The following is a 57,671-nucleotide window of genomic DNA, read 5'->3' as shown; positions in this document are numbered from 1 at the left end:
CGCGATGGTCGGGTACGTCCTGCAGCGGCGGCCGAGCAAGTGGAACGGGCTGATCAACTTCTTCGTGCTGGCGGGGCTCATCGTGCCGCCGGCGATCGTGCCGACCATCTGGGTGCTGCAGGGGCTCAACCTGTTCAAGACCATGGGCGGGATGATCCTCATCGAGGCGACCTTCGGCCTGTCGTTCTGCATCCTGCTGTTCCGGGCGTTCGTCGCGACGATCCCGAAGGAACTCGACGAGGCCGCCGTGCTCGACGGTGCCGGCCCGATCCGCCTGTTCTTCGGGGTGGTGCTGCCGCTGCTCAAGCCGGTGATCATCACGGTCGTGCTCGTGCAGTCGGTGACGGTGTTCAACGACTTCACGAACCCGCTGTACTTCCTGCCGGGGTCCGAGAACGCGACGGTGCAGCAGACGCTCTACGCGTTCCAGAGCCAGTCGGTCAGCCAGCTCAACCTGCTGTTCACCGACGTGCTGCTCATCACGATCCCGCCGCTGATCCTCTACGTCTTCTTCAACCGTCAGATCGTCGCCGGCATGACCAGCGGCGCCGTCAAGGGCTGACCGCGCACCCCGGCCGGGAGGCGCGCCCCGCCTCCGCCACACCGCCCACCCGGGCGGACGGCCGGGCCCACGACCCCCGCACCGGTCGACGACGACCGGTCGCGTGAAAGGACCACCACATGACCACCTGGACCGCACCGTTCATCGCGGCCGACACGGACCTCGGCAGCGCCCCGATCCTGCGTCGGGAGTTCCCCCTCGACGACGGCCACGGCGCCGTCACCGCCGCCACCCTCGACGTCAGCGCACTCGGCGTCGTCGAGGCCTGGCTCGGCGGGCAGCGCGTCTCCGACCACCTGCTCGAACCGGGCTGGACGAGCTACGAGTGGCGCATCCGCGTCGTCTCGCACGACGTCACCGAGCACCTGTCCGACACGCTCCCCGGCCAGCCGGCCGTGCTCGCGCTCGTCGTCGGCAACGGCTGGGCCGCCGGACGACTGGCCTGGGGCGGCGGTGGCGGCTGGTACACCGACGAGCGTGCCGGGTTCGCCGAGCTCCGGATCACCTTCGCCGACGGGCACGAGCAGCACGTCGCGACCGACACCGACTGGCAGGCCCTGTCGAGCGCGATCACCGCGGACCAGCTCTACGACGGGCAGGACATCGACGCCCGGCTCCGCGACGGCTCGTTCCTGACGCCCGGCGAGGTCACCGTGCCGAGCGTCGACGGCCACCGGGGGCGGACGAGCACGGTGCACACGGTCGACATCGGCGAGCGCGAACTCGTCGCCGACACGGTGCCGCCGGTGCGCCCGCTCGCCGAGATCGCCCCGGTGGCGATCTGGACGAGCCCGTCGGGAGCGACCCTGCTCGACTTCGGCGTGAACCTGGTCGGGTGGCTCCGGATCACCGCGACCGGCCCGGCCGGCACCGTGCTCACCCTGCAGCACGCCGAGGTGCTCGAGCACGACGAGCTCGGCACCCGCCCCCTACGCACCGCGAAGGCGACGGACCACTTCACCCTGCGCGGTGACAACGAGCCCGAGACGTTCGAGCCCCGGTTCACGTTCCACGGGTTCCGGTACGCGCAGGTCGACGGCTGGCCGGGCACCCACGACGAGCTCCGCGCCGCGGTCACCGCCGTGCAGGTCGGGTCGGACCTCACCCGCACCGGCACGTTCGCGTCGAGCCACGAGCTGCTGAACACGTTCCACGACAACGTCATCCGGGGCATGCAGGGCAACTTCCTGAGCGTGCCGACGGACTGCCCACAGCGCGACGAGCGACTCGGCTGGACGGGTGACATCGCCGCGTTCGCCCCGACGGCCTCGTACCTGTTCGACACGCGGACGTTCCTGGCCGACTGGCTGCGCGACGTCTGGCTCGAGCAGCAGCACGCCGACGGGGTCATCCCGTTCGTGGTGCCGGACGTGCTGAAGTACTCCCCCGCCGAGGACTTCGGCACGCCCGACGCGACCGCCGTGTGGTCGGACGCCGGCGTCTGGGTGCCGTGGACGCTGTACCAGGCGTACGGCGACACCGCGGTGCTCGAGGAGCAGTTCGACTCGATGGCCGCACACCTGCGCCGGGTCCGTGACCACCTGTCACCGGAGGACCTGTGGGACACCGTGTTCCAGTTCGGCGACTGGCTCGACCCGGACGCCCCGCCTGAGGCCCCGGCCGACGCGAAGGCCGACAAGGGCGTCGTCGCGACGATCTGCGCCTACCGGTCCGCGACGATCGTGGCGGACGCGGCGGAGCTGTTGGGTGGTCACGAGGCGGAAGCAGCGGAGTTCCGGGAACTCGCCACGCGCCTCCAGGCCGGGTTCCGCACCCACTACCTGCAGGACGACGGGCGGATCCTGTCGGACGCGACCACGGTGTACACGCTGGCGATCGTGTTCGGGATCCTGTCCGAGCAGGAGCAGGCCGTGGCCGGCGAGCGTCTCGCCGAGCTGGTCGAAGCGTCCGGGTACCGGATCTCGACGGGCTTCGCCGGGACCCCGTTCATCACCGACGCGCTGACGCAGACGGGCCACCTGGAGGACGCCTACCGGCTGCTGCTGCAGACGGAGTGCCCGTCGTGGCTGTACCCGGTGACGATGGGCGCGACGACGGTGTGGGAGCGGTGGGACTCGATGCTGCCGGACGGCACGATCAACCCGGGTGAGATGACCTCGTTCAACCACTACGCACTCGGTGCCGTGGCGGACTGGATGCACCGGGTGGTGGGTGGCCTGTCGCCGCTGTCGCCGGGGTACTCGGCCGTCCTGATCGCGCCGCAGCCGGGCGGTGGCCTGACGTGGGCGGAGACGTCGCTCGACACCGTGCACGGGCACGTCGCCGTGCGGTGGGAGCTCGTCGACGGGGAGTTGCGCGTCCGGGCGACCGTGCCCGAGGGCGTCTCGGCCGTGGTGCGCCTGCCGGGTGCACCCGAGCAGCGGGTCGGCGCGGGGACCCACGACCTCCACGCCCCCGCCGCCGTCCCCGCCGCGTAGGGCCTTGGCTCGCAAAACACCGGTGTTCGCGCGTCGAACCCCCGAACGCGCGTGTTCAACACGTGAACACCGGTGTTTTGCGGCACCACCCACGGCACCACCCGCGGCACCACCCACCCACCACGGTTGCGGCAAGCCGCCGCGCGCCGTACTGTATGAAACGATTCAATCGCACACGAGGAAGTGACACGATGACATCGACCCCGAGCTTCGCCGGCATCGCCGACCAGCTGGCACGACAGCAGATCGAGCTGCCCAGCTGGGCCTTCGGCAACTCCGGCACCCGCTTCAAGGTGTTCAGCACGCCGGGCACCCCGCGCGACCCCTACGAGAAGATCGCCGACGCCGCCCAGGTGCACAAGTACACGGGCCTGGCGCCGACCGTGGCGCTGCACATCCCGTGGGACCTCGTGGACGACTTCGCCGACCTCCGCCGCCACGCGGAAGAGCACGGCGTCCGGCTGGGCACCGTGAACTCGAACACCTTCCAGGACGACGACTACAAGTTCGGCGCCCTCACCCACGTCGACGAGACGATCCGGCAGAAGGCGATCGACCACCACCTGCGCTGCATCGACGTGATGGACGCCACCGGCAGCCGCGACCTGAAGATCTGGCTCGCCGAGGGCTCGAACTACCCCGGTCAAGAGGACATGCGCTCCCGCCAGGACCGCCTGCACGAGTCGCTGTCGACGATCTACGACCGCCTCGGTGCCGACCAGCGGCTCGTCCTCGAGTACAAGTTCTTCGAGCCGTCGTTCTACCACACGGACGTCCCCGACTGGGGCACGAGCTACGTGCAGACGGCGGCACTCGGGCCGAAGGCGATGGTCTGCCTCGACACCGGCCACCACGCCCCCGGCACGAACATCGAGTTCATCGTGATGCAGCTCCTGCGCCTCGGCAAGCTCGGTTCCTTCGACTTCAACTCGCGCTTCTACGCCGACGACGACCTGATCGTGGGCGCCGCGGACCCGTTCCAGCTGTTCCGGATCCTGGTCGAGGTCATCCGCGGCGGCGGCTACGACAACCCCGACGTGGCGTTCATGCTCGACCAGTGCCACAACGTCGAGGACAAGATCCCCGGCCAGATCCGCTCGGTGCTCAACGTGCAGGAGATGACGGCCCGCGCGCTGCTCCTCGACCGCGTCGCACTGACCGCCGCACAAGAGGCGCACGACGTCCTCGGCGCGAACGAGGTCTTCATGGACGCGTACCAGACCGACGTCCGGAAGGACCTGGCCGAGTGGCGCGAGTCCCGCGGACTGCCGGCGAACCCGATGCGCGCCTACCTGGAGTCCGGGTACCAGCAGTCGATCGCGGCGGACCGCGTCGGCGGCGTCCAGGCCGGCTGGGGCGCGTAGGAACATGACGAACACAGTGGAGGCACGGGTGGACCCCGCAATGCACGGCACCGACGCAGACACCACGATCCGGGCGCTGGTCGCGCGCTCGAACGCGCTCGGCTCGGATCCGCGGATCACGAACTACGCGGGCGGGAACACCTCCGCCAAGGGCACCGACACCGACCCCGTCACGGGCGAACCGGTCGAGCTGCTCTGGGTGAAGGGCTCCGGGGGCGACCTCGGCACCCTCACCCCGGCGGGCCTCGCGGTCCTGCGCGTCGATCGCGTCCGTGCCCTCCAGGACGTCTACCCCGGCGTCGAGCGCGAGGACGAGATGGTCGCCGCCTTCGACTACACGCTGCACGGCAAGGGCGGAGCCGCGCCGTCGATCGACACCGCGATGCACGCCCTCGTCGACGCCGCCCACGTCGACCACCTGCACCCCGACGCCGGCATCGCGATCGCCACCGCGGCGGACGGTCCGGCCCTGACCGAGCGGATCTTCGGCGACCGGGTCGTCTGGGTGCCCTGGCGTCGGCCCGGGTTCCAGCTCGGGCTCGACATCGCAGGCGTCAAGCGTGACCACCCGCAGGCGATCGGCACGATCCTGGGCGGCCACGGCATCACCGCGTGGGGGGACACGAGCGACGAGGTCGAGGCGAACTCGCGCTGGATCATCGACACCGCCGAGCGGTACCTCGCGGAGCACGGCAAGGCGGACCCGTTCGGCGGCGTCCGAGCGGGGTTCGAAGCACTGCCGACCGACGAACGTCGCGCACGCGCCACAGCCCTCGCCCCGACGATCCGCGGCATCGCCGGGCACGACAAGCCGGTCGTCGGGCACTTCACCGACAGCGACGTCGTGCTCGAGTTCCTGGCGAGCGAGCGCGCCGAAGCACTCGCGGCCCTCGGCACGAGCTGCCCGGACCACTTCCTGCGCACCAAGGTCAAGCCGCTCATCCTCGACCTGCCGGCCTCGGCGAGCGTCGACGAGCAGACCGCCCGCCTGCGCGAACTGCACGAGCAGTACCGCGCGGACTACCAGGCCTACTACGACCGGCACCGGACGCCGGACTCCCCCGCGATCCGCGGCGCCGACCCGCTCATCGTGCTGGTCCCCGGCGTCGGGATGTTCTCGTACGGCAAGGACGCCCAGACCGCTCGGGTCGCCGGGGAGTTCACCGTGAACGCGATCAACGTGATGCGCGGTGCCGAGTCGGTCAGCACCTACGCCCCCATCGACGAGGCCGAGAAGTTCCGGATCGAGTACTGGGCCCTCGAAGAGGCGAAGCTGCAGCGGATGCCCGCGCCCAGGAAGCTCGCGACGCGCATCGCCCTGGTCACCGGGGCAGCGTCCGGCATCGGCAAGGCGATCGCGAAGCGCCTGGCGGCCGAGGGTGCCGCCGTCGTCATCGCCGACCTCGACCTCGAGAAGGCCACCGCTGCGGCGGCCGAGATCGGCGGCCTCGACCAGGCCATCGGCGTCGCCGCGAACGTGACGGACGCCGCCGCGATCGACCGGGCGATCCAGCAGACGCTGCTGCACTTCGGCGGCCTCGACCTCGTCGTGAACAACGCGGGGCTGTCGCTGTCCAAGAGCCTGCTCGAGACCACCGAGCAGGACTGGGACCTGCAGCACGACGTGATGGCGAAGGGGTCGTTCCTGGTGTCGAAGGCCGCCGCGAAGGTGCTCATCGAGCAGGGCCTGGGCGGCGACATCGTCTACATCTCGTCGAAGAACTCGGTGTTCGCCGGGCCGAACAACATCGCGTACTCCGCCACGAAGGCCGACCAGGCCCACCAGGTGCGCTTGCTCGCCGCCGAGCTCGGTGAGCACGGCGTCCGCGTCAACGGCATCAACCCCGACGGCGTCGTGCGCGGCTCCGGCATCTTCGCGAGCGGCTGGGGCGCCAACCGCGCGAAGACGTACGGCATCGAGGAGCAGGACCTCGGCAAGTTCTACGCGCAGCGCACGATCCTGAAGCGCGAGGTCGTGCCCGAGAACGTCGCGAACGCCGTCTACGCCATCTGCACCGACGATTTCTCGCACACCACCGGCCTGCACGTGCCCGTCGACGCCGGTGTCGCCGCGGCCTTCCTGCGGTAGCGACGACCGACGAACACCGAGCAGGAGCAGAGCATGCACACCAGCGGCAGCGTCGCCGCGGTCGACCTCGGGGCCACCAGCGGCCGGGTGATCGTCGGCCACGTCGACTCCGACGGGGTCCGGATGGACCACGTCGCACGGTTCCCGAACGGCCCCGTCACCCTGCACGAGGGCGACGCCGGCACCGGCCGCGACGCCCTGCACTGGGACGTCGTCGAGCTGTACCGACAGGTGACCGAGGGGCTGCGGCGTGCGTTCGCCGAGCACCCCGCGATCGCCAGCATCGGCATCGACTCGTGGGCGGTCGACTACGGCCTGCTCCGCGACGGCCGACTGCTCGGGGTGCCGTCGCACTACCGCGACGACCGGCACCAGGGCGGTGTCGTCCCCGTGCACGACCGGATGGCCGCCACCGAGCTGTACGCGCGGAACGGCCTGCAGCACCTGCCGTTCAACACCCTGTTCCAGTGGGCTGGCGACCCGTCGCTGCAGCTCGCGCAGCGTGCGCTGCTCGTCCCCGACCTGCTCGGGTACTGGCTGACGGGGGTCGAGGCGGCCGAGCGCACGAACGCCTCGACGACCGGGGCCCTGAACGCGACCACCCGTGGGTGGGACCCGGCGGTGCGGGCTGCTGCGGGCCTCCCGGCCGGGCTGCTGCCCACGCTGCGCGACCCGGGCGACCGACTCGGCCCCCTGCTGCCGTCCGTCGCCGCGCTCGTCGGCGGGCAGGCCGACGTGACGCTGGTCGGTTCGCACGACACGGCGAGCGCCGTCGTCGCGGTCCCCGCGACGGAGCCGGACTTCGCCTACATCTCGTCGGGCACGTGGTCGCTCGTCGGCGTCGAGCTCGACGCGCCCGTCCTGTCGCACGCGGCACGACGCGCGAACTGCACGAACGAGGGCGGTGTCGACGGCCGCGTCCGGTTCCTGAAGAACGTGTCCGGACTGTGGTTGCTGTCGGAGAGCGTCCGCACCTGGGAGCGCGGTGGCGACCACGTCGACCTGGAGGCCCTGCTCGCCTCCGCCGCGGCCGTCACCGCCCCGGTCCCCGTCTTCGACCCCGCGGACGAGTCGTTCACGGCACCAGGCGACATGCCGGCGCGGATCGCCGCGTGGTGCGCGGCGCACGGGCTGAGCGCCCCCGCGTCGCGCGCGGAGTTCGTCCGGAGCATCCTCGAGTCGCTCGCGACGGCGTACGCCGAGACCCTGCGCACCATCGCCGACGTGACCGGCAAGGCCATCCGGGTCGTGCACGTCGTGGGCGGCGGCTCGCAGAACCGGCTGCTCTGCCAGCTGACCGCGGACCGCACCGGCCTGCCGGTCGTGGCCGGCCCGGTCGAGGCCACCGCACTCGGCAACGTGCTGGTGCAGGCGCGCGCCGTCGGACTCGCGGGCCTCGGAGGGGCTTCACTGGAGGCACTCCGCAGCATCGTCGCACGGAGCGTCGAGCCCGTGCGGTACACCCCCTCGGCGTCGTCGCGCGCCGATCCCGATCGATCCCCCGTCAGGAGCCACGCATGACCACGACCGACGACCAGCACCGGATCGACCCCGCAACCGGCGCACCGGCGCCCGCGACCGGGTCCGCGTCCGCCGCTCGCACGCGGGTCAAGCGGCAGCTGCCGACGGTGCGGGACCTCGCGCCGCTCATGCAGTTCAAGAAGCCTTCGCTGCCGGGTCGGCGTCAGCGCCTCGAACAGGCGTTGACGATCTGGGACCTGCGGGACATCGCCGCCCGCCGCACCCCGAAGGCCGCGTTCGACTACACCGAGGGTGCGGCCGAGGCGGAGATCTCACTGGCCCGCGCGCGGCAGGCGTTCGAGGACATCGAGTTCACGCCGGCGATCCTCCGCGACGTGTCCTCCGTCGACACGTCCCGCTCCGTGCTCGGCGCGCCGGTGTCGTACCCGTTCGGCATCGCGCCGACGGGCTTCACGCGGATGATGCAGACCGAGGGCGAGCGGGCCGGTGCCCGGGCCGCCGGACGTGCCGGCATCCCGTTCTCGCTCTCCACGATGGGCACCACCGCGATCGAGGACGTCCGCGACGCCAACCCGCACGGGCGCAACTGGTTCCAGCTGTACATGTGGAAGGACCGCGAGAAGTCGATGGCGCTGGTCTCCCGCGCCCAGCAGGCCGGCTTCGACACCCTGCTCGTCACCGTGGACGTCCCCGTCGCGGGTGCGCGGCTGCGGGACAAGCGGAACGGGTTCTCGATCCCGCCGCAGCTGAGCGCTCGGACCGTGGTGAACGCGATCCCGCGGCCGTGGTGGTGGTTCGACTTCCTGACCACCGAACCGCTGGCGTTCGCGTCGCTCGACCGCTGGTCCGGCACCGTCGGGGAGCTGCTCGACCACATGTTCGACCCGACCGTCACCTACGAGGACCTCGCCTGGATCCGTGACCAGTGGCAGGGCAAGGTCGTCGTGAAGGGCGTGCAGTCGCTGGCCGACGCCAAGCGCCTGGCGGACCTGGGCGTCGACGGCATCACGCTGTCGAACCACGGCGGCCGACAGCTCGACCGGGCACCCGTCCCCTTCCACCTGCTGCCCGCCGTGGTCAAGGAGGTCGGGAAGGACACCGAGGTGCACCTCGACACGGGCATCATGTCCGGCGCCGACATCGTGGCTGCCGTGGCCCTCGGCGCGAAGTTCACGATGGTCGGCCGCGCCTACCTGTACGGGCTGATGGCCGGCGGCGAGGCCGGGGTGGACCGGATGATCCAGATCCTGTCCGAGCAGATCGAGCGGACCATGCGGCTGCTCGGGGTCGCCTCGCTCGACGAGCTCGAGCCGGGGCACGTGACGCAGCTGCAGCGGTTGCAGCCGATCCCCCGGGTCTGACCCGTCGGCTCGCCGCGCGTTGCACCGTGCACGTTCGACGGTCGGACACCGGGCGTTCGTCGGTCGATTTCCGTGACGCCCCCCGAACGGGTCACAAATGATGCAAGATGTCCGTGGACGTGTCAACGAAACCCTCGGCATCCGGCCGGCTGATGCGTCCGTCCCTCCCCGCATCCTGCGCCCGAGCATCCACGAGGAGCCCGACATCTCGACCCGAAGCACGTGCACGCCCTCGCGCGGCACGACCCCACGGACCACCCCCACACCCCCGACCACCCGAGGGGGCACCCGATGATCCGCCACCGCGCGATCCTGGCGGTCGCGACCGCCGGCGCCCTGGTCCTCGGTGTCCCCACCGCCGCCTCCGCCCGCACCTGGTGGGGCTGGGACGGCGAACGCCGCTGGCACGACGCCCCGGTGAACCCCACCCCGACGCCGGCCCCGGACGAGACGGAGACCCCGGCCCCCACCGACGAGTGGACCCCGGATGCGGAGCCCGAGCAGGACTCCGCGCCGATCGAGGACTCCGCCCCCGTCGCCGAGCCCGCACCCGAGGCCGCGCCGGAAGCAGCGCCCGAAGCGGAGGGATCCCCCGCGGACCTGTCCGCGATCGCACCGGACGCCTCGTTCGTCGAGGACTTCAGCAAGGACGCCGTCACGGGCCTGGTCTCGTCGCTGTACCCGCAGTCGTGGCAGGCCTACCCCGACGGCACCTCGGGCATCTACGCGCCGAGCAAGACCGTGTCGGTGCACGACGGCGTGATGGACGTCGCCCTCGGCACCGGTGCCGGAGCGGCCGGCACGTTCGGCTCCTCCGACGGCGCCTGGGACCACGTCGGCGGCTCGTTCTCGGTCCGCGCGAAGGCGACCGGCGGCGACGGCAACGGCGCGGCCTTCATGCTGTGGCCGACGTCGAACGTGTGGGCCGACGGCGAGATCGACTTCCCCGAGGGCAACTTCGAGGACAGCCCCTCGGTGTTCCACCACTCGATGACCCCGGGCAAGGAAGCCGAGCGCGTCCAGCTCGGCACCGGCGTCTCGTGGCGCGACTGGCACACCTACAAGGTCGACTGGGTCCCCGGTCAGTCCGTCACCTACAGCGTCGACGGCAAGGTCCTCGGCACGATCACGCACGACGTGCCGACGACCCCGCACCGCTTCATGTTCCAGGTCGGCAACTGGGGCGAGAAGGGCAACCTGCTCATCGACTGGGTCTCGACGACCGAGTAGCGTCCGCAGGTCCACGACACGACCGACGGGAGGCCCGGTGCCAGCTGGCACCGGGCCTCCCGTCCGTCTGCGTGGTCGCGTCTGCTTGCCGCAGCGCGCCCTGTGGAGCCCGTGGGCTAGTGCTTCTCGTCGACGAGCGCGATGAAGCGGCTGCCGATGCCCTCGACCTCGCGCCGCGTCAGGCCGGCGGTGGGCTCGGGCGCCTGGTACGGGGCGTGGTAGTCGCACATCAGGTAGTCCCACTCGGGCCACCACTTCTTCGGGCGCGCCTCTTCGTCGAAGCCGCAGACCACGCACTCCAGGCGCGTCCAGACCTTCTTGGTGCCGGTGCGGTTGGCGCGGGACTGCACGAGCCAGGCGGGCGGGTCCTGCTCGATCGCGTCGAGCTCCGCTTCGCTGAGGCGCGACGGGATGCCGTGGCGGGTCGCCATCTCGAGGGGGATGTCGAGCCGGACGGCGGCTTCGCGGCGGGAGAGCATCCGTCCAGGGTAGGTCCTGCCACTTCCCACCTCGAACTGCGACGGCAGCAACCGGGACGTCCACCGCGGACTTTCCTCGAGCGGGCAGGCCGTGTATGGTCTCGATCACTGAGGTAAAAGGCGCCGCGATCTGCGACGCACCAGCACGCGGCATCGAACGAGTCGCCACTTCTTCCCTCGAAGGAGTGCGCCATCGTGTCCCCCAGTCCCGCTCTCACCACCGGGCACGTACCCGCCGGTGACTCGTCGCCTCGTCTGCGCGACGCCTGGATCGCCCTCGCCGGGCTGTCCGCGGTGTTCCTGTTCGAGATGCTCGACAACTCCGTGCTCAACGTCGCCCTGCCGACGATCGGCCGCGACCTGGGCTCGTCGACGACGGGCCTGCAGTGGGTCTCGGGTGCCTACTCGGTCGCCTTCGGAGGGCTGATGCTGCTCTTCGGCGCCGTCGCCGACCGCATCGGACGCCGTCGGGTCATGCTCGCCGGGCTCGTCCTGCTGGCCCTGGCGAGCCTCGCCACGGCGGTGGTCACGTCGACCGAGCAGCTGATCGCCGTGCGCGTCGCGATGGGCGTCGCCGCGGCGATGACGACGCCCGGGTCGATGGCGCTGGCGTTCCGCCTCTTCGACGACGAAGGTCTCCGGGTGCGGGCGCTCACCGTCATCTCGACGGCCGGGCTCGTGGGGCTGGCCATCGGTCCGACCGTCGGCGGGTTCGTGCTCGCCGTCGCGCCGTGGCAGGTGCTGCTGCTGGCCGACGTGCCCATCGCGGTCCTTGCACTCGTCGGCCTCCGGCTGGGTGTCGCCCGCGACGAGGCGGCGGAGCTCCGTCGCGATCCGGTCGACGTGGTCGGAGCGCTGCTCGGCACCGTGACCACGGCCGGAGCGCTCGTGGCGCCGACGATCCTGGTCGAGTCCGGAGCCACTGGCTGGTGGGGGTGGGCCGTCCTCGCCCTCGCCGCCACCTGCGCGGTGGGGTTCGTCGCCCGCGAGCGGACCGCGCGGCACCCGCTGATCGACCTGCACCTGCTCGCCCGACCACTCGTTTCGAGCGGCCTCGCGTTCAAGGCCGCGTCGGGGCTGGCCGTCGCCGGACTGTCGTACCTCGTGACCCTGCAGCTGCAGTTCGCCTGGGGCTGGCCGCCGGCCCTGGCCGCGGTCGGGACGCTGCCACAGGTGGTCGTGCTGCTCGTCGGCGGCCGCTTCGTCGGGCCGTTCGTGCAGCGGGTCGGCCTGGGCCGCGCCGCCTGGATGAGCGCCGTCTCGGTCGTCGCAGGTCTCGCGGTCTTCGGCGCCCTGAGCCGGCACGGGTACCCGTGGGTGCTCGTCGCGCTCGTGCTCGTCGCCGCCGGCATGCGGGTCGTCGGCGTCGTCGCCGGCGCGTCGGTCCTCACGGGACTGCCCGCGGACCGCACCTCCGTCGGAGCGGCACTCGTCGACACCTCGAGCGAGCTCGCGGGTGGTGCCGCCGTCGCCGCGGCGGGGACCATCGTCGCCGCCTTCGTCGCCGGGAGCATCACCACCACCACCTGGACCGCCACCCGGCTCGAGGGCTTCCAGGACGCCCTCACCGTCGCCGGCCTCGGCCTCGCCGCAGTCGCAGCACTGCTCGTCGTGGTCGGCATGCTCCGAGCCCGGCCCGCCGTCGAACCAGAGGACGCGGCCTCGTCCGAACCTGCCAACACCACGCCTGCACAGCCCGACCCGATCACCATCACCGAGGAGACCTCCCGTGCCTGACACCATCGCCCTCCCCCGCCCGCCGTTCGATCCCGAGTTCGTGCCCTTCCTCACCGCCATGGACGCGCGAGGCCGCTTCCACCTCACGACCCAGATGCTGCCGCAGATGCGACAACTGGACATGACGGAGGCGCAGCTCGACGAAGGACTGCGTGCTCGTGGCCTCGAGCGGAGCAGCATCACGATCCCGGGCCACCGCGGCGACCTGATCGACCTCGCCGTGATCCAACGCGCCGGCCGAACCGGCACGGCTGCCCTGGCCTACGCGATCCACGGCGGCGGCATGATGTTCGGCCACCACCTCGGCAACCTCGACTCCTACGACGAGTGGCTGCTGGTGCACGACGTCGTCCTGGTCAGCCCGGACTACCGCCTTGCGCCGGAACACCCGGACCCGTACCCGGTCGAGGACTGCTACGCCGGTCTCGTCTGGGCAGCCGAGCACGCCGACGAACTCGGCATCGACCCGGAGCGCATCGTCCTCGTCGGGCAGAGCGCCGGTGCCGGTCTCGCCGCCGGCACGGCCCTCCTCGCCCGAGACCGACAGGGACCCTCCGTCCTCGGCCAGGTGCTCGTGAGTCCGATGCTCGACGACCGCGACGCGACACTGTCGGCTCGGCAGTTCGACGGTGTCGGGGTCGCCGACCGGGAGATGACACGGTTCGGCTGGGACGCCTACCTCGGTGACCGGCGGGGTGGCGAGGACGTCTCCGTCTACGCTGCGCCCGGCCGCGCGACCGACCTCACCGGGCTCCCGCCCGCGTACATCGACTGCGGCAGCACCGAGGTGTTCCGCGACGAGACCGTCGCCTACGCCAGCTCGCTGTGGGCGGCCGGAGTCCAGGCGGAACTGCACGTGTGGCCGGGAGCGTTCCACGGATCGACGAGCATGATGCCCGACGCGACGCTGTCGCGGCGGGCCGTGCAGGCTCTACGCGAGTTCACCGGGCGTCTCCTCAGCCCGGCGGTTTGACGGCAGTCCCGGCACGAGCGCGTCGCGGCGCTCGTGCCGGGACCGGCTCCTGTTCGCAGCAACAGCTAGATCCGGTCCAGGGACACCACCGTGACGACGATCGGCCACGCCTCACCGTCGAGCTGCACGGACCGCAGCCCGCGCGGCAGGGCTTGTCCGTCTTCGGACTCAACGACGACTCCCTGCAGCCCGATGAGGTGCCCGGAACCCCTGCTGTAGTGCACGCGATCACCGACGACGGGCATGATGATGGTGTCCGCCGCCAGCTCCTCTGCAGCGAGTTCCACGGTGAGAGGCCAAGACTCCGTGAGCACCTCGGCGAGCTGTGCCTCGAACACGCCGCGTTCGTCGAGCTCCGCGTCGCCCGCCTCGGGATCCACGATCCTCGCGACTGGCAGGATCTGCTGGCCGATCGTGCGCGCGACTCCGCATCCGATCGCGACACCCAGGCCGGCGAGGGACAGCCCCATGCTCGCCATCTCGAACCGCAACGGGACTGGCTCAGCAACGACCTGACGGATTCCGCCGTTCGAGCCGCCGGCGGTGTGCGCTCGCACGGCAGTCGCCTTCACCGCGCCGGGGAGTCGTGGCGCGACCGGAGCTGCTCTTGTCCGCCGGAGATCACCGCCGAACTGCTCGCCGAGATGCTTCTTGAACGCAAGGGCGCCAGGCCGTCGCTCGTCGCAGTTGTCCATCGGGTCGCCTTCGGGTCGGCTTCTCGCAGCCTCGGGTCAGGCTGTTCCCGGACCGTACTGCCGGACCGTCGGCCCACACGACGGTTCCTCACCGATCTTGCGGTAACCAGCAAGGCCGATTCGGAGTTCGCGCCGGCACAGCCCCGAAGCGCGAGTAGATGACTCCCAGCGGGAATCGTGCTTCTACCTCGTCGCTGAACTTCGACGCTTCGGACTCAGTCGCGAAGACACCGAGCACCGTGTTGTGTGGTGACTCGTCACCACCGGGGTCTGGTCGCCTCAGAGCTCTGACGTCGGCTGTTGGCGGGGGTTGAGGAGATCGCCGTCCCAGCTCAGGTCGTCGTCTTCGTGCACCTCGAAGGCCTCGAAGTGATCGTCCGCGAGGATGCTGTCGACGAGTGCGCGTGAGCCGGCGACGATCGTCGAGTCCCAGTCTTCCTCGGAAGCGACGACCCAGGTGTGATCCGCGGGCCAGATCAGCGACGTGTAGGGCCCTTCCTGCTGGGGGCGACTGCATCCCCATCCGGGGACGGAGCGCTGCGCCCACGATGGGTCAGCAAGCTCGCGCAGGCTCGAGCTGAACAACCACATGTCCCGACCGGGCCACGGCATCTGCATGCGAGCCCGCGCGCGCGTGTTCCGGCCTCCTTCGGCCCATGGCGGGTTGCCGGTGCCTTCCCATGCTCCGATGACCAGGTCGTCCGGGTTCCGCGTCGCGGCCCGCAGATGCGTGGTCAGGACCGCGAGGTCCTCCGGGTTGAACCACCCATCGTCGGACTGACCGACACTCCACCCATCCGACCAGTCCCTCGTGTGCTCGTCATCGCTGATGCGGAACCACTGCACCAGGGGATGCATCACCCGGCCGTTACGGCGCGCAACCTCAGCCCACCGCCAACGCGTGTGCTCAACATCGATGGGATTGCCCCACTCGTCGACCGTGTTCGGGTCAGTACGGTGCGCATCCACCGGGTGCAGCAGCCGCGCGTACGCCTCGAAGCCCGTGCCAGCGACACCGCCGACGGTCGCCCATCGACCGGCTCGCTTCACGAGCCAGTCGCCTCGCAGGGCTTCGGTCAGCAGGAGCACCGCATCAGCATCCCACGGCGAACGCCTTCACTCAGGAGAAGCAGTCTCCGAAGACCATCCGCAACCGGAACCGCCCCTACTCCCCCACGTCCGAGCATCTCGGCAACGCCGCGATGTCCGTGCACCCGTACTCGCTCCACCCGCCCTGGCCGTAGGTGTCGTACGCCGCAGTCGACGCCACCGTGGCCCCTGCACCACCCGTCCGGACGAAAGACGGAGTCGGATCACCCTCGGTCGTCCACCGGACCCACTGGAGCGAGGCCACCTCGCCCGCTTCGCTCGCGTCCCGCAGACACCGCAGGCTCTCGGCGGGGAGCGCACCGTCGGCCTCGAGCTCCACGTCCCCGCAGTCGATACCGCTCGGGTTGCTGACCCACTCGGGCGCGTCGGCGAGTGTGCGGGCGGATGCGATGGGGTCAGCTGGCTGTTCGCTGCACGCCGACAGGAGCGGCAGCGCGACCAGCACGAGTCCGGCGGCGGCGAGGACGAGTGGCTTCTGCACAGGACGAGCATGGCTCAACGAGACGCCCTGCCGGGTCACGGTCCGACAACATGTCGAGCGCTGGCGACCTGACGCCCGGTGGTCCACACGAGACGGACGGGAGGCCCGGTGCCAGCTGGCAACGGGCCTCCCGTCCGCCTGCTGGTCGCGTCGACGACGCGACGCGTCAGCGCGATCGGACGATCGCGGCCTTGGTCTGGTCACGCAGGTACGCGATGCCGGCGGCGTTCGGGTGGAGTGCGCCGAAGAGGATGCTGTACTTCGTCCCGGCCAGCGGCGTGCTGTTCGCGGCGGTGCCGCGATCGGTCAGGGTGAGTCCTGCCATCCAGGCGGAACCCGACGCAGCACAGGGCGTGTGCGCGGCAGAGCCCTGGAGCGTCGAGACGTAGGTGAAGCCACGAGCCTGCGCCGCAGCCTTCACCGCTGCGTCGAGCGCGTTCTGGGTGCGGTGGAAGTAGGCGGTGTCGGTCGCGGTGAAGGGGAACGCGTTCTGCGGGAACGGCGGCTCGAGTCCGGAGTCACCGAGTAGGCTCGAGAAGCACCCCTTCGGGGACTGCGCCGAGCCCGGCGCGATCATCGGGTAGCCGACGACGAACACCTTCGCCCGCGGCGCACGCTGCGCGATCACACGGAACGTCTGCGCGAGCCGTGGCGCGACCGTGTTGTGGATGCGCGCTGCGAGACGGTCCCGCTCGACGCCGTGCACGACCGGTGCGTAGTAGTCCTTGCAGTGGTCGTAGGTCTTGCCGTGGATCTCCGAGAACACCGGACCGTCCTTGTCCAGCGCGACGCAGTTCGAGATGACGTCGGTGAACCCCAGGTCGTTCCCGCCGATCGACACCGTGACGACGTCCGTGTCCTTGGACAGCGCGTCGGCCTGGACGGGCGCGGTGGCGCTGCCGACACCGGTCGCCTGCGGGACCCGGGTGATGTTGCCGGTGGTGGCACCGGAGCAGGCGCGGTCATCGAGCCGGAGACCCAGGGATGCCGCGACCTGGTGCGGGTAGTCGGTGGTGGACTGGAAGCAGCCGGCCGCCGGACCCGAGCCGTAGGGGGCGACGCCGAAGCCGCCCGCGTACGAGTCACCGAGGGCCACGTAGCTGTCACCGCGGGACGGCGAGGACACGGCGGCCACGGACTGGGCGGGCGCCGCACCGTCGGCGTTCGCCGCGGAGACGGGCCCGGCTGCCCCGACAGCGAGCGCTGCCGCCGTCAGGACGCCACTGGTGATCAGCAGCGCGTTGGTCCGGCGGAGGCGAGGAGCATGACGCATGGAGCAGGTTCCTTCCAGAGGGCCTATTCGACAGACGATCGTCTGACAAGTAGACGGTAGGTCGGCGGGACGCCCCGCGCCATGAGAGGGCCACAAGGTGCATGGGATGCATTCCGCGCACCCGCCCTGTCCCTCGACGTGGATCAGGCCGGCGCGCACCAGGTGGACAGGTGGTCCAGCGCCGCTCCGGCCGTGGTCACCAAGCGCTTGCGGGTCGATTCCCGGTCGGCATCCGCGAGGACCGCGTCGCCGATGGCCTCGGTGGTCTGCTGCACGACGGCCACGAGCGCGGCAGCCTGAGCACGCCGGGTCATCGAGTCGAAACCCGTGTCCGCCAGTTCCTCTGCCACCGCGGACGTGACCTCGTCGTAGAACTCCAGCGCCCGTCGCCGGAGCACCGCGCTGAGCCGGCACTGCGCAGGGAACTCCCCTCGCGCCAAAGCCGGATCCTCTGCGACGTACCGATCGACATCCTCGAGGACGATGGTGCGCATCACTTCCGCCGGCGACTGGTGCGCACCTCGGTCAGCAACCGCAGCTCGGATCTTCTCGAGCACCTCGTCGGCTCGGTCGAACACCAGATCGGGTTTGGTCGGGAAGTAGTTGTAGACGGTCTGATCCGAGACGCCTGCAGCTCGGGCCACGTCTGACATCGACACCTCGTCGTACCCGTGCTCAGCGAACAGGCGTGCAGCAACGTCACCCAGGCGCTCGCGGGTCTCCCGTTTCTTGCGCTCTCGCAGCCCCGACGGAACGCCCGTACTCGACTCCACCATCCCCCGAGTCTGACACGAAACGTTGAGTGACCCAAAGTTCTGGTACGTTGGCCGAACTTAGAGTCACTACAAGTTCGGTAGATGCCGAGGAACGAGGACGATCGATGACCACGCAGAAGCAGGAACAGGTACTCATCGCAGGAGCGAGTTTCGCTGGGCTCACGACCGCGCTGTGGATGCGTCGACTCGGGTACGACGTCTCGATCGTCGAGGTCGCTCCCGGGTTGAAGCGAGGCGGCACCCCGGTCGACATCCGCGACGACACCATCGCGATCGTCGACCGGATGGGCCTGCTCGAGCAGATCTCAGCGAAGGCGCTCGCGCCGCGGGTGACGGAGTTCACGACGCCGGAGGGAGACCGCATCGCGCGGATGATTCCCGTGCCACCCTCGGCCGGATCGGCGGGCGACGGCTACGAGATCCACCGCGACGACCTACTCGACATCCTCGCCGCCGCGACCGAGGGCGAAGTGGAGATGCTGTGGAACAACTCGGTCACGTCCTTGCACGAGACCGACGAGGAGCGGGTGCACGTCACCTTCCGAGACGGAACCGAACGGGACTTCTCCATGGTGTTCGGCTGCGACGGCAACCACTCCACAGTGCGTCGACTGCACTTCGGGCAGGAAGCGCTGTACAGCCACTTCCTGCAGACGTACTTCTCCGTCGCCACTCTCGACGACCTCGTCATCGAACCGCAGACGACCCGGATCACCAACGCACCGGGCGTCACGATGCTGGTCAACTCGTACGACACCACCACCGACCTCGTCCTCGGATTCCGCTCCGAGCAGGAGATCCCCTTCGACCACCACGACGAAGCGGCACAGAAGCGCATCCTCCGCGACCACATGCTCCGGGCCGGCTCGCCGTTCTCAGACCACGTCGACGAGGCGATCGGCGTCGAGACCTTCTACTTCGACAAGCTCAGCCAGATCAAGATGCCGGCGTGGACGTCCGGCCGCGTCGCACTCGTCGGCGACGCGGGCTACTGCCCTTCCCCGGCCGCCGGGATGGGCGGCTCGCTCGCCATCATCGGCGCCACTGCACTCCACGACGCCCTCCGGGGTGCGGACGGCGACGTCGAGCAGGCATTGGCCGGCTACGAGCGCGCGCTCCGGCCGATCGTCGACGCGGTACAGCACGACGCCGAGCACATCGGTGTCAGCAGCTACTTCCCCGCGACCGCAGACCAGATCGATGCGCGCAACAGGATGCTGCTCGACCGCTGACCACCGCCCGAACCGCCGCCTCGGCTGCGGAGGTGACCAGGCACCGGACGAACACCCGACGAGCGATCGTCGCGACCGTTCTGATCGTGGGTGCCGCGACCGTCCTGTTCACCGGTCTGCGCGCCGCGCGAGACGGCCCGGGACGCTGTGGGATCCCCGCGTCGTCAACCTGACTTCGGAGGTCCAGGGCGAACTCCTCGTGGTCCGAGCGGACTACTGGTCGCGCGAACTCCCACCCTGACCGGCGGGTGGGGCTGTCACCGACGCCCGCACCGTCACCGACCGTGCTCAGTGGCTGTCGGTCATCCCGCTGCTGACGTACGAGGAGCCCACCGTGTCGTCGGTGAGCGTGCAGTTGTACATGGCGTACCGGTCGGTGTGCCCGTCGTCGAAGGTGAAGGGGTAGACGAGCTGGTAGGTCCCGTCGCTGCCCGTGTACCCCGACGGGTCGTCCGTGAACGTCAGGGTGACCCCGGCGGCCGCGGCGCCCTTGCTGCATTCGTCGTAGACGTGCTGCGCGAGCGCGGACGTCGCGGGCCCCTGCGACGGGGAGGACGACGGGGTCGACGGAGTCACGGCGTCCGTCGCGGTCGCAGACGGGGACGGGGCCGGGGTCTCGTCCCCGGTCGTCGCCGAGGTGGCGGACGGCGATGGAGTCGGTGCGCTCGCAGCGCAACCGGTGAGGGCGGCGACCATGACGCAGGCAGCAACCGCGGTGACGCTGAGGCGGGTTCGGGTGTTCATCGGCGGTCTCTTCCTCGGTCAGAGCGGGGGTGGCTCACTGAGAGATGTCGTGTGACGGCCGATCCTGACATGGTCACAAGGCCCGTGAGCAGCTTCGATCGGTGTCGTGGTTCTCGCGCCGCGCCGTTGTCGCGTCCTGTAGCTGATTGCCGACCGGCCAGAAAGATCATGCCGCCGATGGGGCGCCGGTCGCGGCGATGGTCTCCCGGTACGCCTCGATCTTCCGTTCCAGTGCCGCGAGGTGCCGCTGCACCTCCGCCTGCCGAGCGAGGACGGTCGCATGGTGCTGCTCGAGGAGCGCGAGTCGTGCGACATCGTCGGCACCATCTCTGTACGCGGCCGCGTAGTCACGCATCTCCCGCACGTTCATCCCGGTCCCGCGGAGCATCACCGTCCCGGCGAGCCAGCTCAGCGCCGCCGTGTCGTACCGCCGCCATCCATCCTGACCGCGATCAGGAGACGGTGCGATCCCCTCCTTCTCGTAGTAGCGGATCGTGTCGACCGTGATGCCGAGCAGCTCCGCCGCAGCGCTGATCGTGACCGGTCCGTCGACGTGGACCTCAGGAAGCAGCATGAGCCGAGTCTCCCACTTGACATGGTGTGCACACCAGGGTGGAGGGTCGTCATCGTCCGGGTGATCCCGGCGACGAACGGAGAACACGCATGCAGCAGATCCCTCTCGGCTCCCAGGGGCTCGTCACGTCCGCACTCGGACTCGGATGCATGGGCATGAGCGCCTTCTACGGCGGCGCCACTGAGACCGGCTCCGCCGAGACCATCCGACGCGCCCTCGACCTCGGGATCACCCTGTTCGACACCGCGGAGGCGTACGGACCGTTCGAGAACGAGAAGCTCCTCGGCCATGTCCTCGGTTCGGATCGGGACCGCGTCGTCGTCGCTTCGAAGTTCGCCACCGACTTCACCGACGACGGCCAGCCCATCGGACTCGACGGGTCCCCGGAGCATGCACGCCGCGCGATCGACCGGTCCCTGAGCCACCTCGGCACCGACCACATCGACCTCTGGTACCTCCACCGGGCAGACCCGAACGTGCCGATCGAAGACACGATCGGCGCGATGGCTGAAGCCGCCACCGCCGGCAAGGCCCGCTACATCGGGGTCTCCGAGACCTCGGCCGAGACCCTGCGACGTGCGCACGCAACGTTCCCCATCACGGCGATCCAGTCCGAGTACAGCCTCTTCGAGCGCGACGCCGAACACAACGGCGTCCTCGACACCGCTTCGGAGCTCGGCATCGGGTTCGTGCCCTTCTCGCCGCTCGGCCGCGGGTTCCTCTCCGGCACCGTCACCCGCAAGGACGACCTCCCCGGTGGTGACGCACGGCGGAACCTCCCCCGGTTCTCCGACGAGGCGATCGACGCGAACCTGCACGTCGTCGAGGCGCTGAAGGTCATCGCCGACGAGAAGAGCGTCACGACCGCGCAACTCGCGCTCGCGTGGCTGATGCAGGCCGGCACCGTCCCGATCCCCGGCACCACGAAGGCCTCCCGTGTCGAGGAGAACGTCGCCGCAGCCGACGTCGTCCTCACCGAGAACGACCTCGCCCGGATCGGGGCTGCCTCCCCGCACGGCGTCGCCGTCGGGACCCGCAACACCGAAGCAGGAATGGCACGCGACCGCGGCTGAGCCGAACCGCACCGTCCGGATCGGGCAAAGCTGCGCTGCGAACACTCCGCCGGGCGCAGCGCTCGCGCTGCAGTGCTGCAGCACTGCAGCACTGCAGCACTGCAGCACTGCAGCACTGCAGCACTGCTGAGCGTCACGGCCCGGTCGGTCCGGCTGCACGGAGCGACTGCAGGCCGACGCGGATCTCGTCCACCAGCCGATCGGGTTGTTCGAGTGCGGCGAAGTGACCGCCCCGGTCGGCGACCGCGGAGTGGACGAGCGAGGAGTACTTGTCCGTGATCCAGCTCTGCGGCAGCAGTGGGATGTCCGCAGGGAAGACGGTGACGGCGACCGGGAGGGTCAGTTCAGGACCCGCCATCGTCGCCGAACGGTTCTCCCAGTAGATCCGGGCAGCGGACGCCGCACTGTTCGTGAACCAGGAGAGCGAGATGGTGTCGAGGATGGAGTCGAGAGGGATGGCATCCTCGGCGAGGCCGCAGTTGTCGGTCTTGGATTGGTACTTTTCGTAGATCCACGCCGCCTGACCGACAGGGGAGTCGGCGAGTGCGAATCCCGGTGTCTGCGGCTTGGTGGCTTGGAGGTGGTTCGATCCGCCCAGCACGCCGCTGTACTGGGCGAGGGTGTCCACAGCATGCTGCTCCTCCGGCGACAGCGACGCGGGGATGTGCTCGGGGAAGGCGTACGGAGTGTTGAGGTGGATGCCGAGCAACCCCTCGGCGTGGGACGCCGCAAGGGCCGTCGTCACCGCCGAGCCCCAGTCACCGCCGTGCGCCACCCAGCGGGTGTACCCGAGGCGGTGCATCAGTTCCGCCCACGCCGCTGCGATCCGCCGGACATCCCAGCCGGTGCCGGTAGGTTTGCCGGAGAACCCGGAGCCGGGCAGCGATGGGATCACGACGTCGAACGCGTCTTGGGCACGGCCGCCGTGCGCGACCGGGTCGGTGAGGGTGTCGATCATCGGCAGGAAGTCGAGGACCGAGCCCGGCCAGCCGTGCGTCAGGATCAGCGGGAGCGCCTCGGGGTGCGGGGACCGGACGTGGAGGAAGTGGACGTCGAGACCGTCGATCTCCGTCAGGAACTGCGGGCGGCGGTTGAGGTCGGCCTCGACCCGGCGCCAGTCGTAGCGGTGGAGCCAATGGTCGACCAGGGACCGGGCATGCTCGGTGCGAACACCCTGGGACCAATCCGTCACCGTTTCAGGATCGGGCCAGCGGGTCCGGCCGAGACGGTCCCGGAGGTCACGGATGTCCTCATCCGGAACGGCGGCAGTGAACGGGCGGAGGGGCGCTGGAGCGGCGTGCGGTCGATCGGTCACGATGTTCCTCCTGACAATGTTCCGATGCACAGTAGTGTGCAACGACATGTGGACCGTACTCCATTGCACAACCATGTGCAATGATCGGAACATGGCGACGGAGACTGCTCGGACCCGGGCGACGGAGGCGACTCGTGCCCGCATCCTCGACGTGGCCCGGGAACTCCTCGGGCGACGGCCGGAGGCGAGCATGGGCGACATCGCCGCAGCAGTCGGCGTGGTCCGCCGGACCGTCTACGGGCACTTCCCGGCCCGGGACGACTTGGTACGGACACTCGCCGAAGCGGCGGTCGACGAGATGACGACCGTGCTCGAACGCGTCGATCAACCCGGGACGCCAGCTGACGAGGTGTGGGCGCGGTTCCTCGTCGAGTTGTGGCCACTCGCACACCGGTACCGGGTGCTGCTCGCGCTGCGTCGGGGCGAGTACGGGGAGGACATCCACGCGGTGCTGCGGTCGGTCGACGCGGCGCTCGCGACCCTGGTCCGACGGGGGCAGGACGACGGCGTGTTCGGGACACATCTGCCCCCGGAGGCGCTCGCACGGCTCAGCTCAGCGACGGTGTTCGCGATCGCCGACGATGGGAGCGACGATCCCTCCCTCGATGTCGAGGCCGCATCGATCACCAGCCTGTTCATGCTCGGCGTGGCAACGGAACGTGCGATGGAGCTTGCGCGCCGCACCTCGTAGCCGGGGAACGACTGCTGTTCACCGTCCCCGGGAGGTCCACCAGCCGGTACCGGCACACCGCGTCAGCGGGGTGACGGCCGAGTCTGGAGGTGGGCCCCACCAGCCGGTACCGGCGCACCGCGCCAGCGGGGTGACGGCCAAGCCGGGAGGCACGGTGCCAGCTGACACCGGGCCTCCAGTCCGCCGTGTGGTCGCGTCAGCGACGCGTCATCCTTCCCAGGGCCAGTACTTCTGGCAGGACTCGGGGCCGCCCTTCGTCGAGCCGCAGACCTCGACCGGGCCGCCGGGTGCTTGACGACCGAGGTTCAGGCGTCGCTGCGCTCCCGACGACGCACCCGAAGGGTGCCGATCCCCTGCACGATGCAGACGACACCGCTCGCGACGACGATGACCCCGGTCACGATCCGGCCGATGGAGACCCCACCGAACAGCAGCGGGGCGACCGCGACAGCGATGAAGACAGCGCCCATCACGATGACGACGACCGGGTTCTGAGCGATGAAGAACCGGCGCCCACCGTTCGCTTCGGCGATCGCGCGGTCTCGAGCACGAGGGACGGCGTCGGGCGACCGACCTGCACGGCGGTCTGCACGCCGTCGCCGGCTGCGCAGGACCAACCAGACCGCGGCGCCGATGACGACGGCCGCTCCGATCGCGAGCCATTCGACGATGTGGAAGGACCCGAAGACGATCACCAGGACGAACCCGACCGCGATGCCCACGAACATGTCCGTGGTCATCCGGTCGGTCCGGCCGTCGCCACTCGTGACGTACCCGGGTCGGCGTTCGTACGGATCGTGCTCGTCCACGGCCGGTCCGTCAGCCCGTTCGGTTCCCATGCTCCGAACGTACCGACGGCGGTCGGAACCCGTCCGGGTCAGCCCACTCGTTCCGCCGGCGGCTCGGCCCGGACTCCGCGTGCCGGACGCCGCTCCCGCACGATCGCCACCGCCTGGCGCAGCGACAACCCCGGCAGGTAGGTACGGACGATCGCGACGCCGATGGTGGGCAGCGCCACCGGGTCCGGGTACGCCATCACCAGGGGGTGCAGGTCGGGCCCGAACTTCGCCTTGAAGCGCAGCAGGGAACGGAACCCGTAGACGGGCTCGAGCGCACCGCCGACGACGTCGAGGACCGATTCGACGCCGCTCCGGCCGGAGCCCTGCGGTTCCGCCGAGGACGCGAGCGGTGCGGCGGACAGGCTGAGCCGTTCGGCACCGTCGGCGCGCATCCGGTCGACCGCACTCGCGACCAGGAACTCCATCACACCGTTCGGGGCGTCCGGCGCACGGCGCATCACGTCGAGCGTCCACCCGACCACCTGGCCGGCACGGTACGCGGGGAGCCAGCTGGTGACGGCGAGGACGGTGCCGTCCTCGCTCAGGGCGACGAGCGTCCGGACGGCGGGGTCGCGCATCTCGTCGATGCCGCCGAGGGTGAACCCCATCTCCGGCAGTTCGCGCTCGGCGACCCACTCCTCCGAGATCGCCTCGATCTGGCGGGTGACCGATCCGGGCAGCGAGGCCCAGTCCGACCAGAGCGCGGTGGTGCCGGACCGTGCGGCCTTGTTCACGGCCGTGCGGACGTCCTGCTTGCGCTTGCCCGTCGTGGTCCAGGTGCGCGGGTCGAGGTCGGCGTCCTCGGCCACGGGGAGCGTCGTCCAACCGAGTCGTGCGAGTGCAGCACCGAGGGTGGCGTCGATGCCGTAGAAGACGGGCGTCCAGCCGTGGTCGTCCGCGGCCCGTGCGAAGCCCTCGAGTGCCGCGAGCCGCGCGTCCTCGTGTCCGAAGGGGCCGCCGGTCGTCACGGCCACGCTCCCGGTGCGGTGGTAGGCGACCCCGGCTCGGCCGTCCTCGGTGAACCAGTACTCGTTGCCGGGCCAGGTCGTCATCCACCCGAAGGTGTCGCCGCCGCCGGCGACCAGGAGCGCCCGAGCAGCCGCCCGCGCGGCGTCCTGCCCGTCGAGGTCACTGTCCGAGCGTCCGGCACCGGTCGGCCGGACCGCGGCGATCGCCACCGCGAGCCACAGGAGCGGGCCCGAGATGCCGACGACGAACCGCAGCGCCGGCTCGGCTTGTGCGAGGTGCGTGGGCAGGGTCACGGGGGCGATCGGACCGAGCACGGCGAGCGCCAGGTGGAGGGGCTCCCGCACGCTGTCGCCCGAAGCCACGGCGACGCCGACGACGACGACCGCGAGCACCAGGGCCGCGCCCGCGACCGTGACGGCGAAGGTCAGCAGTCGTCGCCGGTCGGTCCGGACCGGGAAGTCCGCGCGGCGCAGGACGAGCACCACGGCGGTGGCGATCGGCACCAGCACCGACGCGACGAGCGAGAGCGAGACCTCGAGGTGGTCAGACGCCAGACGCTGCACGACGGCGTGGTGCCGCTCGGGCAGCACCCCGTACGAGACGGCGGTCGCGAGGCCGGTGACCAGGTCGACGGTCACGACGAGCCACAGCGCGAACCGACTGCCACGCCGGAGGCCCACCGCACCGACCGCCAGGACCACGAGCGGCATCACGGCCAGCAGCGACTGGAACAGGCCGTGCGGGTGCACCGCGGCGAGCGCTCGGACGCAGCTGGCGGTCACCCCGGTCACCGAGCAGTGCGGCATCCGTCCGGTAGGCCCGGTGTCGAGCACCACGGCGAGCGGGGCGAGCAGCCCGAGTTGAGCACCGGTGACGAGCGCGAGGACGGGGCCGACCGCCGACACGGTGACCGCGGCCACCAGCAGCACGCGGGTCTCGCGTGAGGAGCTCCGGGTCCAGCCGCTCCGTACCGGTGACCGTCGCAGCACGCGGCCGAGCACCAGGCCGACGACCAGGGCGAGCGCCGCGTGCAGGTCGGACGCGTGTCCGGCGTAGAGCAGCAGCGCGGCGACGACGGCGATCGACACGACCCGGATCCGGCGTCGCCACAGGGCGCCGGCGAACGCGCTCGCGGTGACGATGGTCCCGACGATCCAGGTCCAGGGGCCGACGTGTCCCAGGTGCACGAGGAAGCCGGGGTTGGCCGGGGCTCCGTCGAACAGCTGGAGCACGGCACCGAGGCCGGTCCCCACGACGGTCGTGACGACCATCGCGAGCAGGGTGCGCCGCCAGCCGAGCAGCCGTTCGGACGCGCCGGTGCACACCACGACGGCGACGAAGGTGACGAGGAACCCGACGACGCTGGACGTCACCGCGACCACGCCGAGCGGACCCATCGTCCCGCCCAGGGTGTCGGGCGTCCGTCCGTCGAGCGCGCCGACGCAGCGGAGCACCACGGCGGCGATGCCGACGACGATCGTCAGGCCCGAGACGACACTCGTCAGCGGGTACCGACGGACCACCGGCACGAGTCGCCCCGGGGTCGCCCACGCGAGGGCCGCGGCCACCGCGCTCACCGGAGGCCCATGTGCGCGATCACGCCGGGCATCCCCACGCGCAGGGCGTAGCGCACGGTGTTCCAGTCGTGGGCGGAGCCCTCGGACACCAACAGTCGGGTCTGCATCCCCGCGGCGTCCGCAGCTGCGCGGAGCGCCGTGGTCGAGGCGACGTAGGGGTCGTCCTCGCTGCCGTAGGCGAAGACGGTCAGGTGCCCCGGGTACGGCCCGTGCGCCCGCATGATCGCCCGCGGTGCCGCTGCGGCGTAGCGGCTGGCGGAGCCGCCGAACCCCACCTGGATGCTGTGCTGGACGGAGCCGTTCAGGGGTGCGAGCTCGCTCGAGATCGCGAAGGTCGTGCCGAACACGTCGGGGTGCGCGGTGGAGAACTGCATGGCGCACGTCGCGCCCTGCGAGAACCCGACGATGCCCCAGGCCGAGGGCGCTGCCCCGACGCGCAGGTGCTGCCGGATCCAGTTCGTGGTGTCGGTCATGATGTACGTCGCGGAACGGCCGAGGGGCGAGTCGACGCACATCGGGTTCCGGCCCGGTGCCCCGAGTTGGTCCGGCGCGACGACGATCGGGGCCAGTCCGTGGTGGGCCTCGGCGAACGCGTCCATCACCGCCCCGAGCCGACCGGCCTGGAACATGTCGCTCGGCTGGCCGGGTTGTCCGGCCAGGCTGATCAGGACCGGCAGGGTCGGTGGTCGCTCGGTCAGGGCAGCGGGCGGCAGGTAGACGTCCGCCGGCCGCCCGTGGAAGTGGGAGACGGTCGACGGGATGGCGACGGAGAGCACCTTCCCGTGTCGCGGCATGTCGGCGGGCGCCCGCCAGGTGGCCGGGTCGACCACCGGACTGGAGGCGCGCCCCACCCCCGTCTCGTGTCCCAGCGGACCGGACGGGTACGGATCGGTCGTGACGGCCTGCTCGATCGTGCGGTACGCCCCGAAGTCGACGTTGACGCCGAGGACGGCGGCCAGGGCCACCGCCACCGCCGCCAGCACGCCGAGCACGCGGCGGACCCAGCCGCCCTGCACGACCGTCACGACGAGCAGGCCGACGGCGCCGAAGGCCAGGGCCACCCACATCCGGGTGACCGGGGTGAACGACACCCCGTACAGGTCCTGGACGTCCCCGAACCACCACACCGCGACCAGGCCGATCACGGCACCGACCGCCACGCCGCCGAGCCGCCAGACCAGCCCGCGGACCGGGTGCCGGGAGCGACGACCGAACGCCGGCAGCAGCGCGGCGACGGCGAGGAGCCCCGCGGCGACGTCCACCGGGACGAGCACGGACGGTGCGACGACGGCGACGTGGAACAGGGGTCGGAGCAGATCGTGGAACATGGGGCCTCCCGGCGGACGGTGCAATCGTGGCGTCGGTCCGCTGCGAACGGGGCACCGAGGCGCTTCCGGTTCGCACAGTTCCCACCTGTGCGGCTCCCAGGCAGCGCTCGAGCAACCCCCAGCGAACCGTCCGGAGCGACGGGCCCGCCGGACCTCTCGGTGGCGCACACCTAGGGTGAACGGGTGACGCACGACGGATCGGTACGGGCTGCACTCGCGGCGGTCGCAGCGGACGGCTGGGGTGACGGCGGGCCGCTCGTCGAACCCGGCAGCACGGCCTCGCCACGTCGGGCCGCGGTCCTGATGCTCTTCGGCGCGCTCGACCACACGCCGAGCGACCGACCGGCAGCAGCACCCGGGCTCCCGCGCGACCTCGACGTCCTGCTCCTCGCCCGGGCCACGACCCTGCGCGCGCACGCGGGTGAGGTCGCGTTCCCCGGCGGACGCATCGACCCCGGTGACGCGGACGCCGTCGCCGCCGCACTCCGCGAGGCACAGGAGGAGACGGGGCTCGACCCCGCCGGCGTCGAGGTGCTCGGCACACTGCCGGCCGTGCCCCTGGCGTTCTCGAACCACCTGGTCCGGCCCGTCATCGGCTGGTGGCGCGACCCCTCACCGATCCGCGTCGTCGACGAGCACGAGTCGGCGGCGGTGTTCCGGGTCCCCGTGGCCGACCTGCTCGACCCGGCGAACCGCGGCGTGACCGTGATCCGCCGCAGTGGTCAGGAGTGGCGCGGACCGGCGTTCACGATCGAGGCCGACGGGGACGAGCACCTGGTGTGGGGCTTCACCGCGATGCTGCTGGATGCGCTGTTCGACCGACTCGGCTGGACGGAACCGTGGGACCGGAGCCTCGAGGTGCCGCTGCCCGACTGAGCACCGGGAACGACAGCGGGTCGGCCCGCACCGCGTCGACCGCGTGGGCCACGGCCCCGATGACGACGACGTCGGCCCCGAGCGACGACGCGACGAGTTCCGGCACCGGGTCGAAGTGCCCCTTCGCGAGCAGGTCGCGCGCACGGTCGATGACCGCGACCGCCGGCTGGGCGATCGCGCCGGCGACCACGACGCGGTCGATGTCGAGCAGGCTCGCGAGCAGGATGCAGACCCGGGCCAAGCGGTCACCCAGGCGGTCGACGATGGTGCGCGCGACCGGATCACCGCTCCGCGCGGCCGCGAACACCAGGGCGGCGTCGGCGGCGAGCGCGGCGTCCGCGGGGATCTGCCCGGCGGCGACGGCGTCGGCCACGAAGGTGCGGGCGACGGCGCCGATGCCGTCGGACGAGCCGACACCCTCGACGAGTTCGAGCACCCGCATCTCCCCGGCACCGCCGTGGGCACCGCGCAGCAGGACCCCGTCGACGACGAGGCCCGCGCCGAAGCGTTCGCCGGACAGCAGCGCCGCGAACGAGGCGTCACCCGAGGACGGCCGCTCGGCGAGCGCGGCGAGGTTCGCGTCGTTCTCGACGAGCACCCGCCCGTCCGGCACGGCGTCGGCGAACCCCGGGTTCATCCGGACCCAGAAGCCGCCGTCGTCGGGCGAGGCCCCGGCGGCGTCGACCGGCGCCGGGATGCCCACGACGGTGACCAGGACCCGGGTGCGGTCGACGTCGGCCGAGGCGAGGGCGGCGGCCACGGTGTCGGCGAGGACCCCGAGTCGCACGGGCACGTCGAGGCCCGATGCACCCAGCGACCCCTCGGCACGACCGAGCACCGTGCCGCGCAGGTCGGCGACGAAGGCCGTGACCCGGTGCTGGCCGGCGTCCACACCGACGACGACCCCGGCGACCGTGTCGAGCTCGTAGCGGCGAGCCGGGCGCCCCATCCGGTACTCCCCCGCGGCGCGGGCGTCGTCGAGCTCCCGGAGCCAGCCGAGCCGCACGAGCTCCTCGGCCGCCCCGAGCACGGTCGACCGGGTCAGGCCGGTGGCGTCGATCGCCTCGGTCGCGGTGAACGCCGACGAGTCGAAGGCGTACGCGAGCAGCGTCTCTGCGCTCGTTCCACGGGGTGGCGGCATGTCGTGACCCTATCGCGCGACGAGTTCCTTGCGGAATTAGATTTTCTCGCTACATTTAGTTCCGCGGGCAGCATCGGAGCCGCTCGCGGGACGGAACGGCAGGGACGCCGGGTCCGGACGGACGGAGACGACGTGCAAGCACACGCTACCGCCAGGAGCGCAGCATCGGTCAGCCGACGCGGGTTCCTGCTGGGAGCGGGCGGCATCGGAGCGGGCCTCGCGCTCGCCGGATGCGCCCCGATCGGGTCCTCGAGCGCCAAGCCGGAGACCATCACGTTCTACGTGTCGAAGCCCGAGGTCATCGGCTACTTCGACGACGTCATCGCGCAGTTCCACCAGAGCCAGTCGAAGGTCCGGGTCGTGCGCGACTCGACCTCGAGCATGTCCGCGAACTTCGTGCGGAACCGGCCGCCGGACCTCGGCTGCTGGAACTACAACTTCTCGGTCGTGCCGTTCGTCGAGCACGGCGCGCTGACCGACCTGTCCGACCTGCCGCAGGCCGACACCATCAACCCCGACCTGTGGCCGCTCATGGAGCAGACCGCCGACTACCCCGGCCGGAAGAGCGCCCTGCCGTACTCGGTGACGGCGGCGTCGGTGATCTACAACAAGGCCCTCTTCGCGCAGCAGGGGCTCGACGTCCCGTCGACGTGGAGCGAGTTCGCCGACGTGTGCGAACGCCTGACCAAGGCCGGCATCGCGCCGATCTACGGCACGTTCAAGGACAACTGGACGATCGCCCAGGGCATGTTCGACTACTCGATCGGCGGCATGATCGACACCCCGGCGACCTTCGAGGCACTCCGCCGCGAGGGCACGAACGTCGGCAAGGGATCCGCCGTCTCGTTCGAGCGCGACCTGCGGAAGCCGATGGAGCGCATGGTGCAGCTCCGCGCCTGGCACCAGGACGGCGCCGCGAGCCGCGGGTACGGCGACGGCAACCTCGCCTTCGCCCAGGGCAAGGCGGGCATGTACCTGCAGGGACCGTGGGCCCTCGGCGAGATCGCCAAGACCACGAAGGACATGGACCTCGGCACCTTCCCGCTGCCCGTCACCGACGACCCGGCCGACCGCAAGGTCCGCGTGAACGTCGACCTGGCGCTCTGGATCCCGGAGGCGTCCCGCAAGCAGGAGGCCGCCCGCGAGTTCCTGTCGTTCCTGATGACCAAGCGGGTCAACGACAGGTACAACGCGGACAACAACGGTTTCGGGGTCCGCAAGGACGCTCCCCCGGCGTCGAACCCCGCCCTCCGCGGCATGCAGTCGTACTACGACGACGCAGCCTTCTACCTCGGCGCCTCGCAGCTCATCCCCGCCGAGATCCCGGTCGCGAACTACGCGCAGTCGATCGCCTTCGGCGGCGACCCGCAGCGCCAGCTCCGCACCCTCGATGCCGACTGGGCGCGTCTCGCGCTCCGCACGGCCGCGTAAGGAGACGTCCGAATGGCAACCACGACCACCGAATCCATCACGACGGCGGACCGCCGCCGCCGTGGCGGAGCCGCCACGGGCCTCCAGGCCGGACGACGGGACGGACGACGCAAGCCCCGCGTCGACCCGCTCTTCCTGGCGTTCCTGCTGCCCACCCTGGTGCTCTTCACGCTCGCCATCACGCTGCCGGCGGTGATGGGCATCGTGCTGAGCTTCACGAACTCCGTCGGCTTCGGCGAGTTCCGCTTCACCGGGCTCACCAACTACATCGCGGTGTTCTCCGACCCCGCGATCCTGCAGGCGTACCTGTTCACGCTCGGGTTCTCGCTCGTCACCGTGATCGTCGTGAACGCGATCGCGTTCCTGCTCGCCATCGCGCTGACGTCGAAGATCCGCGGCAAGATCGCGCTGCGTGCGGTGTTCGTGCTGCCGATGGTGATCTCGGGGATCGTCATCGCCTACGTGTTCTCGTTCCTGTTCGCGAACAGCCTGCCGGCCTTCGCCACCGCGATCGGCTTCGGGCCGCTCGAGCAGAGCATCCTGGCGAACCCCGACCTGGCCTGGCTGGCGATCGTGGTCGTCACCGCCTGGCAGGCGATCCCGTCGACGCTCCTCATCTACATCGCCGGCGTCCTCTCGATCCCCGGCGAGGTGTACGAGGCAGCCGCCCTCGACGGTGCCAGCGCCTGGCGGCAGCTCGTCTCGATCACCGCCCCGCTGACCGCGGGCTACATCCTGATCAACCTGGTCATCGGGTTCAAGAACTTCCTGAACTCGTACGACATCATCGTCGGACTGACCGACGGCGGCCCCGGCACCTCGACCACCAGTGTCGCGATGTCGATCTTCAAGGGCTTCAACGGCGGCGACTACGCCTACCAGATGGCGAACGCCACGATCTTCTTCGTCATCGCGGTCGTCATCGCCGTGATCCAGCTGCGGGCGACCCGCGGGAAGGCAGCGCTCTGATGTCCCTGCAAGCACCCCTGCGACCGGGGACCACCGCGACCGGCAGCATCCGTTCCGTCGACGCCGACCGGTCCTCCGGCTCGGGCAAGGCCGGCCGAGGTCGTTCGAACTGGCCCGTCACCGTCGTCCTCGTGCTCTGCGCGCTGTCGGTGCTCGTGCCGCTGTACGTCACCCTGACGATGGCGTTCAAGACCACCGGGCAGGCCGTCGACGGCAACGCGTTCTCGCTGCCGGCACCGTTCAGCGTCGACGGCTTCGTGCAGGCGTGGCAGCTGACGGACTTCCCGCGGGCCTTCGCGGTCTCGGTGTTCGTCGCCGCGATCACCGTCGTCGGCACGATCCTGCTCGCCTCGTTCACGGCCTACGCGATCGCCCGGAACTGGGACCGACGACTGTTCCGCTGGTCGTTCTTCTACCTGCTCGCGGCGATGTTCCTGCCGTTCCCCGTGCTCGCGCTGTCGCAGGTGAAGCTCACCGGGCTCGCGCACCTGGACAACCCGCTCGGCGTCGCGATCCTGCACGTCATGTTCCAGCTCTCCTTCAGCGTGCTGCTCTTCACGGCCTTCCTGCGGTCGATCCCGGCGGAGCTGGAGGAGAGTGCTCGAATCGACGGCGCGAGCACGGGGCAGGTGTTCTGGCGACTCGTGTTCCCGCTGCTGGCACCGATGAGCGCCACCGTCGGCATCTTCGCGTTCCTCGCGTCCTGGAACGACTTCGTGATGCCGTCGCTGATCACCTCCGACCCGGCGCTGCAGACCCTGCCGGTGCTGCAGCAGATGTTCCAGACGCAGTTCAGCAACAACTACAACGTGTCGTTCGCCTCGTACCTGATGGCGATGGCCCCGGCGATCATCGTCTACCTCGTCACCCAGCGGTGGGTGATGGCCGGCGTGACCCAGGGCGCCATCAAGTGACCGACACCGCCGGTGCGGGGCCGACCGCGATCGCCGGTGCAGACCCGACCGGCACACACCCCTCGAACCCCTCGAACCCCTCGACCCACGAAAGGCCCGACGTGACCGACACCCTCGCCCAGCCCGCCACCACCTCGCACGACGAGACCTGGTGGCGCCAGGCCAGCGTCTACCAGATCTACCCCCGCTCGTTCGCCGACGCGAACGGCGACGGCATCGGCGACCTGCCCGGCATCACCGAGCGCGTGCCGTACCTGGCCTCGCTCGGCATCGAGGCCGTCTGGCTCAGCCCCTTCTACCCGTCCGCCCTGGCCGACGGCGGCTACGACGTCGACGACTACCGCGACGTCGACCCGCGCCTCGGCACCCTCGACGACTTCGACCGGATGGTCGACGCACTGCACGCCGCCGGCATGCGGGTGATCGTCGACGTCGTCCCGAACCACACGAGCGACCGACACGAGTGGTTCCGCGAGGCCCTCGCAGCGCCCAAGGGCTCCCCCGCCCGCGACCGCTACGTGTTCCGCGACGGCAGCGGACCGTCCGGCGAGGACGCCCCCGCCGACTGGATCTCGATCTTCGGCGGGCCGGCCTGGACCGCCGTCGGCGACGGCCAGTGGTACCTGCACAGCTTCGCGAAGGAGCAGCCCGACCTGAACTGGGCGAACCGCGAGGTCCGCGACGACTTCCTGCACACCCTGCGCTTCTGGTCCGACCGCGGCGTCGACGGGTTCCGCATCGACGTGGCCCACGGCCTGGCGAAGGACCTGGGCGAGACCCTGCCCACCTGGGCCGAGCTCGCCGAGATGCCGAAGGACGGCACGCACCCGCTCTGGGACCGCGACGACGTGCACGAGATCTACGCCGAGTGGCGGACGGTCTTCAACGAGTACACGCCGGCCCGCACCGCGGTCGCCGAGGCCTGGGTCCCCGCCCACCGCCGTGCCCGCTACGCCAGCGCCGAGGGACTCGGTCAGGCGTTCAACTTCGACCTGCTCGAGGCCGACTTCGACGCCGGACAGTTCCGCACGATCATCGAGTTCAACCTCGGGCTCGCCGAGCAGTCCGGCTCGTCGACCACGTGGGTGTTCTCGAACCACGACGTCGTCCGGCACGCCACCCGCTACGCCCTGCCGCCCCGCGCCGGTGGCACCGACAAGCAGGGCAGCGCGTGGCTGCTCGCCGGCGGCTCGCAGGACGCGCTCGACCGGTCGCTCGGCCTGCGCCGCGCACAGGCCGCCACGCTGCTCGAGCTCGCCCTGCCCGGCTCCGCCTACCTGTACCAGGGCGAGGAGCTCGGCCTGCACGAGGTCGGCGACATCCCGGACGCCGACCGCCAGGACCCGGCGTTCTTCCGCAACCCGGGCGTCGACGTCGGTCGTGACGGCTGCCGCGTGCCGATCCCGTGGACGCGCACCGGCTCGTCGTTCGGCTTCGGTCCGGACGGTTCGCACCTGCCGCAGCCGGCGTGGTTCGCCGACTCCAGCGTCGAAGCCGAGGACGCAGACCCCGACTCCACCCTGAACCTGTACCGGAAGGCGCTCGGCCTGCGTGGCCAGCTGCAGTCCGAGGAACAGCTCGAGTGGATCGAGACCGGCCGCGACGACGTGCTCGCGTTCCGTCGGCCGAACGGTTGGACCAGCGTGACGGTCTTCGGCGACGAGCCCTTCGCGCTGCCGGCCGGCGAGCTGCTGCTCGCCTCGGCCCCCGTGGTCGACGGTGCCCTGTCGGGCGTGGGGACGGCCTGGTTGCGTTCCTGACGCGACGCTCGCGCGGTGGGCGCGACCGGATGACGGACTGGAGGCGCGGTGCCAGCTGGCACCGCGCCTCCAGTCCGTCGTCCCCCGCGTCTGCCCGCGCCTGCCCGCGCTACCCGGCCTACCCGACGGAAACCGGCGTACCTGCCGGAACCGGGCGTACCGGGTCGGAAGTTCTGACCAGGTACGCCCGTTCCCGCATCCCATCGCGGCCGTTCTGGGAAGGAAGTCCCGGTAGGGTCACCGCATGAGCGGGGCGAGCATCAGCGTGCAGGACTTCGTGATGCGGTTCGGCGACCGCAACGTGGTCGACGGGCTGTCGTTCGACGTCGCCCCCGGTGAGACGTTCGGGCTGCTCGGCAGCAACGGCTCCGGCAAGACCACGACGATCCGGGCCCTGCTCGGCATCACCACCCCGACGGCGGGCACGCTGACGATCGACGGCCGCCCCTACCGACCGGCCACCGGCGGCATCGGCTACCTGCCCGAGGAGCGCGGGCTGTACCGCAAGGAGTCCGTCATCGACGTGATGACCTACTTCGGGCGCCTGCGCGGGCTCCGCGGAGCCGAGGCGACCGCGTGGAGCATGGACTACCTGGCCCGGTTGGGGCTCGCCGACCGCGCGAAGCTGCGCGTCGACAAGCTGTCCGGCGGGCAGCAGCAGAAGGTGCAGCTCGGCATCACGATCATGGACCGGCCGCGGCTGCTCATCCTCGACGAGCCGACCAAGGGGCTCGACCCGGTGAACCGGCGACTCCTGCTCGACCTGGTCGACGAACGGAAGGCCGACGGCGCGACCGTGGTCCTCGTGACGCACCACATGGACGAGGTCGAGCGGCTCTGCGACCGCATCCTGCTGCTCAAGGACGGGCGGGCCGCCGCGTACGGATCCGTGCCCGACGTGCAGGACGCCTTCGGTGGCGCCGTCGCCCGCGTGGGGCTCGACGGCCCCGTACCGAAGTCGTCGCTGTACCGGCTCGCCCGCTACGAGGGGCACGTCGCCTACCTCGTCCCGACCCAGGCCGCCGCTCCGGACGGTGCGGACGTCCTGGCGGAACTGGTCGCGGCCGGGGTGCACGTCACCGCGTTCGAGATGCGCCGGATCCCGCTCGACGAGATCTTCGTGCAGGTCTACGGGCACGACGCCCTCGCCGCTGCGTCGTCGGACGGGGCAGCGGCATGAGCAACCTCGGCACGGTCGTCCGGTTCGAGTTCGTCCGCGCGGTGAAGAAGCCCGCGTTCTGGATCGGCACGCTCGCGCTGCCGGTCGTCATCGTGGTCGTGTCGCTGCTCGTCGGCATCGGGCAGGCCGCCGGCACGAACTCCGTGGTGTCCGGGTCGTCCGCCACGAAGACCCCGTTCCACTACGTCGATGAGTCCGGCCTGGTGTCGGAGTCCGTGGCGGCGAAGTGGGGTGGGACGCCGTCCACCGATGCCGCCGCCGACCGTGCCGCCGTCCGGTCCGGTGACCTCGACGCCTTCATCGCGTTCCCGTCGTCGCCGTCCACGACGGCCATCCGGGTCGACGCCGCCGACCGGGGGCTCTTCGCCAACGGCGTGTACTCGTCGCTGGCCGAGCGGGTCCTCGAGCAGAGCGTCGCCGCCTCGGTCGACGACCCCGAGACCGTGCAGCTGCTCCGCAGTCCACCCGCCACCGACGTCACCACCTACGCCGACGGCCGGGTCGCGCCGGGCTGGTTGTCCGTCGTGCCGCCGTTCCTGTTCGTCGCGGCGTTCTTCGGGCTCGTCATCCTGCTCGCCGCCCGGATGGTCACCGTCGTGGTCGAGGAGAAGGAGAACCGGATCTCCGAGATGATCCTGACCACGGTGACCGCGGGCGACCTGATCCGCGGCAAGGTCATCGCCATGCTGCTCGTCGGCTTCGTGCAGGTCAGCGTGTTCGTCGTGCCCGGCCTGGTCGGGCTGCTCGTCGCCCTGCCCTTGGTGTCCTCGCAGCTCGGCGGGCTGACGGTCGACCCGTGGCGGATGGTGACCGGGGCGCTGCTGCTCGTCGGCGGGGTGCTGCTGGCGTCCGGGCTGTTCGTCGCCGTCGGGGCCGCCGTGCCGTCGATCAAGGACGCCTCGGCCCTGCAGTCGGCGGCGATCTTCGCGCTGATCATCCCCCTGTACGCGGCGTTCTTCGTGATGACGACGCCGACGTCGCCAGTTGCGCAGTTCTTCACGTACTTCCCGACCTTCACGCCGATCACCGCGATGGTGCGGAACGCCGTCGGGGCCCTGACCGTGACGGAGTCGGTGGTCTGCATCGTCGAGGTGTTCGTCGTCGCCGGGCTGCTGCTGTGGTTCGCGGAGTACCTGTTCCGGCACTCGGTCGCGCAGTACGGGTCGAAGGTGACGGTGCGGCAGATGCTGTCGTGGCGGCGGGGGCGTCGGGGCTGACCTCGTCGGTCGGCGCCGCACGGCGTCAGACGCGCACGGGTGCCTCGTCGAGGTCCCACGAGGGGACGGCATGCCGCTTCCATCCCTGGCGCAGGGTGTTCGCCGCGCGGTCGAACTCGACCAGGACGTCGATGTGCGGGCGGACCAGCATCTGGATCTGCAGCCCCTCGTAGACCGAGAGCAGCTGGGTCGCAGCCTGGTACGCGGGGATGCCGGCCTCTTCCGAGCCCTTGTCGAAGTCGCGCTGCAGCCCGACGGTCAGCTGCTCGGCGTACTCCTCGAACCGCTTGCGGAACAGTTCGGCGAACCCGGACTCCGAGCTGGCCACGGTGATCAGCCCCGCGAGCACCCGGACGAGCCCGGGGTCGGCGACGTCCTCGGCCAGGGTCAGACGGACGTGCTCGATCGTGCACGTGGGCGGGCTCTTCCGCCGGGTCCCCCGCAGCTGCGCCCACCGGTCGTAGGTGACCAGGAGCAGGGCGTGCCAGGTCGGGAACAGCCGCTCGACGGTCTCGAGCGGGATGCCGGCCACCTCGGCGACGACCGCCGCGTCCACGGTGTCGAACGGGTGCAGCCGGTAGGCGCGGATGGCCGCGCGCACCGTGCGCTCTGCGAGGGACTCGTCGTCCTCGACGCGTTCGCCGTGCAGGGGTTCCATCCGACCATTGCAGCGCATTCCGGGCCGTTTGTCTCGTCCCAGAGCGGGGGCCGTGCTCCCGGCCGCGTCAGCGCGGCGCGAGCACGGCGGTCAGCCGACGGTGACGGGCGCCGCCGGAGGCCGCACCCGCTGGCGCATCCACACGAAGAACCCGGTCAGCGTGAAGACGCCGTAGAAGACGTACATCAACCCGGAGGCGTAGTACCCGGCGGAGAACAGCAGCGGAACGCCGACCAGGTCGACCGCCACCCAGATGAGCCAGAACTCGACCCACCCCTTCGCCATGCCGTAGGTGGCGAGCAGCGATCCGACGAAGATCCACGCGTCGCTCCACACCGGCTCGTAGGACCCGAGCGCGCGGAAGACGGGGGTCAGCAGGGCGGTGCCGCCGACCATGCCGACGACGAGCAGCAGACGGGTCCGCCAGGAGGCCCAGCGCGGGTCGATCACGGTCGTCGCGTCCTCGGGGCGGTGCGTCCACCGGTACCAGCCGTAGATGCTCACGATGATGAACATGACCTGACGGCCGGCCTGCCCGAGCAGGTTGACGGGGTTCGGGGTGTCGAAGAGCGCCCCCATGAACACGGTGAAGAGCAGGGCGTTGCCGACCAGTCCGACCGGCCAGGCCCAGACCTTCCGGCGCATGCCCCCGAGGGCGCTGAGCAGCCCGAAGACGTTGCCGATCACCTCGCGCCAGAGCACGGTCTGGTCGCCGATGACGATCTGCGCGTCGAACAACCAGCGCACGATGTCCATGGGCCCTCCTCGTTTCCGGACGGTGCAACGACGCCGTGCGTACCGGCATTCCTTCTGTGATCGCTCTGCCCACGCGAAGCGCACACCCAGAAACCGGGGTACAAGTCATGTCCTCCCTAGCGGGGACAAAAATGACCCCTGTTCTGGGGTCCGGGTGAACGCTCGTTCTCGCTTGTCGGCACTTTGGGGGACAGGTAACGTCGACACCAGAGCGAGTCCAGCCCGCCCGAGCAGCAGCACATGCGCTCCGAGGCCCGGCGACCGCTCTCGGCACCGGTCAGCCGCGACCCCCTCCAACCACTGGGTCGATGACAACCTCCCCACCGGACACGACGCCCGAATGTCCCCGGTGGGCTTCAGCGTGCCCCGAGCACGCAGGAACGGATCCACCCCATGCACAAGATCGTCACCGGTGCCATCGCCGGCGCAGCAGGCGTCGCACTCCTCCTCGGCGGCGCGGGCACGTTCGCGCTCTGGAACGCCAGCGCCTCGAGCGCCGCGTCCGCCGTGAGCGCCGGCACCCTGACGCTGAGCGCCAACAACGACGGCGCCTGGACCGACATCACGAACGGTCGTTCCACCGCGATCGACCCGACGAAGGCCCTGATGGTCCCGGGCAACACGTTCCAGTTCACCCAGACGCTGAACATCGGCGCGACCGGCCAGGACCTCAAGGCGAACCTGACCTACGCCAACCAGAGCATCACCGGTGACGCCGCGCTGCTCGCCGCCACGACGAAGACGCTGGCCGTCACCTCGACGAGCGCCTCGGTGGTGCAGTCCTCGTCGAACACGAACACCTTCGTCGTCTCGCCGTCCTCGTCCACGTCGACCGTCAAGGTCGTCTTCACGGTGACGCTCCCCGCGTCGGCGACCACCGGTCAGGGCGGCTCGATCAACCTCAGCGCGCTGGCCTTCACGCTCACCCAGACCGCGATCGGTTCCTGATCCACCGATCGCACCCCACCGACCACGACGACCAGGAGCAGGCACATGACCGCCACACCGCGGACGACGGGACGCCACCGCGCGGCCCGACGGCACCGCTGGGTGTGGCCGGTCGCGCTCGCCCTGGTCGTCGCGGTCGGAACAGCACTCCTCGGCACCGGCGGCACGTACGCGCTCTGGAACGGGACCGCCAGCACGGCGGCCACCACGGTGCGCTCCGCCACGGCGACCGTCAGCGTCAGCAGCACCACGGCGATGAACACCGCGGTCCTCGGGCCGGGCACGAGCACCACCGGCACCTTCACGGTGCGGAACTCCGGATCGGTCCCGCTGTCGATGCGCGTCACGACGACGGCCTCGAAGTCGTCCGTCGCGGCGGCGACCGGTGAGCTGACGCTCCACCTCGTGATGGTGTCCTCGACCGCGAAGTGCGTGCCCGGGCTCACCGGCACGAGCGGACGGCTCGCCACCTTCGACACCGGTACCGGGTCGTTCACCCTGCCGGCCGGGGTCAGCGGCACCGCGTGCCTCGAGATGGCCCTCGACGCCGACGCCCCGCAGACCGTCGCCGGCGCCACCACCGACTTCACCCTCACCGTCACCGGAACGCAGGTCTCCGCATGAACCGCCGCCTCCGGCTCCTCGTCGCCGTGCTCCTCACCGCCGTGTTCGTCGGCGGTACCTCGAGCGCCGCGTGGGCACTGTGGAGCGCGTCGGGCACCACCGCGACGAGCACCACGGTCGGCACGGTCGCGGCGTCGATCAGCGGCACGAGCGCCCTCACCACGGCGTTCTCGTCGAGCGTCACCTCGACGACGAAGCCGATCACCCTGACCGACTCGGGCACCCTCGCCGGCACCGCCACCACCACGGTCTCCGTCGTGTCCGGCAGCTCGACCGCGCTCGCCAAGGCCGTCACCGTCGTCGCCTGGCCGGTCGCCTCGACCGCGGGCTGCACCGCGAGCACGGCCGTGGGCACCGGGTCCGTCACCGGCACCTGGGCCTCGCTGCCGAGCATGAGCGCGAAGCTCGCCGCCGGCACCTCCGCCGTCTGGTGCACCCGCAGCACCCTGCAGTCGTCGGCCCCGGCCGGCTCGACCGCCAAGGTGAACGTCAACCTCACCGTCACGAGCGGCACCTGGACCTCGGGCGTCGTGGCGGGCGGCTTCACCCTGACCACCCCGGCTGCGGTCGTCGACACCACCCCCTCGCTGGTCTGCACCGACCACGGCGGTTGGTACGTCGAGATCCGGTGGGATGCCGCGAACCGCCCGGTGGACACCTGGTACGGGGCTTTCGTCGGCTCGACGCCGGTCGGGCAGAAGGCGCAGGACTACTCCGCGTTCATCACGATCGCGCCGCCGGACGTCCCCGCGAGCGCCGGCACCGCGGGCACGCTCACCGTCACCGTCAAGGTGCTCGACAGCGCCGGCAACCCCACGTCGACCGTCGCGGGTACCGGCAAGGTCACGCTCTTCACGCAGGACAACGGGGCGGCGATCCGATGCGGCGCATGAGCACCCCCACCCCGCGCACCGGCTGGCGCGCCGTCGTCCACGCCGTCGTGCTCGGTCTCAGCACCGGGCTCCTGCTGCTCGTCGCCGCCCTGGCGGTCGTGCTGATCGTCGTGCCGAAGGCCACTGGCTCGATGCCGCTCACCGTCCTGACGCAGTCGATGGAGCCGACCCTGCCCCCGGGGACGCTGCTCGTGGTCCGTCCGACCCCGATCGACGACATCCGGGTCGGCGACGTCGTCACCTACCAGATCGTGTCCGGCCAGCCCGCGGTCGTCAGCCACCGCGTGGTCTCGGTGTCGTCGTCGTCGGACGGCGAGCGGACCTTCGTGCTCAAGGGCGACAACAACGCCGAGGCCGACCCGGCACCGGTCACCGCCGTGCAGATCCGCGGCGTGGTCTGGTACTCCGTGCCGGAGATCGGCATCGTCAACCAGGTCGTCAACGGGTCGCGGAGCTGGCTCATCCCCGCGGTCGCCGGCGTGCTCCTGACGTACGGTGCGGTCATGATGGCCGCGGGCTTCGTGAGCGCCGCACGTCGTCGCCGCGCCGGCACCAGCCGCGACGGCACCAGTCGCGTCGGCACCAGCCATGGACGACGCAGCGCGGCGCACCACGTCGAGCGGACCACCACCGAGAACAGGGCCGAGACGACGACCACCACCCGGTCTAGGCTCGGTGGACGTGACGGACGGAGTGCAGCGGGCGCGGGAGCTCCTCGACGCGGCGGCCCGACGGCTCCGCGCCGCGGACGTCCCGGACGAAGCACTCGGCGAGTACGTGCAGCCGAAGGCCGTCCTCGGGATCCATCGTGACCCGACGATGCGGCCCCTCGGCCGGGTGTGGCGGGTCGGAGCACTCCTGATCGGGTCGTCCCCCGAGACGGCCGGCCGTGTCTGGGCCACCGGGTCGATCACCCGCGTCACCGAACCCGGTCGGTCGCAGTACCAGTCGGTGTCGGCCGAGGTCCGCCGCGCCTACCGAGCCGCCGCCGCGAAGGGGCACTTCGGCGCCGGTGACACGGTGAACCACGGCGCCGTCCCGATCCCCGTCGACGACTCCCTGGTCGGCGCCGAGGGCGTGCTCGTCGTCATCGACGACGTGCCATCGGTCCGGTGGTCCCCGACCGCCGGCGCCGCAGTCCCCCTCGCCGACTACCTGGACGACCGCGTCGGGCTGCTCGTCGATCCCCCGCGGGGCGCGACCGACTGACGCGGCGCCGGGCACGGGCCCTGAACCGGCCGACCCCACACCGCAGCCCGTCCGCCGGACGCGATCCGGGCCTCCAGGCTGACCGGACCGACCACGCGCCTGTCGCGACGTCACCCGGTCCCGATAGTGTCGGAACGTGAGCAACGAGGCATTCGACGACCGCTACGAGCTGCGCGAGTTCGCGCCCGGGACGGACGACAAGGGGGCACCGAACGCCGAGACGGCAGCGTGGATGCAGGCCGTCGGGATGGGCTTCCACGAAGCCGACCCCGACGCCGAGGGCGCGGCCCGCATGGCGTCGCACTTCATCGCCGACGAAGAGACGTTCCTCGGGGTCTACGTGCGCGAGCCGTTCCCGGGGTCCGTCGACGAGACGTGGCCGGCCGGCACCTTCACCTGGTTCCGCAAGGCGCTGAGCTGGGGCGACGGCTCCTCCGTCGACACCCAGGCGATCTCCGCGGTCACCGTCCGCCCGACCGAGCGTCGCCGCGGCATCCTGCGCCGGATGATGACGCACGCGCTCGAGCGCGGGGTCGCCGAGGGCTACGCCGTCGCGTCGCTGACCGCGTCCGAGGGCACCATCTACCGCCGCTTCGGCTTCGGCTGCGCCATCCGCGAGCGTGCCGTGCACGTCCGCCGCGAGCGCGCGCTCCCCCTGCTCGCCCCGACCTCCGGCACGGTGTCGGTCGTCACGCCGCAGTGGCTCGCCGACGGCCCGGGCAAGGCGGTCTTCGACCGGTTCCACGTCCGCACCCCCGGCTCGATGGTCCGCAACACCGGCACCTGGCCGATCGTGTTAGGCCTGCTCGGCCACGACGGGCAGAAGGCGAAGGACGTCCGTGCGGCGGTGCACCGTCCCGACGGCTCCGACGAGATCGACGGGTACGTCACCTGGCGCGTCAAGGAGGACCGCGGTTCCGACACCGCACTCGAGATCGTCGACCTGGTGTACGCGGACGACCGGGCCTACACCGCCCTGTGGGAGTTCCTGCTCTCGGTCGACCTCAACGACGTCGTGAAGTACAACCGCTCCCGCCTCGACGACCCCATCGTCGCGGCACTCGGCGACAACCGTGCGTACGACGTCGACCACGAAGAGGACCACGTCTGGCTGCGCGTGCTCGACGTGCCCGCGGTGCTGACCTCGCGGCCGTTCGCCGTCGACGGGTCGCTGACACTCGGGGTCACCGACGCGCTCGGCTTCACCACCGGCACGTACCGCCTCGACGTCCAGGGGGCCCGTGGCACCGTCACGCGCATCGCCGACGACGTCGACGTGGCCGGGTCTGACGTCCAGCTCGACGTCGCAGAGCTCGGTGCGCTGCTGATCGGCTCGGTCTCCCCCGTCACGTTGGCCGCCGCGGGGCTCGTCCGCGCCGCGGACCCGGCGTCGGTGGAGCTGCTCCGCGCGATGCTGCTGCCGCCGCGGACACCGCACGGCATCACGTACTTCTGATGGACGTCGGCCGCGTGGTGGGGCGCGCGGTCTGTTGGTCGGTGCGAGGTCGGTCGGTACGAGGTCGGTCACACGGTGCGAGGTTGTTCCGCCGCACGGGGTGAACAACCTCGCACCGGGCGCCTCCCCTCGCGCGATCGCCGCCCCGGGCGCGCAGCAGCGAGTAGTCTCCCCGCCATGACGGACGACACGGTGGTCGACTGGCTCGTCGCCTCCGACCCGGCACTGCGCTGGCAGGTCGAGCGGGACCTCGTCGACGCCCCCGCCACGACGTGGCAGGCCACCCGTGCCCGGGTCGCGACCGAGGGGTTCGGCGCAGCGCTCCTCGCTCACCAGGACCCGGACGGACAGTGGGCTGGCGGCTCGTACTTCCCCGCCGACTTCGACCCCGACGGTCCGGAGGCCCAGGCCGCCGGACAGCCCTACACGGCGACGACCTGGTCGCTCAACACGCTGCGCGACTGGGGGCTCGACGCCGCTGCGCTCGGGGACACCGCCGTGCGCCTCGCCGAGAACAGTCGGTGGGACTACGACGACCTGCCGTACTGGGGCGGCGAAGTGGACTGCTGCATCAACGCCTTCACGCTCGCCAACGGCACTTGGCTCGGTGCGGACGTGGATGACATCGCCGAATGGGTGCTCGAGCACCAGCTCGCCGACGGTGGCTGGAACTGCGAGTGGGTCGAAGGGTCCACCGTGTCGTCGTTCCACTCGACCCTCAACGTGCTCGACGGGCTGCTGCAGCACGAGCAGCTGTCCGAGGGATCGCACCCGCGCGCCACGGAGCTCCGCGCCGCCCGACACCGCGGAGCCGAGTACCTGCTCGAACGGCGGCTGCTGCACCGGAAGTCCGACGGCGAGCTCGTCGGCTCCTGGGTGCACCGTTTCGCGTACCCGTCGCGCTGGATCTACACCGCGCTCCGGGCGACCGATCACCTGCGGGCGGCCGGGTTGCAGGACGGGACCCCGCCGGACCCACGTGCTGCCGAGGCGATCGAGCTCGTCCGGGCGGCTCGCAACGCCGACGGCACCTGGACCCAAGGTGAACGTGCACCAGGGCGGCAGTGGTTCGAGGTCGACGTCCCGGCGGGCGAACGCTCGAAGTGGCTCACCCTGATGGGGACGCGGGTCCTGCGGTGGTGGGACGGCGCGGCAACGGCCGGCTGACCTCGCACGGTGCGAGGGGCGAGCGCTCTGGTGCGAGGTTCCCGATTCCGTGGCAGGCGGACGCGCTCGCACGGAGTACGGAACCTCGCACCACAACAGCGGCGGGGGGGGGGGGGGGGACCTCGCACGGTGCGAAGCTCGGCACCTCGCACCGAGCGGCCGCGCCCCTACGCCCGGCGCCGCACCCGCGGGTCGACGAACGCGTAGACCACGTCGACGATCACGTTCGCCGTGACGATCAGCAGCGCCGAGAACAGCGTGAAGCCGACGACCACCTGTAGGTCGAGTGTGTGCACCGCGTCGATGAGCAGCGCGCCGAGGCCCTGCATCGAGAACACCTTCTCGGTGATGACGGCACCACCGAGCAGCGACCCGAGGTCGAGCCCGAACAGCGTCACCACGGGCAGGATCGCCGTCCGGAGCCCGTGCCGCACGACGACCTGGCGCTCCCGCAGCCCCTTGGCACGGGCGGTCCGGACGAAGTCCTGCGACATCGACTCGAGCATCTCACCACGGGTCAACCGGGCGTAGATCGCAGCGCTGATGAAGGCCAGCACGCACCACGGCAGGATCAGGTGGGTGAACCAGCCGACCGGGTCGTCGCCGAAGGCCACGTACCCGCTCGTCGGCAGGATCCCGAGCACGAACCCGAACAGCAGGATGCCGAGCAGCCCGACCAGGTACGCCGGGGACGAGACACCGGCGACCGCGACCGTCATCACGGCCCGGTCGACGAAGGTGCCGCGGCGCAGTGCGGAGACGGTGCCGCCGAACACCCCGGCGACGAGCCACAGCACGGCGGCGCCCACGGCGATCGAGGCCGTGACGGGCAGGCGCGCGAGGATCAGCTCGGTGACGCTCTCGTGCAGCTGGAACGAGTACCCGAAGCACGGCGCCGCGCACTCGATGACGCTGTTGCCGCTGCCGAAGGTCCGGCCGGTGAAGATGCCGGCCAGGTAGGCGCCGAACTGTGCGAGCCATGGCTTGTCGGTACCGAGGAACGCCTGGACTTCTCGCAGCCGGTCGGGCGTGCAGGGCTTGTCGCAGATCGCCCGGGCCGGATTGGTCGGCAGGAGCATGAAGAGCGCGTACGTGATGGCCGCGACGACGAGCAGCACGACGGCGGCCCCGAGCACGCGGATCGCGAGGAACCGCAGGGTGGCGGCGTTCACGCGGTGCCCCCTCGCGGGTCGAGGGCGTCGCGCAGGGCGTCACCGAGCACGTTGAAGGCGAGGGTGATGAGGAACAGTGCGGCTCCGGGGAACACGAGGTACATGGGATCGGTCTGCACCCAGCCGATGGCGTCGCCGATGCTGCGACCCCACGACGGAGTCGGTGGGTTGACGCCGACGGCCAGGAACGAGAGCGCGGCCTCGGCACCGATCATCGACGGGATCGAGATGGTGGCGTAGACGGTGATCGTCGCGGCGAGGTTCGGCAGCAGCTGCGTGCGGATGACGTGCCAGCGCCCGGCGCCCATCGCCGTGGAGGCGACGACGTAGTTGCGGCTGACGAGCGACAGCGTCTGCCCCCGCACGACACGGGCCACGGCCGGCCAGCCGAAGAACCCGATGACGAGCACGACGAGCACGGGCTTCGGGAACGTCGACGGCACGATCGCGGTGAGGGCGATCATGAACACGAGCGACGGGAACCCGAAGATCACGTCGACGACCCGCGAGAGCACCCGGTCGTACCAGCCGCCGAAGAACCCGGTCGTGACGCCGACGAGCACGCCGATGACGATCGACACCAGGGTCGCGGCGAGTCCGATGCCGAGTGAGGTCCGCGCACCGTACGTGACGATCGAGAACAGGTCACGCCCGGTCAGGGGCTCGACACCGAACCAGTGGTCACCACTGATGCCGCCGCCGGCGCCCCGGGGCGCACCGAACGAGTTGAGGGCGTCGATGTCGTACGAGTACGGGTCCTGCCCGGACAGCTTCGCGATGAGCGGGGCCGCCACGGCGACCACCAGGAACACCGCGATGACGACGGCCGAGGCCACCGCCCAGCGGTCCTGCCGGACACGTCGCACCACGGCCCGGAAGCCGGTCGTGCGGCCGGACGGTGCGACCGGTCGGTCGACGACGTTGGCCGTCACGAGGCCACTCCTTCCCACGCGCGCCACGCCTCGCGGCGAGCGGCCTGTCGCACGGGATCGGCGACGGGCGCTGCGGCGAGGAGCATGCGCGTGTAGTCCTGGTGCGGGTCGTCGAGCACGGCGTCGGTGCTCCCCCGCTCGACGACCCGGCCGTCACGCAGCACGATCACCTGGTCGGCGAGCTGGCGGACGACGGCGAGGTCGTGGCTGATGAGCAACATGCCGAAGCCGAACTCCCGCTGCAGCCCGGCGAGCAGGTCGAGCACGGCGGCCTGCACCGTCACGTCGAGTGCCGAGGTCGGTTCGTCGGCGATGACGAGTGCCGGGCGCAGTGCGAGCGCACGCGCGACGGCGACGCGCTGCCGCTGGCCGCCGGACAGCTGGTGCGGGAACCGCTCGGCCCACGTCGGGTCGAGCTGCACGGCGGTCAGGAGTTCACGGACCCGTTCGGCTCGCTCGGCGGCGGAGTCGGTGCCGTGCACGAGCAGTGGTTCCGCGATGCTCCAGCCGATGGTCTGTCGCGGGTTGAGCGACGACGCCGGGTCCTGGAACACGATACCGACCCGGCTGCGCAGCTCGCGCAGTCGTCGTCCGCGAGCGGTGCGCAGGTCGCTGCCGTCCACCTCGACCGAGCCGGCGACGACGGGCACCAGCCCCGCGAGCGCGCGCCCGATCGTGGACTTGCCGGAACCGGATTCGCCCACCAGGCCGACGGTCTCGCCGGCGTGCAGGTCGAGGTCGATGCCGGACACGGTCGGTCCGCCTCGGCGCGAGTACCGCACGGCGACGTCGCGCAGGCGCGCCACGGGCGGCCGGGAGGCGCGACTCGCGTCCGCCTCGCCGCTCACCGCAGCGGTCTTCGCGCTGGGCGACACCTCACGCGCGCCCGGAGCCGTGAGCTGTCGCTGGGCGCGTGAGCCGGGCTCGCCGACCCGGGCGTCCGGGTCCGCAGCCGTCGTTGCGGAGCCGCCACGGGCCTCCAGGCTGGGGACGGCCTCGAGGAGCTCGCGCGTGTAGTCGGCGGTCGGGTGGGCGAAGACCTCGGCGACGGTGCCGTGCTCGACCGGGTCGCCGCGGCGCAGCACCAGCAGGTCGTCCGCGACGTCCGCGACCACGCCCATGTCGTGGGTGATGAGCAGCACGGCGAGGGAACGCTCGCGGCCGAGCCGGCGCAGCAGGTCGAGGATGCCGGCCTGCACGGTGACGTCGAGCGCGGTCGTGGGCTCGTCGGCGAAGAGTGCGACCGGGTCACCGGCCAGGGCCATCGCGATCATCGCGCGCTGGAGCTGGCCGCCGGACAGTTCGTGCGGGTAGGCCTTCCGGATGCGCTCCGGGTCGGTGAGCCCGGCATCACGGAGCAGTTCGTCGACGCGTGTCCGGACCCCAGCGCGGTCGAGCCCGGTCGGGTGGGCTCGGACGGCCTCGGCGATCTGCGTGCCGATCGAGAGGACCGGCGTGAACGAGTTCATCGGCTCCTGGAACACCACGCCGATGCCCGCACCCCGGACGGCGCGGACCGTCTCGACGGGGGCACCGATGAGTTCCTCGCCACGGAACCGGGCGCTGCCCGACACCGAGGCCTGCGGCGGCAGGAGCCCGAGCACGCTCATGGCGCTGACGGACTTGCCCGAGCCGGACTCCCCCACCAGGGCGAGGACCCGGCCGGGCGTCAGGTCGAAGGAGACGTCACGGACGACGGGCTCCGCGTCGCCGAACGCGACGCGGAGCCCCTCGACCTGCAGGATCGGTTCGGTCACTGCTTGAGCGAGACCTTGAGGTAGTTCGGGTACGCCGGGAAGTCCGCGATCTGGAAGTTCTGCACGTTCGAACCGGCGAGGAAGGACTGCTTCGCGTAGATCAGCGGCACGACCGGAGCGTCGGCCATGATCTTCTTGTCCGCCTGGGCCCAGAGCTTCTGCGCGTCGTCCTGGTCGACCGTGGAGCTCGCCTTCGCGATGAGGGCGTCCACCTCGGGGTTGCTGTACTTCGAGACGTTGTAGCCACCGCCACCGATCTGCGACGAGTCGTAGAGGGGCTGCAGGTTGGCGTTCGCGCTCGGGAAGTCCGGCTGCCAGCTCGACAGCGACAGGTCGAAGTCGGTGCCGTTGGTGGTCGCCTGCGTGAAGGAGTCGTAGTCGAGCGGCTTGAGCGTCACGGCGATGCCGGCACGCTTCAGGCCGGACTGCAGCGCCTGGGCCTGGGCGAGGTAGGTCGGGTCGTTCTGCGTCACGAGGGTCAGCTTCAGGTTGCTGACGCCGGCCTCCTTGAGCAGCTGCTTCGCCTTGTCGACGTCACCGGTGGCCTTCGTCTCGTACAGGTCGTAGTCCTGGCGCCCGGCGATGCCCGGGGTGATGAGCGTCGAGGCGTACGAACCGGCGATCGCGCCGCCGGCGGCGATCCGGAAGGACTTGCGGTCGACCGCGTACTGCAGCGCCTGGCGGACCTTGAGGTCCTTGAGCTCGCCGCGCTGGGTGTTGATCGCCATGTAGCTGATCGGGCCGGCCTTCGACGTGGCCAGGCGGTCCTGGGCGGCCGGGTTGCTGCGCACCTGGTTGAGCTCGGCGGCACCCAGGTAGATGGCGCCGAACGAGTTCTTGGCGTCGCCGTTGTCCGCGATCAGCGTCTGCGTCGCCGTGGACTGGTCCTGGCTCTCCTTGAAGACGATCTTCGACGGGCCGGCGGTGCGGACCTCGTCGGTCTTCGCGCTCCAGTTCTTGTTGCGGACGAGCGTGACCTGCGAGCCCTGCGTGTTCGACTTCACCTGGTACGGGCCGGACGCGACCGGCTTCAGGTCGTAGGCGCCGGTGTCCTTGCCGTCACCCTCGGGCACCGGCGTGAAGGCCGGCATCGACGCGAGCCACGGCCAGTCGCCGTACGCGTCGTTCAGCTTGAAGACGATGGTCTTGTCGTTCGGGGTCTCGATGCTGTCGAGCGACTTGCCGTCGAAGGGGCCCTTGTAGTCGGCACCGCCCACCAGGAGCGACTTGTGGTAGCTCAGGCCACCGCTCAGCGTCGGCGCGAACGAGCGCTCGATGCCCCACTTGATGTCCTTCGTGGTGATCGGCGTGCCGTCCTGGAACTCGACGCCGTCCTTCAGCGTGTAGGTCCAGGTCTTGCCGTCGTCGCTCGAGACCCCGGTGTTGGTCGCCAGGTCGGGGACGACCTTCGCCGTCTTGCCCGGCTCGACGTCCCACGTGGTGAGCCGTCGGGCGACGAGGCCCATCGACGTGATGCCGAGGCTCTGGCTGGTCGCGGGGTCGAGGTGGAACGAGGTCTGCGGCGTCAGGATGTTGAGCGTGCCGCCCTTCGCCGTGCCCTCGGCGCCGTCGTCGGACGAACCCCCACCCGAGCAGCCGGTCAGGACCAGGGCTGCTGCTGCGGCGACGGCCGCGGTGATCGTCAGGCGGTTGGGGCGTCTCATGACGGTGCTGCTCCTCGGGGAAGGGGGTCGCGATCGCGGTGGCGGTCGCTGCGCGGCGGAACGGTTCACCCGCCGGGCGGCGTCCATCCTGACACCGCGACGGTGGCCCGTCCGAATCTCGCGTGCGTCGGACGACGCACGACGAAACATTGCAAGCGCCGGACGCCGTCCCGCTATTCCCGATGCGTTCGCACAGCGGTGCGTCAGCGGTCGAAGAGCCCACCGAGGAAGTCGTTGCCGAGGTTCGACGCCTGCTCGCCGAGGCCCGATGCCTGCTCCCCGAGGCCCGATGCCTGCTCGCCGAACCCGCCGAGGAGCTGCTCGCCCTGACCGACGAGCCCCTCGACGCCACCGCCGAGGTCACCGAGCCCGAGGTCGCCCATGCCCGAGGCGATGCCCTCGAAGTCCACGCCGAGGTCGGCGGCCCCTGCCAGGACCGGCCCTGCGGCGGCACTCAGCACGGCTCCCCCGGCCACCGCCGCGGCGAGGCCACCGAACGCCATCGCGCCGGCGCCGACCGCTGCACCGCCGGCGAAGGCCCCGGCGCGGCCACGGCCGTTGCCGTTGCCGTTGCCGTTGCCGTTACGGCCGGAACCACCGAGGACCCGTCGGACCAGACCCGGACGGGACATCTCGCCGCGGGTCATCGCACGGGCCATGCCGCCCGCCGAGTCGTCGCGCAGGTGCTCGTGGGGCGGGAGCTCGGAGTTCAGGCGGTCGCGGACCTGCTGGCGCTGCGCGGGGGTGAGCCGCGCGAAGGCGTCGTGGTGGACCTGTTCGAGCTGCTCCGGCGACGAGGTGCGGAGCAGGTAGTCGTACTTCGCCAGGGCGACCTTGTCGGCGTCGGCCCCGTGCTGCGGCATGCCGGCGTGCTGCTGCGGCTGGCCGTACTGCGCCGGCTGCGGCTGGCCGTACTGCTGCGGCTGCTGGCCGTACTGCTGCGGCGGCTGCTGCTGGTTCCGGTCGTCGCCGGTCAGCTTGTCCGCGGCGCTGCGCACGATGCCGCGCCAGTCGGTCCCGCCCTGCTGCGATCCGGCGCCGGGCGCGGTTCCCCCCTGCCCACGCTTCTGGAGCTGCTTGTCGATGGCCTTGGAGGCCATGCCGAGGATGCGGTTGAGGTTCGCCATGACCCGACCTTTCCGTCCTCACATGTGAAGGCCCGGCGCTGCTCCGGTGCGACACCCGCGCAACGCATCCCGATCCCCTGGGAACCGGCGCGGCTCAGGACAGGATGCGCGCGAGGAACGCGTTCCGGAACCGCCCCGTGGGGTCGAGGTCCCGGGCGAGTGCGGCGAAGTCGGACAGCCGCGGGTACGCCTCGTGCAGCCGCTCGGCACTGGCCGCGGAGACCTTGCCCCAGTGCGGCCGAGGGTCGAACGGTGCCAGGACGTCCTCGATCCGGGCCACCGCCGCGGCCACGGCGGCGGCGTCACGACGGAACGTGAAGTGCAGGCCCACCGACTGCCGACCGGACGACGGCGCGAGCCAGGCCGTGTCGGGCGCGACGGTGCGGACCTCGGCGGCGATGAGGATCGGGGCGAACAGCGACGCCAGCGGCCGGAGCGCCTCGAGCGCCTCCACCGCCGAGGCCGCGGGGATCAGGTACTCCGCCTGGATCTCGGCCCCGGTCGACGGGGTGAACGAGGACCGGAAGTGCGGCAGCCGCTCGGACCAGGGCCCCGGCACACCGCCCTGCTCGGTGACCCCGGCGGGGTCGTTCTCGCCCGGGTGCACCGGACCCGAAGCCGCTCGGGCGCCCAGGGCGACGAGGTCGACGGTCGGTGCGGCCTCGTCGACGCGGTGCTTGACCCAGACCTGCCGGGCACCGCGGTCGTCGAACGACGTGAACATCGACACCGAGTACGCGTCGGACATCACCTGGTCGAACTGCGCGGCGACGGCGTCCCACGGCAGGTCGAGGTGCACCGTCGTGGCGACCTGGAACGTCGGCTCGATCGCGAGCTCCACCGCGGTGACGACGCCGAGCGCGCCGATCCCCACCCGGTGGGCGTCGAGCAGCACGTCGGGCGACGAGGCGTCGACGTGCACGAGTTGACCGGAGGCGCGGACGACGTCGAGGCCGACCACCGCCTGCGCGAGCGACGGGTTCCGCACACCGGAGCCGTGCGTGCCCGTGGCGACGGCCCCGGCCGTGGAGATGTGCGGCAGGGACGCGAGGTTCCCGAGTGCCCAGCCACGGGCCTCCAGACCGGCCGCGACCTGGCTGTGCGTCATGCCGGCCGCGACCCGCACGACGCGACGCGACGTGTCGATGTCGAGCACGGGCGGCAGGTCCGACAACGCGACCTGGACGGCATCGGTGTCGGCGATGGTGTTGAACGAGTGTCGCGAGCCGAGCGCCGTCAGGCGCGGCGTCGAGGCGACGAGCTGCTGGAGCTCGGCCACCGACGTCGGCCGGGCCAGCGCCGAGGCGCGGTAGGTGACGTTGCCCGCCCAGTTGGTGCGGGTGCGCTCGGCCGCGATCACGTCGTCCATCGTGGGTCCTGACTCCTCTAGAAGCCGCGGTCGAGACGGTGCCACGTCTGCTGGAGACGCAGCTCGTCGCGGAACCCGCGTGCGGTGGTGTGCTCGTCGATGACCAGGAACTCGGTGCCGACCATGGTCGCGAAGTCCTCGACGACGTCCAGGCCGACCGCCGTCGTCATCACGGTGTGGTGGGCGGCGCCAGCGGTGAGCCAGGCCTCGGCGGCGACGGGGAACGACGGCCGGGGCTCCCAGACCGCGCGGCCCACGGGCAGCTTCGGCAGGGCCTCGGTCGGGGGCACGACGTCGACGACGTTGGCGGTGAGGCGGAAGCCGTCGCGGGTGTCGGACAGCGCGACGACGACGGCCTCGCCGGAGTCGGCGGTGAAGACCAGGCGGACCGGGTCGTCCTTGCCGCCGATGCCGAGGGGGTGGATCTCGAGCGTCGGCTTCGTGGTGGTGAGCGTCGGCGAGACCTCGAGCATGTGCGCCCCGAGGATCTTCTCGGCGCCCGGGGTGAGGTCGTAGGTGTAGTCCTCCATCAGGGAGGCACCACCGGGCAGGCCGGCACCGGCGACGTTCATCGCGCGGACCAGGACCGCCGTCTTCCAGTCGCCCTCGGCACCGAAGCCGTAGCCGTCGGCCATCAGGCGCTGCACGGCCAGGCCCGGCAGCTGCTTGAGCGAGCCGAGGTCCTCGAAGTTCGTGGTGAACGCGGCGCTGCCGTTCTGCGCGAGCAGGGTGCGGAGGCCGATCTCGATGGCGGCACCGTCGCGGAGCGCGGCGTGCCGTTCACCGCCGGCGCTGCGGAGTGACGGGTCCACGTCGTAGTCGCGCTCGTACGTCGCCACGAGCGCGTCGACCGCTGCCGTGTCCGCTGCTGCGGCCTCCACCGCTGCCGCGAGCTCGTTGACGGCCCACGTGTTGACCTGCACGCCGAGCTCGATCTCGGCCTCGGTCTTGTCGCCCTCGGTCACGGCGACGTAGCGCATGTTGTCGCCGAAGCGGGTCAGCTTCAGCTCGCGGACGGCCGCGGCGCCGGCGGCGGCACGGGTCCAGTTCGCGACCCGCTGCTGGACGCGGGGGTCCGAGACATGGCCGACGGCCGTGGCGTGCCGGACGCCGAGGCGGGCCAGGGCGTAGCCGAACTCACGGTCGCCGTGCGCGGCCTGGTTGAGGTTCATGAAGTCGAAGTCGATGTCCGCCCAGGGCAGCGTGACGTTCGCCTGCGTGTGCAGGTGCAGCAGCGGCTTGGTCAGCGCCTGCAGGCCGCCGATCCACATCTTGGCCGGGCTGAACGTGTGCATCCACGTGGTGATGCCGATGACCTTGTCGTCGGCGCTCGCCTCGATGAGCGCCCGGCGGATGCCGTCGGCGTCCTTGAGCACGGGCTTCCAGACCAGCTTCACCGGCAGGTGCCCGGCGAGTTCCGCGTGGACGGCCCTGCTCTGCTCCTCGACCTGGCGCAGGGTCTCCTCGCCGTAGAGCCCCTGGGAGCCGGTGAGGAACCAGACCTCGTAGCTGTCGAGCGTGGCCTGGGGGTCGACGGTGGTGTCCTGCGTCATCGCATGGCTCCTTCGGGGTTCTGTCCGTAGACGTTCTGGTAGCGATCGAAGAGTCGATCGATGTCTGCTTCGGGGATCGGCACCGCATCGCCGAGCTGCCGCGAGATGTGGACGGTCCGTGCCACGTCCTCGCACATCACGGCCGCCTTGACGGCGTCCTTCGCGTCCTTGCCGATCGTGAAGACGCCGTGGTTCTGCATCAGGACCGCGCGGCTGCGGTGGCCGCTCAGGGTGTCGACGATCCCGTGACCGATCGAGTCGTCGCCGATGATCGCGAACGGGCCGACCGGGATGGGTCCGCCGAACTCGTCCGCCATCGCCGTGATCACGCACGGGATCGCCTCGGCGCGGGCGGCCCAGGCGGTGGCGTACGTCGAGTGGGTGTGCACGACACCGCCGACCCCGGGCATGTTCCGGTACACGTAGGCGTGCGCGGCGGTGTCGCTGGACGGGCCGTGCTCGTTGCCCCAGCCCTCGGCCGGCACGCCGTCGAGGGTGCAGACGACCTGGTTCCCGGGCGTCAGGTCGTCGCTCGACACCCCGCTCGGCTTGATGACGAACAGGTCCGTGCCGGGCACGCGCTCGGAGACGTTGCCGCCGGTCCAGATCACGAGGCCGTAGCGGACGAGTTCGCCGTGCAGGCGCGCGACGCGCTCCCGCGTCGTCGCCACCGCCTGGCGTGTGGTCTCGTCGATCGCGTCCGTCATCGGGTCACTTCCTCTGTCTGGAGGCGCGGGTCGGCGCCGTCGGTCTGCTCGGTCGGTCCTGTGGTCGCGCTGGGGCCGGTCGCCGCCGCGGCGACGTCCTGCACGGGCAGTGCGGCCCGGTAGCGCTCCAGGTACGTCTGGAACCCGGCGACGTCCGCCGGCTCGGGTTCGGCCACGTGCACGGCGTCCCCGCCGAACACGGTGTCGGACAGGTAGTCGGCGAGCTGCTGGTCGGTGTGCTCGAGGTAGGCGGCCAGGACGGCGATCCCCCACGCACCGCCTTCGCCCGCGGTCTCCTCGAGCGCGATCGGCACGCGCAACGCCGCCGCGAGGAGCCGCTGCGGGCTGCCGGGCGTGCGGAAGAGCCCGCCGTGCGCGGTCATCCGGTCGACCTGCACCTGTTCGCCGTGCAGGACGTTCATGCCGATGGCCAGGGTCGCGAACGCGCCGTGCACCTCGGAGCGCACCAGGTTGCCGAGCGTGAAGCGCGCGCCGGGGGTGCGGAGCAGCAGGGGCCGGCCGTCCTCGACGTGGGTGACGGGTTCGCCGGCCAGGTAGTTGAAGGAGAGCAGGCCGCCGGCGTCGGGGTCGGTGTCGTCCGCGACGGCTTCGGCGAGCAGGGTGGCGTAGACGTCGTCGATGCCGATCGGCGTCGCGCCGGTCCGCTCGCTCGAGGCCTCGGCGAAGCGTCCGAACACCCGGGCCCAGCTCGCGATCTCGCTCGCGCCGTTGTTGCAGTGCACCATCGCCACGGCGTCGCCGGCCGGGGTGGTGACGACGTCGAGTTCCTCGTGCGCGGTGGTCAACGGCTGCTCGAGCACGACCATCGCGAAGATGCTCGTGCCGACGCTGACGTTGCCGGTGCGCGGGGCGACGGCGTTCGTCGCGACCATGCCGGTTCCGGCGTCGCCCTCGGGCGGGCAGAGCGGTGCGCCGGCTTCGAGTGTGCCGGTCGGGTCGAGCCAGGTCGCGCCCTCGGGGGTCAGCTCACCGGCTTCCGCGCCGGCGACGAGGACCTCGGGCAGCAGGGACCGCAGGTCCGGCACGCCGATCAGGTCCTGCGCGGTGGCGAGCATGGCGTGGTCGAAGTCCTTCGCGCCCGGGTCGCCGGGGCCGCTGTCGACGGGGCCACCCTCGATCGGGAACATGCCGCTGGCGTCGCCGACGCCCAGGACGTTCCGCCCGGTCAGGCGTCGGTGCACGTAGCCAGCCAGGGTCGTGACACCGGCGATCTCGGCCACGTGCGGCTCGTCGTCGAGGACCGCCTGGTACAGGTGGGCGATCGACCACCGCAGCGGGATGTTAAACCCGAGGGCCTCGCTGAGCCGTTCGGCCGCGGGGCCGGTCGAGGTGTTGCGCCAGGTGCGGAACGGCACGAGCAGCTCGCCCGCGGCGTCGAACGCCAGGTAGCCGTGCATCATCGCGCTCACGCCCACGGCGCGGTACGTGGTGGGGGTGACGCCGTACTGCGTCTCGACGTCGGCCACCAGGGCGGCGTACGCGGCCTGGAGTCCGGTCTCGACGGCCTCGAGCGAGTAGGTCCAGCGGCCGTCGACGTACTCGTTCTCCCACTCGTGGGAACCGGCGGCGATGGGCACGAGGTCCTCGTCCACCAGGCAGGCCTTGATGCGGGTGGAGCCGAGCTCGATCCCCAGTGTGGTGCGGCCGTCCACGATCCGCTGTCGGCGGTCGTCACCCATGCGTTCCTCCAGAACCTCGTCGTCCCCAGTGAGCGCTCACATCCTGGCACGTGAGCGCTCACTCACGCAACGCCGCGGCGCGCCGCCCGCCCTGTCTCT

Annotated in this window: 50 protein-coding genes (1 of these 50 running past the window's edge); 26 read left to right on the top strand and 24 right to left on the bottom strand. The window is 71.1% G+C overall.

The annotated features are described in order from the left end of the window. From DEJ00_RS14370 to DEJ00_RS18845, 7 genes are all read left to right on the top strand, one after another. Positions 1-562: the 3' portion of a carbohydrate ABC transporter permease gene (locus DEJ00_RS14370; protein WP_027466211.1), read on the top strand. 245 nt of this gene lie to the left of the window's left edge; 562 of the gene's 807 nt are visible here — the last part of the coding sequence; its start codon lies off the left edge, out of view; it ends in the stop codon at positions 560-562. Positions 563-681: 119 nt separating this feature from the next. Beyond that, positions 682-3,000, top strand: coding sequence for a family 78 glycoside hydrolase catalytic domain (locus DEJ00_RS14365; protein ID WP_111057816.1), 2,319 nt, complete (start codon positions 682-684; stop codon positions 2,998-3,000). Positions 3,001-3,191: 191 nt separating this feature from the next. Next, positions 3,192-4,364 carry an L-rhamnose isomerase gene (gene rhaI / locus DEJ00_RS14360; RefSeq protein WP_111057815.1) on the top strand — a complete coding sequence of 391 codons (1,173 nt, stop codon included), beginning with the start codon at positions 3,192-3,194 and terminating at the stop codon, positions 4,362-4,364. Positions 4,365-4,404: 40 nt separating this feature from the next. Then, positions 4,405-6,453: a bifunctional aldolase/short-chain dehydrogenase gene (locus DEJ00_RS14355; RefSeq protein WP_111057814.1), complete on the top strand. Its 2,049-nt coding sequence runs from the start codon at positions 4,405-4,407 to the stop codon at positions 6,451-6,453. A gap of 33 nt (positions 6,454-6,486) precedes the next feature. Further along, entirely contained in the window at positions 6,487-7,974 is a 1,488-nt protein-coding gene (locus DEJ00_RS14350; protein ID WP_111057813.1) for a rhamnulokinase family protein, read from the top strand. After that, on the top strand, positions 7,971-9,296 hold the full coding sequence (locus DEJ00_RS14345) for an alpha-hydroxy acid oxidase (protein ID WP_181440196.1): 1,326 nt from the start codon (positions 7,971-7,973) through the stop codon (positions 9,294-9,296). Before DEJ00_RS14350 ends, DEJ00_RS14345 begins: the two co-directional genes overlap by 4 nt. A 291-nt stretch (positions 9,297-9,587) precedes the next feature. Next, positions 9,588-10,526 (top strand): glycoside hydrolase family 16 protein, encoded by a 939-nt coding sequence (locus DEJ00_RS18845; RefSeq protein ID WP_258373698.1) that lies wholly within the window; start codon positions 9,588-9,590, stop codon positions 10,524-10,526. Between the two features lie 116 nt (positions 10,527-10,642). Here the strand turns inward: DEJ00_RS18845 and DEJ00_RS14335 are convergent, their stop codons facing one another. Further along, on the bottom strand, positions 10,643-11,005 hold the full coding sequence (locus DEJ00_RS14335) for a hypothetical protein (protein WP_111038207.1): 363 nt from the start codon (positions 11,003-11,005) through the stop codon (positions 10,643-10,645). Positions 11,006-11,200: 195 nt separating this feature from the next. Here DEJ00_RS14335 and DEJ00_RS14330 point away from each other — a divergent pair, with 195 nt between their 5' ends. Both DEJ00_RS14330 and DEJ00_RS14325 read left to right on the top strand, forming a co-directional pair. Further along, positions 11,201-12,742, top strand: a complete 1,542-nt coding sequence (locus tag DEJ00_RS14330; protein WP_309148143.1) for an MFS transporter — start codon at positions 11,201-11,203, stop codon at positions 12,740-12,742. Beyond that, positions 12,735-13,715 carry an alpha/beta hydrolase gene (locus tag DEJ00_RS14325; RefSeq protein ID WP_111057812.1) on the top strand — a complete coding sequence of 327 codons (981 nt, stop codon included), beginning with the start codon at positions 12,735-12,737 and terminating at the stop codon, positions 13,713-13,715. The genes DEJ00_RS14330 and DEJ00_RS14325 overlap by 8 nt, the downstream gene beginning before the upstream one ends. Before the next feature lie 65 nt (positions 13,716-13,780). Here the strand turns inward: DEJ00_RS14325 and DEJ00_RS14320 are convergent, their stop codons facing one another. The 5 genes from DEJ00_RS14320 to DEJ00_RS14300 form a co-directional block, all read right to left on the bottom strand. Next, the gene (locus DEJ00_RS14320; RefSeq protein WP_146247983.1) at positions 13,781-14,410 is read right to left on the bottom strand and encodes a hypothetical protein; all 630 of its coding nucleotides are present in this window, start codon (positions 14,408-14,410) and stop codon (positions 13,781-13,783) included. Between the two features lie 279 nt (positions 14,411-14,689). Further along, complete coding sequence (locus tag DEJ00_RS18595; protein ID WP_181440195.1) at positions 14,690-15,499, bottom strand: hypothetical protein; 810 nt, start codon at positions 15,497-15,499, stop codon at positions 14,690-14,692. 76 nt (positions 15,500-15,575) lie between these two features. After that, the gene (locus DEJ00_RS14310; RefSeq protein WP_111057810.1) at positions 15,576-16,001 is read right to left on the bottom strand and encodes a hypothetical protein; all 426 of its coding nucleotides are present in this window, start codon (positions 15,999-16,001) and stop codon (positions 15,576-15,578) included. 166 nt (positions 16,002-16,167) lie between these two features. Beyond that, positions 16,168-17,274: an SGNH/GDSL hydrolase family protein gene (locus DEJ00_RS14305; RefSeq protein WP_111057809.1), complete on the bottom strand. Its 1,107-nt coding sequence runs from the start codon at positions 17,272-17,274 to the stop codon at positions 16,168-16,170. 143 nt (positions 17,275-17,417) lie between these two features. Then, positions 17,418-18,050, bottom strand: a complete 633-nt coding sequence (locus tag DEJ00_RS14300; protein ID WP_111057808.1) for a TetR/AcrR family transcriptional regulator — start codon at positions 18,048-18,050, stop codon at positions 17,418-17,420. A 104-nt stretch (positions 18,051-18,154) separates the two neighbouring features. Here DEJ00_RS14300 and DEJ00_RS14295 point away from each other — a divergent pair, with 104 nt between their 5' ends. Then, entirely contained in the window at positions 18,155-19,282 is a 1,128-nt protein-coding gene (locus DEJ00_RS14295) for an FAD-dependent monooxygenase (RefSeq protein WP_111057807.1), read from the top strand. A gap of 288 nt (positions 19,283-19,570) precedes the next feature. On the opposite strand, the gene DEJ00_RS14290 is transcribed toward DEJ00_RS14295, so the two are convergent. After that, on the bottom strand, positions 19,571-20,026 hold the full coding sequence (locus DEJ00_RS14290) for a hypothetical protein (RefSeq protein WP_111057806.1): 456 nt from the start codon (positions 20,024-20,026) through the stop codon (positions 19,571-19,573). A 166-nt stretch (positions 20,027-20,192) separates the two neighbouring features. Continuing rightward, entirely contained in the window at positions 20,193-20,600 is a 408-nt protein-coding gene (locus tag DEJ00_RS14285) for a MerR family transcriptional regulator (RefSeq protein ID WP_111057805.1), read from the bottom strand. A gap of 89 nt (positions 20,601-20,689) precedes the next feature. Between DEJ00_RS14285 and DEJ00_RS14280 the strand changes: the two genes are divergently transcribed. Then, positions 20,690-21,673, top strand: coding sequence for an aldo/keto reductase (locus DEJ00_RS14280; RefSeq protein WP_111057804.1), 984 nt, complete (start codon positions 20,690-20,692; stop codon positions 21,671-21,673). Between the two features lie 133 nt (positions 21,674-21,806). Here DEJ00_RS14280 and DEJ00_RS14275 read toward each other — a convergent pair whose 3' ends face one another. Then, positions 21,807-23,036, bottom strand: a complete 1,230-nt coding sequence (locus DEJ00_RS14275) for an epoxide hydrolase family protein (RefSeq protein WP_111057803.1) — start codon at positions 23,034-23,036, stop codon at positions 21,807-21,809. A gap of 43 nt (positions 23,037-23,079) precedes the next feature. Between DEJ00_RS14275 and DEJ00_RS14270 the strand changes: the two genes are divergently transcribed. Further along, positions 23,080-23,679, top strand: coding sequence for a TetR/AcrR family transcriptional regulator (locus tag DEJ00_RS14270; RefSeq protein WP_111057802.1), 600 nt, complete (start codon positions 23,080-23,082; stop codon positions 23,677-23,679). A 305-nt stretch (positions 23,680-23,984) separates the two neighbouring features. Here DEJ00_RS14270 and DEJ00_RS14265 read toward each other — a convergent pair whose 3' ends face one another. From DEJ00_RS14265 to DEJ00_RS14255, 3 genes are read right to left on the bottom strand one after another with little or no spacing between them, the layout of a single operon-like run. Continuing rightward, the gene (locus DEJ00_RS14265) at positions 23,985-24,518 is read right to left on the bottom strand and encodes a hypothetical protein (protein WP_146247982.1); all 534 of its coding nucleotides are present in this window, start codon (positions 24,516-24,518) and stop codon (positions 23,985-23,987) included. Positions 24,519-24,556: 38 nt separating this feature from the next. Further along, entirely contained in the window at positions 24,557-27,055 is a 2,499-nt protein-coding gene (locus DEJ00_RS14260; protein WP_111057800.1) for a bifunctional lysylphosphatidylglycerol flippase/synthetase MprF, read from the bottom strand. A gap of 5 nt (positions 27,056-27,060) precedes the next feature. Further along, positions 27,061-28,392, bottom strand: coding sequence for an esterase family protein (locus DEJ00_RS14255; RefSeq protein WP_111057799.1), 1,332 nt, complete (start codon positions 28,390-28,392; stop codon positions 27,061-27,063). A gap of 183 nt (positions 28,393-28,575) precedes the next feature. On the opposite strand from DEJ00_RS14255, the gene DEJ00_RS14250 reads away from it, so the two are divergent. Continuing rightward, entirely contained in the window at positions 28,576-29,268 is a 693-nt protein-coding gene (locus DEJ00_RS14250; RefSeq protein ID WP_258373696.1) for a CoA pyrophosphatase, read from the top strand. On the opposite strand, the gene DEJ00_RS14245 is transcribed toward DEJ00_RS14250, so the two are convergent. Then, positions 29,180-30,409 (bottom strand): ROK family protein, encoded by a 1,230-nt coding sequence (locus DEJ00_RS14245; RefSeq protein ID WP_111057798.1) that lies wholly within the window; start codon positions 30,407-30,409, stop codon positions 29,180-29,182. The genes DEJ00_RS14250 and DEJ00_RS14245 overlap by 89 nt on opposite strands. Positions 30,410-30,541: 132 nt before the next feature. Here DEJ00_RS14245 and DEJ00_RS14240 point away from each other — a divergent pair, with 132 nt between their 5' ends. The 6 genes from DEJ00_RS14240 to DEJ00_RS14215 all read left to right on the top strand — a co-directional run bounded on the left by DEJ00_RS14240 (position 30,542) and on the right by DEJ00_RS14215 (position 37,880). Continuing rightward, positions 30,542-31,840, top strand: coding sequence for an ABC transporter substrate-binding protein (locus DEJ00_RS14240; protein WP_111057797.1), 1,299 nt, complete (start codon positions 30,542-30,544; stop codon positions 31,838-31,840). A 12-nt stretch (positions 31,841-31,852) separates the two neighbouring features. Beyond that, positions 31,853-32,809, top strand: coding sequence for a carbohydrate ABC transporter permease (locus DEJ00_RS14235; RefSeq protein ID WP_111057796.1), 957 nt, complete (start codon positions 31,853-31,855; stop codon positions 32,807-32,809). Continuing rightward, the gene (locus DEJ00_RS14230) at positions 32,809-33,723 is read left to right on the top strand and encodes a carbohydrate ABC transporter permease (protein ID WP_027466185.1); all 915 of its coding nucleotides are present in this window, start codon (positions 32,809-32,811) and stop codon (positions 33,721-33,723) included. Before DEJ00_RS14235 ends, DEJ00_RS14230 begins: the two co-directional genes overlap by 1 nt. Positions 33,724-33,824: 101 nt before the next feature. After that, positions 33,825-35,483: a glycoside hydrolase family 13 protein gene (locus DEJ00_RS14225; RefSeq protein ID WP_111057844.1), complete on the top strand. Its 1,659-nt coding sequence runs from the start codon at positions 33,825-33,827 to the stop codon at positions 35,481-35,483. A 244-nt stretch (positions 35,484-35,727) separates the two neighbouring features. Next, the gene (locus DEJ00_RS14220; RefSeq protein WP_111057795.1) at positions 35,728-36,663 is read left to right on the top strand and encodes an ABC transporter ATP-binding protein; all 936 of its coding nucleotides are present in this window, start codon (positions 35,728-35,730) and stop codon (positions 36,661-36,663) included. Further along, positions 36,660-37,880 (top strand): ABC transporter permease, encoded by a 1,221-nt coding sequence (locus DEJ00_RS14215; protein ID WP_111029939.1) that lies wholly within the window; start codon positions 36,660-36,662, stop codon positions 37,878-37,880. The genes DEJ00_RS14220 and DEJ00_RS14215 overlap by 4 nt, the downstream gene beginning before the upstream one ends. 25 nt (positions 37,881-37,905) lie before the next feature. On the opposite strand, the gene DEJ00_RS14210 is transcribed toward DEJ00_RS14215, so the two are convergent. After that, positions 37,906-38,538 (bottom strand): hypothetical protein, encoded by a 633-nt coding sequence (locus DEJ00_RS14210; protein ID WP_111057794.1) that lies wholly within the window; start codon positions 38,536-38,538, stop codon positions 37,906-37,908. A gap of 90 nt (positions 38,539-38,628) precedes the next feature. Beyond that, the gene (pnuC, locus tag DEJ00_RS14205; protein WP_071404263.1) at positions 38,629-39,294 is read right to left on the bottom strand and encodes a nicotinamide riboside transporter PnuC; all 666 of its coding nucleotides are present in this window, start codon (positions 39,292-39,294) and stop codon (positions 38,629-38,631) included. 393 nt (positions 39,295-39,687) lie between these two features. Between pnuC and DEJ00_RS14200 the strand changes: the two genes are divergently transcribed. From DEJ00_RS14200 to DEJ00_RS14175, 7 genes are all read left to right on the top strand, one after another. Beyond that, complete coding sequence (locus DEJ00_RS14200) at positions 39,688-40,242, top strand: alternate-type signal peptide domain-containing protein (RefSeq protein WP_071404262.1); 555 nt, start codon at positions 39,688-39,690, stop codon at positions 40,240-40,242. Between the two features lie 45 nt (positions 40,243-40,287). Beyond that, positions 40,288-40,866 carry a TasA family protein gene (locus DEJ00_RS14195; RefSeq protein ID WP_111057793.1) on the top strand — a complete coding sequence of 193 codons (579 nt, stop codon included), beginning with the start codon at positions 40,288-40,290 and terminating at the stop codon, positions 40,864-40,866. Further along, the gene (locus DEJ00_RS14190; RefSeq protein ID WP_111057792.1) at positions 40,863-41,759 is read left to right on the top strand and encodes a hypothetical protein; all 897 of its coding nucleotides are present in this window, start codon (positions 40,863-40,865) and stop codon (positions 41,757-41,759) included. The genes DEJ00_RS14195 and DEJ00_RS14190 overlap by 4 nt, the downstream gene beginning before the upstream one ends. After that, positions 41,756-42,571, top strand: a complete 816-nt coding sequence (locus DEJ00_RS14185) for a signal peptidase I (RefSeq protein WP_258373695.1) — start codon at positions 41,756-41,758, stop codon at positions 42,569-42,571. Before DEJ00_RS14190 ends, DEJ00_RS14185 begins: the two co-directional genes overlap by 4 nt. A gap of 7 nt (positions 42,572-42,578) precedes the next feature. Next, positions 42,579-42,968, top strand: coding sequence for a glutaminase (locus tag DEJ00_RS18590; RefSeq protein WP_181440194.1), 390 nt, complete (start codon positions 42,579-42,581; stop codon positions 42,966-42,968). Between the two features lie 136 nt (positions 42,969-43,104). Continuing rightward, a complete protein-coding gene (locus tag DEJ00_RS14180) occupies positions 43,105-44,424 on the top strand; it encodes a GNAT family N-acetyltransferase (protein ID WP_111057790.1) in 1,320 nt (439 codons plus the stop codon). Positions 44,425-44,601: 177 nt separating this feature from the next. Further along, positions 44,602-45,591, top strand: coding sequence for a squalene cyclase (locus DEJ00_RS14175; RefSeq protein ID WP_111057789.1), 990 nt, complete (start codon positions 44,602-44,604; stop codon positions 45,589-45,591). 167 nt (positions 45,592-45,758) lie between these two features. Here the strand turns inward: DEJ00_RS14175 and DEJ00_RS14170 are convergent, their stop codons facing one another. From DEJ00_RS14170 to DEJ00_RS14130, 9 genes are all read right to left on the bottom strand, one after another. Beyond that, positions 45,759-46,763 carry an ABC transporter permease gene (locus tag DEJ00_RS14170; RefSeq protein ID WP_027466175.1) on the bottom strand — a complete coding sequence of 335 codons (1,005 nt, stop codon included), beginning with the start codon at positions 46,761-46,763 and terminating at the stop codon, positions 45,759-45,761. Next, positions 46,760-47,695 (bottom strand): ABC transporter permease, encoded by a 936-nt coding sequence (locus DEJ00_RS14165; protein ID WP_027466174.1) that lies wholly within the window; start codon positions 47,693-47,695, stop codon positions 46,760-46,762. The genes DEJ00_RS14170 and DEJ00_RS14165 overlap by 4 nt, the downstream gene beginning before the upstream one ends. Beyond that, complete coding sequence (locus DEJ00_RS14160; protein WP_111057788.1) at positions 47,692-49,452, bottom strand: ABC transporter ATP-binding protein; 1,761 nt, start codon at positions 49,450-49,452, stop codon at positions 47,692-47,694. The genes DEJ00_RS14165 and DEJ00_RS14160 overlap by 4 nt, the downstream gene beginning before the upstream one ends. Next, complete coding sequence (locus DEJ00_RS14155; RefSeq protein WP_181440193.1) at positions 49,449-51,116, bottom strand: ABC transporter substrate-binding protein; 1,668 nt, start codon at positions 51,114-51,116, stop codon at positions 49,449-49,451. The genes DEJ00_RS14160 and DEJ00_RS14155 overlap by 4 nt, the downstream gene beginning before the upstream one ends. Positions 51,117-51,319: 203 nt before the next feature. Continuing rightward, entirely contained in the window at positions 51,320-52,243 is a 924-nt protein-coding gene (locus tag DEJ00_RS14150; RefSeq protein ID WP_111057786.1) for a cation-transporting ATPase, read from the bottom strand. 94 nt (positions 52,244-52,337) lie between these two features. Beyond that, complete coding sequence (locus tag DEJ00_RS14145; protein WP_111057785.1) at positions 52,338-53,612, bottom strand: D-arabinono-1,4-lactone oxidase; 1,275 nt, start codon at positions 53,610-53,612, stop codon at positions 52,338-52,340. A gap of 17 nt (positions 53,613-53,629) precedes the next feature. Then, entirely contained in the window at positions 53,630-55,165 is a 1,536-nt protein-coding gene (gene araA, locus DEJ00_RS14140) for an L-arabinose isomerase (protein ID WP_111057784.1), read from the bottom strand. Beyond that, positions 55,162-55,872 (bottom strand): L-ribulose-5-phosphate 4-epimerase, encoded by a 711-nt coding sequence (locus tag DEJ00_RS14135; RefSeq protein ID WP_111057783.1) that lies wholly within the window; start codon positions 55,870-55,872, stop codon positions 55,162-55,164. The genes araA and DEJ00_RS14135 overlap by 4 nt, the downstream gene beginning before the upstream one ends. After that, positions 55,869-57,572 carry a xylulokinase gene (locus DEJ00_RS14130; RefSeq protein WP_111057782.1) on the bottom strand — a complete coding sequence of 568 codons (1,704 nt, stop codon included), beginning with the start codon at positions 57,570-57,572 and terminating at the stop codon, positions 55,869-55,871. Before DEJ00_RS14130 ends, DEJ00_RS14135 begins: the two co-directional genes overlap by 4 nt. Positions 57,573-57,671: the final 99 nt, after the last annotated feature.

It is taken from the genome of Curtobacterium sp. MCLR17_039 (assembly GCF_003234745.1).
GTDB lineage: Bacteria > Actinomycetota > Actinomycetes > Actinomycetales > Microbacteriaceae > Curtobacterium > Curtobacterium flaccumfaciens.
The sequence above is the reverse complement of the archived record's forward strand: the minus strand, read 5'-3'. Positions and strand labels throughout refer to the sequence as shown.

Bases quoted from the DNA above. Each gene is read 5' to 3' on its own strand.
- DEJ00_RS14365 (WP_111057816.1), top strand. From the start codon at position 682: ATGACCACCTGGACCGCACCGTTCATCGCGGCCGACACGGACCTCGGC.
- DEJ00_RS14290 (WP_111057806.1), bottom strand. From the start codon at position 20,026: ATGAACACCCGAACCCGCCTCAGCGTCACCGCGGTTGCTGCCTGCGTC.
- rhaI (WP_111057815.1), top strand. From the start codon at position 3,192: ATGACATCGACCCCGAGCTTCGCCGGCATCGCCGACCAGCTGGCACGA.
- DEJ00_RS14300 (WP_111057808.1), bottom strand. From the start codon at position 18,050: ATGGTGGAGTCGAGTACGGGCGTTCCGTCGGGGCTGCGAGAGCGCAAG.
- DEJ00_RS14235 (WP_111057796.1), top strand. From the start codon at position 31,853: ATGGCAACCACGACCACCGAATCCATCACGACGGCGGACCGCCGCCGC.
- DEJ00_RS14155 (WP_181440193.1), bottom strand. From the start codon at position 51,116: ATGAGACGCCCCAACCGCCTGACGATCACCGCGGCCGTCGCCGCAGCA.
- DEJ00_RS14270 (WP_111057802.1), top strand. From the start codon at position 23,080: ATGGCGACGGAGACTGCTCGGACCCGGGCGACGGAGGCGACTCGTGCC.
- DEJ00_RS14200 (WP_071404262.1), top strand. From the start codon at position 39,688: ATGCACAAGATCGTCACCGGTGCCATCGCCGGCGCAGCAGGCGTCGCA.
- DEJ00_RS14185 (WP_258373695.1), top strand. From the start codon at position 41,756: ATGAGCACCCCCACCCCGCGCACCGGCTGGCGCGCCGTCGTCCACGCC.
- DEJ00_RS14150 (WP_111057786.1), bottom strand. From the start codon at position 52,243: ATGGCGAACCTCAACCGCATCCTCGGCATGGCCTCCAAGGCCATCGAC.
- DEJ00_RS14355 (WP_111057814.1), top strand. From the start codon at position 4,405: ATGCACGGCACCGACGCAGACACCACGATCCGGGCGCTGGTCGCGCGC.
- DEJ00_RS14145 (WP_111057785.1), bottom strand. From the start codon at position 53,612: ATGGACGACGTGATCGCGGCCGAGCGCACCCGCACCAACTGGGCGGGC.
- DEJ00_RS14220 (WP_111057795.1), top strand. From the start codon at position 35,728: ATGAGCGGGGCGAGCATCAGCGTGCAGGACTTCGTGATGCGGTTCGGC.
- DEJ00_RS18845 (WP_258373698.1), top strand. From the start codon at position 9,588: ATGATCCGCCACCGCGCGATCCTGGCGGTCGCGACCGCCGGCGCCCTG.
- DEJ00_RS14130 (WP_111057782.1), bottom strand. From the start codon at position 57,572: ATGGGTGACGACCGCCGACAGCGGATCGTGGACGGCCGCACCACACTG.
- DEJ00_RS14265 (WP_146247982.1), bottom strand. From the start codon at position 24,518: ATGGGAACCGAACGGGCTGACGGACCGGCCGTGGACGAGCACGATCCG.
- DEJ00_RS14345 (WP_181440196.1), top strand. From the start codon at position 7,971: ATGACCACGACCGACGACCAGCACCGGATCGACCCCGCAACCGGCGCA.
- DEJ00_RS14335 (WP_111038207.1), bottom strand. From the start codon at position 11,005: ATGCTCTCCCGCCGCGAAGCCGCCGTCCGGCTCGACATCCCCCTCGAG.
- DEJ00_RS14195 (WP_111057793.1), top strand. From the start codon at position 40,288: ATGACCGCCACACCGCGGACGACGGGACGCCACCGCGCGGCCCGACGG.
- araA (WP_111057784.1), bottom strand. From the start codon at position 55,165: ATGACGCAGGACACCACCGTCGACCCCCAGGCCACGCTCGACAGCTAC.
- DEJ00_RS14350 (WP_111057813.1), top strand. From the start codon at position 6,487: ATGCACACCAGCGGCAGCGTCGCCGCGGTCGACCTCGGGGCCACCAGC.
- DEJ00_RS14275 (WP_111057803.1), bottom strand. From the start codon at position 23,036: ATGTCGTTGCACACTACTGTGCATCGGAACATTGTCAGGAGGAACATC.
- pnuC (WP_071404263.1), bottom strand. From the start codon at position 39,294: ATGGACATCGTGCGCTGGTTGTTCGACGCGCAGATCGTCATCGGCGAC.
- DEJ00_RS14305 (WP_111057809.1), bottom strand. From the start codon at position 17,274: ATGCGTCATGCTCCTCGCCTCCGCCGGACCAACGCGCTGCTGATCACC.
- DEJ00_RS14135 (WP_111057783.1), bottom strand. From the start codon at position 55,872: ATGACGGACGCGATCGACGAGACCACACGCCAGGCGGTGGCGACGACG.
- DEJ00_RS14215 (WP_111029939.1), top strand. From the start codon at position 36,660: ATGAGCAACCTCGGCACGGTCGTCCGGTTCGAGTTCGTCCGCGCGGTG.
- DEJ00_RS14320 (WP_146247983.1), bottom strand. From the start codon at position 14,410: ATGGACAACTGCGACGAGCGACGGCCTGGCGCCCTTGCGTTCAAGAAG.
- DEJ00_RS14175 (WP_111057789.1), top strand. From the start codon at position 44,602: ATGACGGACGACACGGTGGTCGACTGGCTCGTCGCCTCCGACCCGGCA.
- DEJ00_RS14295 (WP_111057807.1), top strand. From the start codon at position 18,155: ATGACCACGCAGAAGCAGGAACAGGTACTCATCGCAGGAGCGAGTTTC.
- DEJ00_RS14230 (WP_027466185.1), top strand. From the start codon at position 32,809: ATGTCCCTGCAAGCACCCCTGCGACCGGGGACCACCGCGACCGGCAGC.
- DEJ00_RS14245 (WP_111057798.1), bottom strand. From the start codon at position 30,409: ATGCCGCCACCCCGTGGAACGAGCGCAGAGACGCTGCTCGCGTACGCC.
- DEJ00_RS14285 (WP_111057805.1), bottom strand. From the start codon at position 20,600: ATGCTGCTTCCTGAGGTCCACGTCGACGGACCGGTCACGATCAGCGCT.
- DEJ00_RS14210 (WP_111057794.1), bottom strand. From the start codon at position 38,538: ATGGAACCCCTGCACGGCGAACGCGTCGAGGACGACGAGTCCCTCGCA.
- DEJ00_RS14280 (WP_111057804.1), top strand. From the start codon at position 20,690: ATGCAGCAGATCCCTCTCGGCTCCCAGGGGCTCGTCACGTCCGCACTC.
- DEJ00_RS18590 (WP_181440194.1), top strand. From the start codon at position 42,579: ATGCGGCCCCTCGGCCGGGTGTGGCGGGTCGGAGCACTCCTGATCGGG.
- DEJ00_RS14190 (WP_111057792.1), top strand. From the start codon at position 40,863: ATGAACCGCCGCCTCCGGCTCCTCGTCGCCGTGCTCCTCACCGCCGTG.
- DEJ00_RS14255 (WP_111057799.1), bottom strand. From the start codon at position 28,392: ATGTTCCACGATCTGCTCCGACCCCTGTTCCACGTCGCCGTCGTCGCA.